This window comes from Arthrobacter sp. UYEF21, from assembly GCF_040546085.1.
Lineage (GTDB): Bacteria > Actinomycetota > Actinomycetes > Actinomycetales > Micrococcaceae > Arthrobacter.
In genome coordinates this window covers 230,687-286,200 of sequence record NZ_JBEPNF010000002.1, presented here as the reverse complement: position 1 = coordinate 286,200, position 55,514 = coordinate 230,687, and the positions used below count along the sequence as shown (strand labels likewise).

65 protein-coding genes and 1 tRNA gene (2 of these 66 running past the window's edge) are annotated in these 55,514 nt (G+C 62.6%); 53 read left to right on the top strand and 13 right to left on the bottom strand.

What is annotated here, in order from left to right; translation table 11 throughout:
* The 4 genes from ABIB27_RS04605 to ABIB27_RS04590 all read right to left on the bottom strand — a co-directional run.
* Positions 1–609, bottom strand: partial view of an ATP-dependent 6-phosphofructokinase gene (locus ABIB27_RS04605; protein ID WP_354215571.1) — the 5' portion only. Its footprint begins 417 nt before the window's first position; only the first 609 of its 1,026 coding nucleotides appear in the window; the start codon lies at positions 607–609; the stop codon falls past the left edge of the window.
* Between the two features lie 168 nt (positions 610–777).
* Positions 778–1,029, bottom strand: coding sequence for a PspC domain-containing protein (locus ABIB27_RS04600; RefSeq protein WP_354215570.1), 252 nt, complete (start codon positions 1,027–1,029; stop codon positions 778–780).
* A gap of 3 nt (positions 1,030–1,032) precedes the next feature.
* Positions 1,033–1,326: a hypothetical protein gene (locus ABIB27_RS04595; protein ID WP_354215569.1), complete on the bottom strand. Its 294-nt coding sequence runs from the start codon at positions 1,324–1,326 to the stop codon at positions 1,033–1,035.
* A 1-nt stretch (position 1,327) separates the two neighbouring features.
* Positions 1,328–2,785, bottom strand: a complete 1,458-nt coding sequence (locus tag ABIB27_RS04590; RefSeq protein ID WP_354215568.1) for a PspC domain-containing protein — start codon at positions 2,783–2,785, stop codon at positions 1,328–1,330.
* Between the two features lie 124 nt (positions 2,786–2,909).
* On the opposite strand from ABIB27_RS04590, the gene ABIB27_RS04585 reads away from it, so the two are divergent.
* Both ABIB27_RS04585 and ABIB27_RS04580 read left to right on the top strand, forming a co-directional pair.
* On the top strand, positions 2,910–4,328 hold the full coding sequence (locus ABIB27_RS04585; protein WP_354215567.1) for an ATP-binding protein: 1,419 nt from the start codon (positions 2,910–2,912) through the stop codon (positions 4,326–4,328).
* Positions 4,325–5,008 (top strand): LuxR C-terminal-related transcriptional regulator, encoded by a 684-nt coding sequence (locus tag ABIB27_RS04580; protein WP_354215566.1) that lies wholly within the window; start codon positions 4,325–4,327, stop codon positions 5,006–5,008. The genes ABIB27_RS04585 and ABIB27_RS04580 overlap by 4 nt, the downstream gene beginning before the upstream one ends.
* A gap of 145 nt (positions 5,009–5,153) precedes the next feature.
* Here ABIB27_RS04580 and ABIB27_RS04575 read toward each other — a convergent pair whose 3' ends face one another.
* The gene (locus ABIB27_RS04575; RefSeq protein WP_354215565.1) at positions 5,154–6,371 is read right to left on the bottom strand and encodes a pyridoxal phosphate-dependent aminotransferase; all 1,218 of its coding nucleotides are present in this window, start codon (positions 6,369–6,371) and stop codon (positions 5,154–5,156) included.
* Positions 6,372–6,642: 271 nt separating this feature from the next.
* Between ABIB27_RS04575 and ABIB27_RS04570 the strand changes: the two genes are divergently transcribed.
* The 9 genes from ABIB27_RS04570 (at position 6,643) to rplL (ending at position 13,263) form a co-directional block, all read left to right on the top strand.
* Positions 6,643–6,715, top strand: a tRNA-Trp gene (locus tag ABIB27_RS04570).
* An 81-nt stretch (positions 6,716–6,796) separates the two neighbouring features.
* Positions 6,797–7,081 carry a preprotein translocase subunit SecE gene (gene secE / locus ABIB27_RS04565; RefSeq protein ID WP_354215564.1) on the top strand — a complete coding sequence of 95 codons (285 nt, stop codon included), beginning with the start codon at positions 6,797–6,799 and terminating at the stop codon, positions 7,079–7,081.
* Between the two features lie 118 nt (positions 7,082–7,199).
* Positions 7,200–8,078 (top strand): transcription termination/antitermination protein NusG, encoded by an 879-nt coding sequence (gene nusG, locus ABIB27_RS04560; protein ID WP_354215563.1) that lies wholly within the window; start codon positions 7,200–7,202, stop codon positions 8,076–8,078.
* Between the two features lie 130 nt (positions 8,079–8,208).
* Entirely contained in the window at positions 8,209–8,640 is a 432-nt protein-coding gene (gene rplK, locus ABIB27_RS04555; RefSeq protein WP_024365990.1) for a 50S ribosomal protein L11, read from the top strand.
* Positions 8,641–8,822: 182 nt separating this feature from the next.
* Positions 8,823–9,530, top strand: a complete 708-nt coding sequence (rplA, locus tag ABIB27_RS04550; protein ID WP_354215562.1) for a 50S ribosomal protein L1 — start codon at positions 8,823–8,825, stop codon at positions 9,528–9,530.
* Positions 9,531–9,644: 114 nt separating this feature from the next.
* Positions 9,645–10,772, top strand: a complete 1,128-nt coding sequence (locus ABIB27_RS04545) for a GNAT family N-acetyltransferase (RefSeq protein WP_354253574.1) — start codon at positions 9,645–9,647, stop codon at positions 10,770–10,772.
* Positions 10,773–10,780: 8 nt separating this feature from the next.
* Complete coding sequence (locus tag ABIB27_RS04540) at positions 10,781–11,899, top strand: GNAT family N-acetyltransferase (protein WP_354253573.1); 1,119 nt, start codon at positions 10,781–10,783, stop codon at positions 11,897–11,899.
* A 295-nt stretch (positions 11,900–12,194) separates the two neighbouring features.
* The gene (gene rplJ / locus ABIB27_RS04535; RefSeq protein ID WP_354253571.1) at positions 12,195–12,806 is read left to right on the top strand and encodes a 50S ribosomal protein L10; all 612 of its coding nucleotides are present in this window, start codon (positions 12,195–12,197) and stop codon (positions 12,804–12,806) included.
* Positions 12,807–12,885: 79 nt separating this feature from the next.
* The gene (rplL, locus tag ABIB27_RS04530; protein WP_354215558.1) at positions 12,886–13,263 is read left to right on the top strand and encodes a 50S ribosomal protein L7/L12; all 378 of its coding nucleotides are present in this window, start codon (positions 12,886–12,888) and stop codon (positions 13,261–13,263) included.
* Positions 13,264–13,341: 78 nt separating this feature from the next.
* Here rplL and ABIB27_RS04525 read toward each other — a convergent pair whose 3' ends face one another.
* Positions 13,342–13,839: an aminoacyl-tRNA deacylase gene (locus ABIB27_RS04525; RefSeq protein WP_354215557.1), complete on the bottom strand. Its 498-nt coding sequence runs from the start codon at positions 13,837–13,839 to the stop codon at positions 13,342–13,344.
* Complete coding sequence (locus ABIB27_RS04520; RefSeq protein WP_354215556.1) at positions 13,839–15,038, bottom strand: acetyl-CoA C-acetyltransferase; 1,200 nt, start codon at positions 15,036–15,038, stop codon at positions 13,839–13,841. Before ABIB27_RS04520 ends, ABIB27_RS04525 begins: the two co-directional genes overlap by 1 nt.
* A 263-nt stretch (positions 15,039–15,301) precedes the next feature.
* Here ABIB27_RS04520 and ABIB27_RS04515 point away from each other — a divergent pair, with 263 nt between their 5' ends.
* From ABIB27_RS04515 to ABIB27_RS04465, 11 genes are all read left to right on the top strand, one after another.
* A complete protein-coding gene (locus ABIB27_RS04515; RefSeq protein WP_354215555.1) occupies positions 15,302–15,766 on the top strand; it encodes a hypothetical protein in 465 nt (154 codons plus the stop codon).
* Positions 15,767–16,063: 297 nt separating this feature from the next.
* On the top strand, positions 16,064–19,582 hold the full coding sequence (rpoB, locus tag ABIB27_RS04510) for a DNA-directed RNA polymerase subunit beta (protein WP_354215554.1): 3,519 nt from the start codon (positions 16,064–16,066) through the stop codon (positions 19,580–19,582).
* 119 nt (positions 19,583–19,701) lie between these two features.
* Positions 19,702–23,601 (top strand): DNA-directed RNA polymerase subunit beta', encoded by a 3,900-nt coding sequence (locus ABIB27_RS04505; RefSeq protein WP_354215553.1) that lies wholly within the window; start codon positions 19,702–19,704, stop codon positions 23,599–23,601.
* Positions 23,602–23,967: 366 nt separating this feature from the next.
* Positions 23,968–24,342: a 30S ribosomal protein S12 gene (rpsL, locus tag ABIB27_RS04500; protein WP_011692814.1), complete on the top strand. Its 375-nt coding sequence runs from the start codon at positions 23,968–23,970 to the stop codon at positions 24,340–24,342.
* Position 24,343: 1 nt separating this feature from the next.
* Positions 24,344–24,814: a 30S ribosomal protein S7 gene (gene rpsG, locus ABIB27_RS04495; protein ID WP_214960735.1), complete on the top strand. Its 471-nt coding sequence runs from the start codon at positions 24,344–24,346 to the stop codon at positions 24,812–24,814.
* A 71-nt stretch (positions 24,815–24,885) separates the two neighbouring features.
* Positions 24,886–27,000: an elongation factor G gene (gene fusA, locus ABIB27_RS04490; protein ID WP_354215552.1), complete on the top strand. Its 2,115-nt coding sequence runs from the start codon at positions 24,886–24,888 to the stop codon at positions 26,998–27,000.
* Positions 27,001–27,239: 239 nt separating this feature from the next.
* Positions 27,240–28,430 carry an elongation factor Tu gene (tuf, locus tag ABIB27_RS04485; protein WP_354215551.1) on the top strand — a complete coding sequence of 397 codons (1,191 nt, stop codon included), beginning with the start codon at positions 27,240–27,242 and terminating at the stop codon, positions 28,428–28,430.
* Between the two features lie 987 nt (positions 28,431–29,417).
* Positions 29,418–30,014: a hypothetical protein gene (locus tag ABIB27_RS04480; protein WP_354253570.1), complete on the top strand. Its 597-nt coding sequence runs from the start codon at positions 29,418–29,420 to the stop codon at positions 30,012–30,014.
* Positions 30,015–30,227: a hypothetical protein gene (locus ABIB27_RS04475; RefSeq protein WP_354253569.1), complete on the top strand. Its 213-nt coding sequence runs from the start codon at positions 30,015–30,017 to the stop codon at positions 30,225–30,227.
* Between the two features lie 39 nt (positions 30,228–30,266).
* Complete coding sequence (locus tag ABIB27_RS04470; RefSeq protein ID WP_354253568.1) at positions 30,267–30,401, top strand: hypothetical protein; 135 nt, start codon at positions 30,267–30,269, stop codon at positions 30,399–30,401.
* Between the two features lie 85 nt (positions 30,402–30,486).
* Positions 30,487–30,612 carry a hypothetical protein gene (locus tag ABIB27_RS04465; protein WP_354253567.1) on the top strand — a complete coding sequence of 42 codons (126 nt, stop codon included), beginning with the start codon at positions 30,487–30,489 and terminating at the stop codon, positions 30,610–30,612.
* 30 nt (positions 30,613–30,642) lie between these two features.
* Here ABIB27_RS04465 and ABIB27_RS04460 read toward each other — a convergent pair whose 3' ends face one another.
* A complete protein-coding gene (locus ABIB27_RS04460; protein WP_354253566.1) occupies positions 30,643–32,079 on the bottom strand; it encodes a GH1 family beta-glucosidase in 1,437 nt (478 codons plus the stop codon).
* A 433-nt stretch (positions 32,080–32,512) separates the two neighbouring features.
* Between ABIB27_RS04460 and rpsJ the strand changes: the two genes are divergently transcribed.
* The 31 genes from rpsJ to ABIB27_RS04305 all read left to right on the top strand — a co-directional run bounded on the left by rpsJ (position 32,513) and on the right by ABIB27_RS04305 (position 50,976).
* Positions 32,513–32,821, top strand: a complete 309-nt coding sequence (rpsJ, locus tag ABIB27_RS04455) for a 30S ribosomal protein S10 (RefSeq protein ID WP_038464699.1) — start codon at positions 32,513–32,515, stop codon at positions 32,819–32,821.
* Positions 32,822–32,838: 17 nt separating this feature from the next.
* Complete coding sequence (gene rplC, locus ABIB27_RS04450; RefSeq protein WP_354215548.1) at positions 32,839–33,489, top strand: 50S ribosomal protein L3; 651 nt, start codon at positions 32,839–32,841, stop codon at positions 33,487–33,489.
* Positions 33,490–33,493: 4 nt separating this feature from the next.
* Positions 33,494–34,117, top strand: coding sequence for a 50S ribosomal protein L4 (gene rplD, locus ABIB27_RS04445; RefSeq protein ID WP_108599009.1), 624 nt, complete (start codon positions 33,494–33,496; stop codon positions 34,115–34,117).
* Complete coding sequence (gene rplW / locus ABIB27_RS04440; protein ID WP_018773664.1) at positions 34,114–34,419, top strand: 50S ribosomal protein L23; 306 nt, start codon at positions 34,114–34,116, stop codon at positions 34,417–34,419. Before rplD ends, rplW begins: the two co-directional genes overlap by 4 nt.
* A gap of 29 nt (positions 34,420–34,448) precedes the next feature.
* Positions 34,449–35,288, top strand: a complete 840-nt coding sequence (gene rplB, locus ABIB27_RS04435; RefSeq protein ID WP_354215547.1) for a 50S ribosomal protein L2 — start codon at positions 34,449–34,451, stop codon at positions 35,286–35,288.
* A gap of 12 nt (positions 35,289–35,300) precedes the next feature.
* The gene (rpsS, locus tag ABIB27_RS04430) at positions 35,301–35,582 is read left to right on the top strand and encodes a 30S ribosomal protein S19 (protein ID WP_354215546.1); all 282 of its coding nucleotides are present in this window, start codon (positions 35,301–35,303) and stop codon (positions 35,580–35,582) included.
* A gap of 38 nt (positions 35,583–35,620) precedes the next feature.
* A complete protein-coding gene (rplV, locus tag ABIB27_RS04425; RefSeq protein ID WP_003803798.1) occupies positions 35,621–35,986 on the top strand; it encodes a 50S ribosomal protein L22 in 366 nt (121 codons plus the stop codon).
* Positions 35,987–36,829: a 30S ribosomal protein S3 gene (gene rpsC, locus ABIB27_RS04420; RefSeq protein ID WP_354215545.1), complete on the top strand. Its 843-nt coding sequence runs from the start codon at positions 35,987–35,989 to the stop codon at positions 36,827–36,829.
* Positions 36,830–37,246, top strand: coding sequence for a 50S ribosomal protein L16 (gene rplP / locus ABIB27_RS04415; protein WP_190987321.1), 417 nt, complete (start codon positions 36,830–36,832; stop codon positions 37,244–37,246).
* Positions 37,247–37,248: 2 nt separating this feature from the next.
* The gene (gene rpmC / locus ABIB27_RS04410) at positions 37,249–37,578 is read left to right on the top strand and encodes a 50S ribosomal protein L29 (RefSeq protein ID WP_354215544.1); all 330 of its coding nucleotides are present in this window, start codon (positions 37,249–37,251) and stop codon (positions 37,576–37,578) included.
* Positions 37,575–37,883, top strand: coding sequence for a 30S ribosomal protein S17 (gene rpsQ / locus ABIB27_RS04405; protein ID WP_190987320.1), 309 nt, complete (start codon positions 37,575–37,577; stop codon positions 37,881–37,883). Before rpmC ends, rpsQ begins: the two co-directional genes overlap by 4 nt.
* A gap of 510 nt (positions 37,884–38,393) precedes the next feature.
* Positions 38,394–38,762, top strand: coding sequence for a 50S ribosomal protein L14 (gene rplN / locus ABIB27_RS04400; protein ID WP_024366126.1), 369 nt, complete (start codon positions 38,394–38,396; stop codon positions 38,760–38,762).
* Between the two features lie 3 nt (positions 38,763–38,765).
* On the top strand, positions 38,766–39,125 hold the full coding sequence (gene rplX, locus ABIB27_RS04395; protein WP_354215543.1) for a 50S ribosomal protein L24: 360 nt from the start codon (positions 38,766–38,768) through the stop codon (positions 39,123–39,125).
* A complete protein-coding gene (gene rplE / locus ABIB27_RS04390) occupies positions 39,125–39,706 on the top strand; it encodes a 50S ribosomal protein L5 (RefSeq protein ID WP_354215542.1) in 582 nt (193 codons plus the stop codon). The genes rplX and rplE overlap by 1 nt, the downstream gene beginning before the upstream one ends.
* A 94-nt stretch (positions 39,707–39,800) precedes the next feature.
* Positions 39,801–40,199, top strand: coding sequence for a 30S ribosomal protein S8 (rpsH, locus tag ABIB27_RS04385; RefSeq protein ID WP_056344363.1), 399 nt, complete (start codon positions 39,801–39,803; stop codon positions 40,197–40,199).
* 18 nt (positions 40,200–40,217) lie between these two features.
* Positions 40,218–40,754: a 50S ribosomal protein L6 gene (rplF, locus tag ABIB27_RS04380; RefSeq protein WP_354253565.1), complete on the top strand. Its 537-nt coding sequence runs from the start codon at positions 40,218–40,220 to the stop codon at positions 40,752–40,754.
* Between the two features lie 2 nt (positions 40,755–40,756).
* On the top strand, positions 40,757–41,140 hold the full coding sequence (gene rplR / locus ABIB27_RS04375) for a 50S ribosomal protein L18 (RefSeq protein WP_354215541.1): 384 nt from the start codon (positions 40,757–40,759) through the stop codon (positions 41,138–41,140).
* Positions 41,137–41,874, top strand: a complete 738-nt coding sequence (rpsE, locus tag ABIB27_RS04370; RefSeq protein WP_354215540.1) for a 30S ribosomal protein S5 — start codon at positions 41,137–41,139, stop codon at positions 41,872–41,874. Before rplR ends, rpsE begins: the two co-directional genes overlap by 4 nt.
* A 3-nt stretch (positions 41,875–41,877) precedes the next feature.
* Positions 41,878–42,084, top strand: coding sequence for a 50S ribosomal protein L30 (gene rpmD, locus ABIB27_RS04365; protein WP_164205902.1), 207 nt, complete (start codon positions 41,878–41,880; stop codon positions 42,082–42,084).
* Complete coding sequence (gene rplO, locus ABIB27_RS04360; RefSeq protein WP_354215539.1) at positions 42,085–42,567, top strand: 50S ribosomal protein L15; 483 nt, start codon at positions 42,085–42,087, stop codon at positions 42,565–42,567.
* A 219-nt stretch (positions 42,568–42,786) separates the two neighbouring features.
* Entirely contained in the window at positions 42,787–44,097 is a 1,311-nt protein-coding gene (gene secY / locus ABIB27_RS04355) for a preprotein translocase subunit SecY (protein ID WP_354215538.1), read from the top strand.
* A gap of 5 nt (positions 44,098–44,102) precedes the next feature.
* Entirely contained in the window at positions 44,103–44,672 is a 570-nt protein-coding gene (locus tag ABIB27_RS04350) for an adenylate kinase (RefSeq protein ID WP_354215602.1), read from the top strand.
* A 71-nt stretch (positions 44,673–44,743) separates the two neighbouring features.
* Positions 44,744–45,571 (top strand): type I methionyl aminopeptidase, encoded by an 828-nt coding sequence (gene map, locus ABIB27_RS04345; RefSeq protein ID WP_354253584.1) that lies wholly within the window; start codon positions 44,744–44,746, stop codon positions 45,569–45,571.
* A 146-nt stretch (positions 45,572–45,717) separates the two neighbouring features.
* A complete protein-coding gene (locus ABIB27_RS04340) occupies positions 45,718–46,647 on the top strand; it encodes a P1 family peptidase (protein WP_354253564.1) in 930 nt (309 codons plus the stop codon).
* A gap of 176 nt (positions 46,648–46,823) precedes the next feature.
* Positions 46,824–47,045, top strand: coding sequence for a translation initiation factor IF-1 (gene infA / locus ABIB27_RS04335; protein ID WP_009358723.1), 222 nt, complete (start codon positions 46,824–46,826; stop codon positions 47,043–47,045).
* A gap of 69 nt (positions 47,046–47,114) precedes the next feature.
* A complete protein-coding gene (rpmJ, locus tag ABIB27_RS04330) occupies positions 47,115–47,228 on the top strand; it encodes a 50S ribosomal protein L36 (RefSeq protein ID WP_009358722.1) in 114 nt (37 codons plus the stop codon).
* A gap of 177 nt (positions 47,229–47,405) precedes the next feature.
* A complete protein-coding gene (rpsM, locus tag ABIB27_RS04325) occupies positions 47,406–47,780 on the top strand; it encodes a 30S ribosomal protein S13 (protein ID WP_028275004.1) in 375 nt (124 codons plus the stop codon).
* A gap of 48 nt (positions 47,781–47,828) precedes the next feature.
* The gene (gene rpsK / locus ABIB27_RS04320; protein WP_018769149.1) at positions 47,829–48,230 is read left to right on the top strand and encodes a 30S ribosomal protein S11; all 402 of its coding nucleotides are present in this window, start codon (positions 47,829–47,831) and stop codon (positions 48,228–48,230) included.
* 132 nt (positions 48,231–48,362) lie between these two features.
* The gene (locus tag ABIB27_RS04315) at positions 48,363–49,373 is read left to right on the top strand and encodes a DNA-directed RNA polymerase subunit alpha (RefSeq protein WP_354215537.1); all 1,011 of its coding nucleotides are present in this window, start codon (positions 48,363–48,365) and stop codon (positions 49,371–49,373) included.
* Between the two features lie 77 nt (positions 49,374–49,450).
* Entirely contained in the window at positions 49,451–50,050 is a 600-nt protein-coding gene (rplQ, locus tag ABIB27_RS04310; protein ID WP_354253563.1) for a 50S ribosomal protein L17, read from the top strand.
* Between the two features lie 32 nt (positions 50,051–50,082).
* Positions 50,083–50,976, top strand: a complete 894-nt coding sequence (locus tag ABIB27_RS04305; protein WP_354253562.1) for a tRNA pseudouridine synthase A — start codon at positions 50,083–50,085, stop codon at positions 50,974–50,976.
* Positions 50,977–51,048: 72 nt separating this feature from the next.
* Here the strand turns inward: ABIB27_RS04305 and ABIB27_RS04300 are convergent, their stop codons facing one another.
* From ABIB27_RS04300 to ABIB27_RS04280, 5 genes are all read right to left on the bottom strand, one after another.
* Positions 51,049–52,686: a sensor histidine kinase gene (locus ABIB27_RS04300; RefSeq protein WP_354253561.1), complete on the bottom strand. Its 1,638-nt coding sequence runs from the start codon at positions 52,684–52,686 to the stop codon at positions 51,049–51,051.
* A 187-nt stretch (positions 52,687–52,873) separates the two neighbouring features.
* Positions 52,874–53,086, bottom strand: a complete 213-nt coding sequence (locus ABIB27_RS04295; protein ID WP_354253560.1) for a Flp family type IVb pilin — start codon at positions 53,084–53,086, stop codon at positions 52,874–52,876.
* A gap of 8 nt (positions 53,087–53,094) precedes the next feature.
* Positions 53,095–53,967, bottom strand: a complete 873-nt coding sequence (locus ABIB27_RS04290) for a type II secretion system F family protein (RefSeq protein WP_354253559.1) — start codon at positions 53,965–53,967, stop codon at positions 53,095–53,097.
* Between the two features lie 9 nt (positions 53,968–53,976).
* Positions 53,977–54,933 carry a type II secretion system F family protein gene (locus tag ABIB27_RS04285; protein ID WP_354253558.1) on the bottom strand — a complete coding sequence of 319 codons (957 nt, stop codon included), beginning with the start codon at positions 54,931–54,933 and terminating at the stop codon, positions 53,977–53,979.
* Positions 54,933–55,514 carry the end of a TadA family conjugal transfer-associated ATPase gene (locus ABIB27_RS04280; protein ID WP_502909111.1) on the bottom strand. It continues 888 nt past the right edge of the window, so only the last 582 of its 1,470 coding nucleotides appear in the window; its start codon lies beyond the right edge, outside the window; the stop codon is at positions 54,933–54,935. The genes ABIB27_RS04285 and ABIB27_RS04280 overlap by 1 nt, the downstream gene beginning before the upstream one ends.

Genomic DNA, 55,514 nt, shown 5'->3' with positions numbered 1-55,514 from the left:
TTCGGTGATCTGTTCGATGCTGACTTTCTGCTCCGGGATCAGGATGGCGTGGGCGCCGGCGGCCATGCCGGCGTGCAGGGCAATCCAGCCCACGTGGCGGCCCATGACTTCGGCGATCATGCAGCGGTGGTGGGACTCTCCCGTGGTCCGGAGGCGGTCGATGGCCTCGGTGGCGATCTGGACTGCGGTATCGAATCCGAAGGTGTAGTCGGTGGCGTCGAGGTCGTTGTCCACGGTCTTGGGGACGCCCACGATCTTGAGGCCGGCGTCCGTGAGGCGCTTCGCGGCAGCCAGGGTGCCTTCGCCGCCGATCGCGATGATGGCGTCGATGCCCAGGCGATGCATGTGGGCCTTGATGACCTCAGGTCCGCCGCCGTTTTCGAAGGGGTTGGTGCGGGAGGTGCCCAGGATGGTGCCGCCCTGCTTGGCGATGCCACGGACCATGGTGCGGGGGATATCGATGATGTCGCCTTCAACGACACCGCGCCAGCCGTCCAGGAAGCCGACGAATTCATGGCCGTGGATGGCGATACCTTTGAGGACGGCGCCGCGGATGACGGCGTTCAGTCCCGGGCAGTCGCCACCACTGGTAAGAATTCCGATTTTCATGTCTCTGCTCAATCCTGCTGCTAAGGGGGTACGGGCAGAGCGCCACGCTGAGCTCACCTAGATTGTAGTCGGCGGTGTGCGTTACGACACAAACCGGTTACAAAAGACCCCCGTCCCAGAGAGGGAATCTCTCCGGAACAGGGGCTCGAGGCCTTGTTTGCTGGGTGGTCAGCGGATGGAACGGCGGTCCAGGAAGTTCTGCAACGGGATGGAGTTCCCCTGGTCAGGAAGGACCAGCCAGGCCGCGAGGTAGAAGACGACTGCGGGACCGGGGAGAAGGCAGAAGACCAGGAAGGCGATCCGGACGAACGCCGCATCCACGTTGAGCTTGGCTGCGATGCCGCCGCAGACGCCGCCCAGCCAGCGTTCCGGCCCGCGTTTCAGGCCGAAGCCCCTGACGATGCTGAAGAACTTGTCCATGGCTCAAGACTTCCTTGTTGTGGGTTCGTTGTCACGTTTCCGGGCCGACAGCAGGCCGCCCACCACCAGCGCCGCACCGGCCCCGATCATGAGCCCGATCAGGACATAGGTGCCGTTCAGGGTCACCACACCCAACTGCGCGACGATGATGAGTGCGGCCAGCGCCAGGACGATGAGGGCCCAGACGATGGTGCCTACACGGGCGGATTGCTGCGGCGGTGCGTCGGCTCCGGACTGGCCTGCCGCCGTCGTGCTTTCTGACGTGTCTGGATCCGATGCCGGATTTGAGCTGCCCATGTCAGTTTCCTTCCTCGATAGTGATGTTGCTGAAGGTGCCGTCGATCTCCACGATCAGGCTGGCTCCGGGCTTGTCGGTGTTGTAGCGGCTTTCCCGGGTGGTGATGCCGCTGCGGTTGCCGGCGCCGTCGTGGATGTTGCCCATGGTCATGTCGGCCTTGATTGCCACGGGGACGTTGTGCGGGAGGACCACCGTGACGTTGCTGGCCGTGACGCCCAGGGGAACCACGACGTCGGATGGCAGCGGGGCGGTGACGTTCATCCCGGTGAGGTCAAAGGTGCCGCGGCCGGCAGTGACATTGATGCCGTCCCGGGCTTGTTCAATGCTCGCGGGCGTCCAGTCGACTTCGGTGAAGCTGACCCTGTCGCCGTTGCCCACCACGCTGTAGATTCCGCCGGTGATCAGGGCCGCCACAGCGAAAAGGCTGAGGATTCCGGCCGTCTTGCCGCGGAGGCCTGCGATCAGGATGCCCAGGCCCACAACCGCTGCGCCGGCGGCCCACACAATCGCGTTGGCGGAATCGCCGAGGTTGATCACGTTGGCGGCGTCGAGGGCTTTCAGTCCACCGCCCACCAGGAGCGCCGCGCCGGCGGTGATTGCCACGGCGGGGGCGCCGGGTCCGGAGGGGCGGACGTGCGGTGCCGGCGCCGGGCCTTGGGGCGGCTGGTAGCCGTCGCCGTAGCCGCCGCCGTAGGTGTCACCGCCGGGGAACGCGCCGCCGGGGGGCGGAGTGGTGCCGGAAGGCGGCGTTGGTGTGTACGGAGGATTCCCCGCCGAGCCCGTATCAGTTGCAGCGTAGGGCGACGTGTACGGGGCGGTGGTGTACGGGGCTGTGGGATATGAGGCCGCGAAAGCGGCGTTGCCGCCGGCTCCGGCCGGAGGTGTGGCGTTCATGGGAGCTCCGTTCCGGACCTTGTTGCGTTGCGTCAGGTAGTAGATGAGGTAGATGGCGCCGCCCACCCAGAAGACGGTCCAGAGGAATCCGCCGAAGCCGTTGTGGCTCCAGCCCCAGAATCCGCCGCCCAGTCCGGTGAGGCCCACCACGGTGGTGATCAGCGCGCCGGTCATGCCGCTGGTCCACCGGCCGGCACCCGCCTCCTGGACGTGGATGCGGCCGTCGGGCTCGGGCAGGAGGGCCCAGGCGATGCCGTACAGCAGAACGCCCACTCCGGCAAAGAGGGTCAGCACGATGAAGATGCCGCGGACAATCAGCGGGTCGATGCCCATCCGGTGCGCGATGCCGCTGGCGACACCGCCTATCCACCGGTCGCGTCCGCGCTGGATGCCGTGGCTCCGGATCCAGGGGAAGAAATCCTTCGCCTGGCCAGGTGCCTGGGGGCCTGCGTAGTGGCCCGCCGCCGGGGGCGGCAGGAGGGGGTCGGTGGGCTGGCCTGGTCCGCGGGGTGGGAGAGGTTCCGTGGGCTGGCCGTCGTCGGGGATAGGGGTCTGGGAGTTCATACTTCGATCCTGCCGTCCCGGGCCGTGCGGCTCTACTGGGGAACACCCTGACTCGTCCCTGAGTTACCCCCGGTTCAGGCCGGAATCGGGTCCGGGGAACCCTGATCCGTGCTTGGATTGACCCATGACCACCGCCTTTACCCGCCCCCCGCTGGTCCGCAGCACCGACCGCGTCATCGCGGGCGTCTGCTCCGGACTCGCGGCGCATCTGGGCTGGCCGGTGAAAAACGTCAGGATCGGGATGGCGCTCGCAACCCTCGCCGGCGGTGCCGGTCTGGCGTTCTACGCGTGGCTGTGGATCATGGTCCCCACCGCGGACGAAAGTGCCCGGCGCCTGGCCCGGCGTCCGGCGTCGCCCATTGCACCGGCTGTTAGCATCGTGCCCCCGCCGGCAACGGCGTCGCAGTTTTCGGGGCAGCCTGCTGCGGGTGCACCGTGGGCAATGCCCGACGCCGGTGCTTCCGCCCCGGCCGCTGCCTATGCTCCGGGCGTTTCCGGGGCTCGAGTTCCGACCTCGGCAGGGTACGGTGCTGACGCCAGTCCGCCCTGGTTCCGTTTCCGCAGCATGCGGTACGGCAAGGAGATCCTGCTGGGAGCCGGCCTCCTGCTGGTCGCGGGCATCATGATCGCCCAGCTACTGGGCATGGACGTGCCCTTGGGGACCCTCATTCCCGCTGCGGCCGTGCTCGGCGGTGCCGCCATCGCCTGGATGCAGCTCGACGAGACCCGCCGCGCCGGTCTGGTGGACAAGACCAAGGCAGACCAGGCGGGTGGCTGGGCGCGCCTTGCCGCCGGGCTCGCGCTGGTGGTGGCCGGCGTGCTGGTGATGGTGTCCGGTTCCGGATCCTGGGAGCAGACCTGGCTGGCGCTGCTGGCCTCGGTGGCAGTGCTGGGCGGCGTGCTGCTGGTGCTGCTGCCCTGGGCACTCAAATTCTGGCGCGACCTGGAAACGGAGCGTGCGGGCAGGATCCGCGAAACAGAGCGGGCGGAGATCGCGGCGCACCTCCACGATTCCGTACTGCAGACTTTGGCCCTGATCCAGCGGCGGGCCGCCAACGAACATGACGTGGTCCGCCTGGCCAGGGCCCAGGAACGGGAACTGCGGGGCTGGTTGTTCCAGGACCCTGGCAAGGAAGCCGGCCAGCTGTCGGACCGGATCAAGGCCACCGCCGCCGAGGTGGAGGACGTCCTGGGCAACGCCGTGGAAGTGGTGAGCGTGGGCGATACCCCCATTACCGAGGCCCACGAAGCACTGGTCCAGGCCAGCCGCGAGGCAATGCTGAACGCGTCCCGGCACGGCGGCGGAACCGTTTCCGTGTATTTGGAGGTCTCGGACGGGCGCGCCGAGGTCTTCGTCAAGGACCGGGGCCCCGGCTTCGACCTCAACGAGGTGCCGGAAGACCGGCTGGGGGTCCGGGAATCGATCCTTGGACGCATGAAGCGCCACGGCGGGACGGCCTCCATCACCAGCACCCCCGGCGGCACCGAGGTTCGGCTGGGCCTGCCGGCGCCACACCGGGACAACGCAGAAGGAAAATCATGAACAACTCACAGGGCACCGGGCCCATCCGCCGCGCACAGTCTGTCCGGGTGGTGATCGTGGACGACCACGCCATATTCCGGTCCGGCCTCAAGGCCGACCTCGACACCAGCATCCAAGTGGTGGGTGAGGCGGCCACCGTGGAGCAGGCCATCGCAGTGATCGCCCAGGAGCGGCCCGAAGTGGTGTTGCTGGACGTCCACCTGCCGGGTGGCCTGGGCGGCGGCGGACGCGAAGTCATCGCAGGCTCCGCAGCACTGTTGGCGACCACCAAGTTCCTGGCCCTGAGCGTCTCGGACGCCGCCGAGGACGTGGTGGCGGTTATCCGGGCCGGGGCCCGCGGCTATGTCACCAAGACCATCTCGGGTGCAGAAATCACTGACGCCGTGTTCCGCGTGGCGGGTGGCGACGCCGTGTTTTCGCCCCGGCTGGCAGGGTTCGTGCTTGATGCCTTCGGCACCGCACCGGCCGACATCGCCGACGATGAACTCGACAGGCTCTCCGCCCGCGAACTCGAAGTGATGCGCCTGATCGCCCGCGGCTACAGCTACAAGGAAGTGGCCAGGGAACTGTTCATCAGCATCAAAACGGTGGAAACCCATGTGTCCGCGGTGCTGCGCAAGCTGCAGCTGTCCAGCCGGCACGAGCTGACCAAGTGGGCTGCGGAGCGCCGCCTCCTCTAAACCCCACCCAACGCTCTCTCGTTTGATGCGCCTTTGCCCCCAACGCTCTCTCACTTCCTGCGGCCTAAACGCAAACGCTCCCTCACTCTCATAAGAAGAGTGACAGGGCGTTTGGATTTTTTCTTGCAGGAAGTGAGAGAGCGTCCTATTTGGCTTTGCCGAGGAGGTGCTGGAGCCGGGCCACTCCTGTGGCCAGGTCCTCGTCGCCCAGGGCGTAGGAGAGCCGCAGGAACCCGGAGGGGCCGAAGGCCTCGCCCGGTACCACAGCAACTTCGACCTCGTCCAGGATCAGGGCGGCCAGTTCAGCGGAGGTCGACGGCGTCGCGGTGCCTGCCGCCGTCGGGAATTCCTTCCCCAGCAGCCCGCGGACGTCCGCGTACACGTAGAAGGCGCCCTTCGGCGTCGGGCACTCCACCCCGTCAATGGCGTTGAGTCCGGCGACGATCGCCTTGCGGCGGCGGTCAAAGGCCACCTTCATCTCGTCGACGGCGGTCAGCGGTCCGGAGACGGCGGCGAGGGCGGCGATCTGCATGATGTTCGAGACATTCGAGGTCGAGTGGGACTGCAGGTTTGTGGCGGCCTTGATGACATCGGCCGGGCCGATCATCCAGCCGACGCGCCAGCCGGTCATTGCATAAGTCTTGGCCACGCCGTTGAGAATGACCACTTTGTCGCCCAGTTCCGGTGCCGCGGTGGCGATGGAGGTAAACGGGACGCCGTCGTAAGTCAGGTGCTCGTAAATCTCGTCGGTGACTACCCAGAGGCCCTTGGCGGCGGCCCACTTGCCGATCTCGGCAACCTGCTCGGGGGAGTAGACGGCGCCGGTGGGGTTGGACGGTGAGACGAAGAGCAGGATCTTGGACTTCTCTGTGACAGCGGCTTCGAGCTGCTCCACCGTGACCAGGTAGTCCTGCTCCGGGCCGGCGAAAACGTCAACCGGGACGCCGCCGGCGAGCCGGATTGCCTCCGGGTACGTGGTCCAGAACGGGCTGGGCACAATCACTTCGTCGCCCGGGTCCACCAGTGTGGCGAAGGTGTTGTACACAGCCTGCTTGCCGCCGTTGGTCACCAAAACCTGGGACGGGTCCACGGTGTAGCCGGAATCCCGCAGTGTCTTCTCCGCAATAGCCTTCTTCAGCTCCGGCAGGCCCCCGGCGGGTGAGTAACGGTGGTACTTGGGCTGGCCGGCGGCCTCAATGGACGCCTTCACGATGTAGTCCGGGGTGGCGAAGTCCGGCTCGCCCGCACCGAAGCCAATTACCGGCCGGCCTGCTGCCTTGAGCGCCTTGGCCTTGGCGTCAACGGCCAGGGTTGCGGATTCGGCAATGGCGGATATGCGCTGGGAAACGCGGGCGGAAGACATGGCGGGTCCGTTCTTCGCTTGCAGCTCAGTGGCTGGATGGTGGAATTCGACGAGATCTACTCTATGCTGTTCAGCGGATCGTTCGGATTGCCGGCGAGGATGCGACTGCAGGCCAGGGGCACCCTCGATGACATTCGACGGTCCGGAATGAGGGCTGGTTCGACGTAGACGAAGTTGTTGCGTAGACTGGTTCTCCGGTGTTGAAACACGGATGATGACGTGCGCCCCAGTGAAAGCTGGCAAACGTGTCAGGTCCCGTTTTTCGTCCCATAGGGTAGTGGCGCAATTGGTAGCGCAGCGGTCTCCAAAACCGCAGGTTGCAGGTTCGAGTCCTGTCTGCCCTGCGCAAGCTGTTCCGGCGAATAGCCGGAGCACGCGCAGTAACCATGGTTCTGATCAGGACCGGGTAATCCAACATTGCAAAGATGAGCGAGGACCAGGTGACCGAAACAGCTGCCAGCAGCTCCAAGGGCCGGCCAGCTAAGAAGGACGCCAAGGCAAACTTCTTCGCCCGTATTGCACTCTTCGTTCGCCAGGTCATCGGCGAGCTGAAGAAGGTTGTTGCACCAACCCGCAAGGAACTGATCAATTACACGCTCGTGGTGCTGGTGTTCGTGGCCATCATGATGGTGATCGTCAGCATCCTGGACCTCGGTTTTGGAACCGCGGTCAGCTGGGTCTTCGGCGGGATCGCTCCCACGGACCGCTAAGGCGCACCGTCCGCAGGCCGCGTGGCACAGACCGGGTAACCGGTACGGAGTCCATGCCGGTGTGCGGAATTGAGCCATTTAAATAGGCATGTTAGGCAATGAGGAAGCAGGAGACCAAGTGTCTGAGCAGGAGCTCGAGGTAACCGAGACTGAGCTGGAGGAGTCCACGGACAACACGGCGGCCCCCACGGTCGAAGCCGGTGAAGAGTCCGAGGTTGAGTCCGCTGCGCCCGATTCAGATTCCGACGACGATTCTGACGTTGCCGAGGATTCCGCTACGGCGGATGTAGCTGCGGAGGACGCTTCTGAAGAGGAGTCCGACTCAGATGGCGACGCTGCTGAGGGCGACGACGCTGACGCAGACGCCCTGGCAGCCGCGGCCGCCAAGGCCGAGGTTGACCCCGCCGATGAATTCAAAGCCAAGCTGCGCCGCCAGGAAGGTGACTGGTACGTCATCCACTCCTACGCTGGTTACGAAAATCGCGTCAAGGCCAACCTTGAGACCCGCATCCAGACCCTGGACATGGAAGATTACATCTTCGAAATCCAGGTGCCCATGGAAGAGGTCGTTGAGATCAAGAACGCTCAGCGCAAGGTCATCAACCGCGTCCGCATCCCCGGCTACGTCCTGGTCCGCATGGATCTGACGGATGCTTCCTGGGGCGCCGTCCGCCACACTCCCGGTGTCACCGGCTTTGTGGGCAACGCCCACAACCCCGTGCCGCTGCGCCTCGACGAGGTCTTCTCCATGCTCGCCCCCGTCTTCGAAGAAGAGCAGGCCGAAAAGGGCAAGCCGGTCAACAAGCAGCAGCAGACCCCCGTTGACGTCGACTTCGAGGTTGGCGAGTCCGTCATCGTCAAGGAAGGTCCGTTCGAGACCCTCCCCGCCACGATCTCCGAGATCAAGATCGAATCCCAGACCCTCGTGGTCCTGGTGTCGATCTTCGAACGCGAAACACCGGTCACCCTGGCGTTCAACCAGGTCAGCAAGATCTAGCAACCCGCACAGAATTCGTTCCGGACTGCCCGCTTAGCAGCCCCGGAACGGCCGGCCGCCTCGCCATGGCGGCCAAAAACCTGAGGCACGCTCCTGTGTCCCAGGAAGAAATTGAGAGAAGGACCTTACATTGGCTCCCAAGAAGAAGGTCACCGGCCTCATCAAGCTGCAGATCCAGGCAGGCGCCGCTAACCCGGCACCGCCGATCGGTCCTGCGCTTGGCCAGCACGGTGTCAACATCATGGAATTCTGCAAGGCGTATAACGCTGCGACAGAAGCCCAGCGCGGAAACGTTATCCCCGTGGAAATCACGGTCTACGAAGACCGTTCATTCACGTTCATCACCAAGACCCCGCCGGCTGCAGAGCTCATCAAGAAGGCCGCAGGTGTTGCCAAGGGTTCACCCACCCCGCACACCGTCAAGGTTGCCAAGCTGACTCAGGCCCAGGTCAACGAGATCGCCACCACCAAGATGGAAGACCTCAACGCCACGAGCCTCGAAGGCGCAGCGAAGATCATCGCCGGCACCGCCCGCTCCATGGGTATCACCGTCGAGGGTTAATTCCCTCGCTGCCACATGTTGCGTTCGGGTAACCGATCACGACGACGGGCGGCACTGCCGGGAAACCGGCACCACCGAAATTGAAATGTTGGGAATCGGGCACGGACAACGAGCCCGCACCCCGACTGTGGCAGGGCCCAGCGCGGTCCGCAGACCACAACTGCACAAGGAGAATAAGCAGCATGGCAAAGCGCAGCAAAGCATATGAGGCAGCAGCCGCCAAGATCGACGCGGAGAAGTTCTACGCGCCGTTCGAGGCAGTGACGCTCGCCAAGGACACCAACCCGTCCAAGTTCGACGCCACCGTTGAGGTTGCCTTCCGCCTGGGCGTTGACCCTCGCAAGGCTGACCAGATGATTCGCGGCACCGTCAACCTGCCCCACGGCACCGGCAAGGTCTCCCGCGTCCTCGTCTTCGCAACGGGCGAGAAGGCTGAAGCAGCAATCGCTGCCGGCGCCGACTTCGTTGGTTCCGATGACCTGATCGAAAAGATCCAGGGTGGCTGGACCGACTTCGACGCCGCCGTCGCGACCCCTGACCTCATGGGCAAGGTTGGCCGCCTCGGTAAGGTCCTGGGTCCGCGTAACCTGATGCCGAACCCGAAGACGGGCACCGTGACCGCTGACGTCGCGAAGGCCGTCAACGACATCAAGGGTGGCAAGATCGACTTCCGCGTCGACAAGCACTCGAACCTGCACTTCATCATTGGCAAGGTTTCCTTCGACGCCCTTAAGCTGGCCGAGAACTACGCAGCAGCACTGGAAGAGGTCCTTCGTTTGAAGCCGTCCGCTGCCAAGGGCCGCTACATCCAGAAGGCCACCGTAGCCACCACGTTCGGCCCCGGCATCTCCGTCGACCCCAACGTCACCAAGGTGCTCACCGAGGCGTAGGTCCTCGAAAAGCGTTGCCCTGCCGGATCCGTCCGGTACACGTGAAAACCGCCCGGCGCCTGCGCCGGGCGGTTTTTGCTTAACTCGCCGTTCGGTTCTGCCTAAGCTGGGGCAATGGCCGAACCACACGCCGTCTCCGCCCCTGAGCCTGCACCCGCTGCCCTGGTGATTAGCGCCGTCGCTGTTCCTCCGTTGGCGGACGGCACGGAGGGCTTCCGGGACTTCCGTGACTGCCAAGCCATGCGGCGGGGGCACGAACTTGAGACGTGGGGCGACCTTGACCGCGGCTACACCTACGCCGAGGAACTGGAACATTGGCGCGGCACCGAATACGAGGCGCGGCGCCTCTTTGTGGCCCGGCTCGGCCAGGAAACGGTGGGCATGTGTTCTGTCACGTTCCCGCTGCGCGAGAACACTGCGACCGCCGGGATCAATGTCCTGGTGGAACCGGCCTTCCGGCGGCGCGGCCTGGGACGACAACTCCTGCACTACGCCGAGGCAGTGGCGCAGGAAAATGGCCGCACCTCGCTGGACGGTTACTTTGAGCTGCCGGCAGGGCTGGTGGAAGGCTGCGGACCGCTGCTGCCGGCCAAGTCGGGGGCAGGTGGTCTGCCGGCGGGTGACCCCGCCACCGTTTTCGCCGCGGCCGCCGGCTATGAGCTCGAACAGGTGGAGACCTCCAGCCGCCTCACCCTCCCTGTGCCGCAGGACCGGCTGGCTGAACTGGAAGCCGCAGCGTCCGCTCATGCGCCGGATTACGGCCTGGTGGGATGGGCCGATGCCTGCCCGGAGGAACTTGTGGAGAGTTACGCCGTGCTCAACGCGCGGATGAGCGCCGACGTCCCGACAGCCGGGCTGAACTGGGAAGGCGAAATCTGGGACACAGCCAGGGTCCGGCGGAATGAGGAAACGCTCGCACGCAGCGGCGTCCAGGCATTGGTATCGGCCGCCAGGCACCAATCCACCGGTGAACTGGTGGCGTATACCGTCATGAACTGGCGGCCGGGGGTGCCGGCTGCCGTGCTTCAACAGGACACTCTGGTGTCCGGCGGCCACCGCGGCCACCGCCTGGGCATGCTGATCAAGCTGAATAACCTCCGCGCGGCCCAGCAGAGGTGGCCCACGGCGCGCTCGGTCCTGACATGGAACGCGGCGGAAAACCGGCATATGCTGGCGATCAATACATTGCTTGGATTCAGGCCTGCTGGTTATGAGGGTGAATGGCAGAAACGGCTGGGATGATGCCCCTTATGGCTAAAGACGTACAAATTGAGCAGCTATGGATCCCGGACTCCCTCGACGCGCCGGACGCAGCGGATTTCCTGGCCGCCATTGAGGTGGGCCGGAAAGTCAGAATGCAGACGTGGGGGAGTGATGACCTCGCGTACACACCGCTGGAAAAACTCCTCGAACTGGCCGACCCCTACGAGCGCCAGGTCATTCTGGTGGCAAAGGTCGACGGCCAGATCGTGGGCACGGTGGACATCGCCCTGTCACTGACGGACAACCTGGACCTGGCCGAGTTCACCCTGGACATCTTGCCTGAAATCCAGCGGCAGGGGGTGGGCCGCAAGCTTCTGGTGGCCGCTGAACACCTCGCCCGCAGCGAGGGCCGCACGCAGATCCTGGTGGATACCAACCATCCAGGTGCGTCGCTGCACGAGTTCGAGAAGGCGCAGCTGGTCCCGGGTTCGGGGCAGGGTTTTGTGCCGCTGGAAAGCCGGGAAGTGGAATTTGCGCGCCGGACCGGCTACACGCTTCAGCACATAGAGCAGTTCAGTTCCTGTGCGTTGCCCCTGGACACCAAGCTGGTGGCCGATCTGCAGGCGGAAGCAGAGGAAGCCAACCACGGCCGCTACCAACTCCATCACTGGACGGACCGCTGCCCGGACGAGTGGCTGGAAGCTGTGGCCGCGCTGGAAAACCAGGCGGGCGCCGTCGTCGACCCTTCCCTGGAGACTCCCATTGAGCACGAAATGGTGTTCGATGCCGGGATCCTCCGTGAAGCAGAAGGGGTCACCGTCGCGCAGGGGCGGCGGACGGTGGTCACCGCCGTCGAGTATCTGGCCACCGGGACTTTTGTGGGGCTGACCACCATTAGCGTCCTGGCGCACCGGCCGGATGTGGTGTTCCAGGACGACACCCTGGTCCTGCAGGAACACCGCGGTAACAAATTGGGCCTGCTGATCAAGGTGGCCAACATGGAGCGGCTCACCGAGCAGTTCCCCGATGCCAGGGTGATCTACACCTGGAACGCGCCGGAGAACAGGTATCTCCTGACGGTCAACCAGCAGCTGGGGTTCACCACGGCCGGTGTGACAGGCATATGGCAGAAGGAACTGCCGAACCTGAAGTCAGCCGTCAGCTGAGGCCGATTTGGCGGACCGGCGGACTGTCCCGTAGGCTTGAATCACCAAAGACCGTCGGTTGTTGGAAATTCATTCTCCTGGACGCAGCTCAACTCTGCAGTTGTGCGCGGGAGGCCAAATGGGTTTCTGGACGAAGGACCCTGACATAGGGCGGCCGGCGCAGGTGAACGAAGCAAACGCTCCACGGCAACAGCCATGTTGAGCCAAGCCCCGTGCATCTGCGCGGGGCGTTTTTAGTTTTAGCTCACTTGAGCGGGGACCGTCGCATACCGGCACTATCCCCGGAAGGAGGGTTATGGCAACGCCTACCAAGGTTTCAGCAGTAGCTGAGATCACAAACGATTTCAAGGAATCGAACGCCGCTGTCCTGACCGAATACCGTGGGCTCACCGTTGCACAGCTCAAGCAGCTGCGTGTTTCTCTCGGCCAGGAAACCAAGTTCTCGGTCGTCAAGAACACCCTGACCGCCATTGCAGCCAAGGAAGCCGGTGTCGAAGCATTCGACGGCCAGCTCTCCGGCCCCACTGCAATCGCGTTCATCAAGGGTGACGCAGTTGCAGCTGCCAAGAGCCTGACGGATTTTGCCAAGATCAACAAGCAGCTGGTCATCAAGACCGGTTACTTCGAGGGCAAGGCACTGAACGCCAGCGAAGTTTCTGCACTGGCAGCTCTCGAGTCCCGCGAGCTGCAGCTCGCCAAGGTTGCAGGCATCCTCAAGGCTCCTGCTGCCGCCGCTGCACGCATCATCGACGCACTGCGCCTCAAGCTTGAAGAAGAGAACGGTGCACCGGCAGCTGCCGAGGCTCCCGCCGCTGAAGAAGCTCCTGCAGCCGACGAAGCCCCCGAAGCAGTTGCTGAAGCTGGTGCCGAGGCACCCGCCGAGGCACCCGCTGCCGAAGAGAACTAGTTTCTCTTTACCCACCAGACTCCGGTGTAAGGCAATGGCCCAGGCCGCCAAGCACCACCTATAGGAAGGACGCCACACCATGGCGAAGCTCACCAACGAAGAGCTCATTGAAGCTTTCAAGGAACTGACCATCATCGAGCTCTCCGAGTTCGTCAAGCTCTTCGAAGAGACCTTCGAAGTTACCGCAGCTGCTGTTGCTGTTGCCGGCCCCGCCGGTGGCGGAGCCGCGGAAGAGGCTGAAGAGCAGACCGAATTCGACGTTATCCTCGAATCTGCTGGCGAGAAGAAGATCGCAGTGATCAAGGAAGTACGCGCCATCACTTCCCTGGGCCTGAAGGAAGCAAAGGACGTTGTTGACAGCGCTCCGAAGGCTGTTCTCGAAGGTGCAACCAAGGAAGCTGCCGAAAAGGCAAAGGAGCAGCTCGAGGCTGCCGGCGCAACCGTTACCCTCAAGTAACTCACGCCGCTTCACGGAAAACCCCGTCCACTCGGTGGGCGGGGTTTTCTGCTTTAATCTGTGTTGCTGTAGGAGGGTTTAGGCGGGGTCCGAGATGTCAGCGACGACCGCGCCGAGGGCCGACATAAGCGCGTCGGCCTCGACGAAGGCGCTGTAGCCGAGCTCGCCGGCACCCATGGAGATCCGTCGGCCCGTGATGGTGGCGTCCGCGTAGACCGGCCACGCAGTCGAGCTGCCGAGCGGTGTGATGGTGCCGCGCTCGTAGCCGGTTGCGTCCAGGGCAACGTCAGCGGGCGGCAGCGACAGCTTGTTCACCCCCACCAACGTGCGCAGTTTGGGCCAGGAGATCTGCCGGTCGCCCGGAATCAGCGCAAACAGGAACGTCCCGTCCTTGTGCTTGACCACCAGCGACTTCACAATGTCAGCCGGGGTGATGCCCAGGATCCCGGCAGCCTCCGCCAGGCTGCGTACCGCCGTCCGCTCCATGATCTGCACATCGAGGCCGCGTGCGGCGGCATCGGCCAGGAAGCGCTGACGTCCGACGGCGGCACTTCCGTTCTCAAGCTGCCCCACCATTAGCCCCGGTACAGCAGGAGGGCTTCGCCCTGACCGCCGCCGCCGCACAGGGAGACCGCGGCTTTGCCGCTGCCCCGCCGTTTGAGTTCATGTGCTGCATGCAGGGCCAGCCTCGCGCCCGAGGCCCCGATCGGGTGGCCCAACGCGATCGCACCGCCGTGGATGTTGCACTGCTCCAGCGGGTAGTCCAAGTCCTTCAGCGACTGCACCGCCACGGAACCGAAGGCCTCGTTGATTTCGATGAAGTCCAGGTCCTTCGTGCTCCAGCCGGCCCGCTCCAGGGCGCTCATGATGGCATTTGACGGCTGCGAATGCAGGGAGTTGTCCGGGCCCGCAACCTGGCCGGGTTTGCCCACCACAGCCAGGTATTCCAGGCCGTTGTCCTCGGCGAACTGTCGCGTTGCCAGCACCAGTGCGGAGGCGCCATCGGACAAGGGAGAGGAGTTGCCCGCGGTGATGGTTCCGTCGGTGACGAACGCGGCCCGGAGTCCGGCCAGGGTGTCGATGGAGGTGTTGGGCCGCACGCCTTCGTCCGTGGCGAGAACGATCGGATCACCCTTGCGCTGCTTCACGCTGATGGGTGCAATTTCGTCGTCGAAGACTCCGTTCTTCGCCGCCAGCGCTGCACGCTGGTGCGACTGGGCGGCCACATTGTCCTGTGAGGGCCGGTCGATGCCCAGGGCCAGATTTTTGGTCTCAGAGGACAGGCCCATGGACTGGCCGTCGAAAGCATCTGTCAGGCCATCGTGGGCAGCCACATCCAAAGCCTGAATGGACCCGTAGGTCCAGCCCTGGCGGGATCCTGGCAACAGGTGGGGTGCCCGGGTCATGGATTCCTGGCCGCCGGCCACCACCACGGTGGCGTCGCCGCTGCGGATCAGCCGGGCCGCGTCGATCACGGCTGTCAGCCCGGAGAGGCACACCTTGTTGATGGTGACCGTGGGGACGTTCCAGCCGATGCCGGCGCCGATGGCGCTCTGCCGTGCCGGGTTTTGCCCGGCGCCCGCCTGCAGCACCTGGCCCATGATGACCGCGTCCACCTTTCCGGCGTCCACGCCGCTCGCGGCGAGTGCGGCCTTGATTGCGTGCGCGCCGAGTTCGACGGCTGTGAAGCTCGCCAGTTGCCCGTTGAGGCGGCCCTGCGGGGTCCGCGCTGCTGCCAGGATGACAACGTCAGTGTTGTCCGTGGAGTTGCCCATAGTGATCTCTTCCGCTCAGTTATCGATGTAGGCCAAGGCTATCGTGAGCCTCATCACCTACTAACCCAAACGCATAAACGGCGCCGGTGATTCCGGCCGGACCCGCGGGGGGAGCACCGGGCAGCCCAGGGGCCGTGGACCAGCAGCGGCGGACCGTAGGGGAGAACTACCCAAGCGGTTGACGTGCACCGTGCCGCCATGATGCGTAGGGTGGACGGCGAAGATCAGAGCAGCACCGCCAGGAAAAAACAGGGAGCAGAATCTTGAAGAAAATCCTCACCGCGGCGGCCGTTGCCAGCCTCGCCGGACTCACAGCCTGCAGCGTTGCCACCCCTGCTCCCGTGACCACCATGTCGACGACCGCCCCTGCGACGTCCAGCCCCGCACTTTCCCAGGCGACGCCGTCGGGCTCTGCCGACGCTTCGGATCCCCAGGCAGGGGTCAAAGCCGCCTGCGAGCAGTTCAACACGCTCTACGCCGACTACAAGGCTATCCACGCCAACGCCAACGCCTACGAGGATATCTACTTCGCCGCCCAGGACGCCAAGGACGCTGCCACCGGCAACCAGAAGGGGCTGTTTGCCTCCCTCAGCGTCCTCTCCCTGGACCACTCCTCGGCGGTTGAAAGCGGCGGCGAAGTGGACCAGGAGTCAAAGGACCTGGTCCGTGACGCGGTCTTCGCCAACGCCCCGGAGTGCACAGCCAAGGGCGTCACGCTCCGGCTCTGAGGCCCCGGAAAGCACCAAAAAATCGGTGCTTGCAATAACGCTGGATGTGGGGTAGACACGTAATGGGTTTTGCCGTATCGTAGATATTTGCGTCTTCCCTGTTTACCTTCAGCCTTCATATAGCGGTGGGCTTTGCCTGGCAGCTGACCATCAACGTGCCGTCAACAACGTCATTGCATGGTCGGCCCCGGCCCCGGGTCATATAGCGGAACCGGATGGTAGCACTGCGGAGTCATTCCGCAGGGTGCACAGCGGGGGAGATCTGAAAACGCCTGAAGGTCTGTGGAAGGATCCCTCTTGGTCGCCTCGAGCACCTCTAATGTAAATAACACTGCCACCGCTATCGATTCAAACAGCACTGATGGTGCCACTCGCCGGCTCTCATTCGCAAAGATTCACGAACCGCTTGACGTTCCGAATCTCCTTGCCCTGCAGACGGACAGCTTTGACTGGCTGGTCGGAAACGAACGCTGGCAGGCACGCGTAGCGAAGGCCGTTGAAGAAAACGATCTCAGCGTCGCCACCTCGTCCGGACTGTCGGACATCTTCGAAGAGATCTCCCCGATCGAGGACTTCCAGGGCACCATGTCCCTGAGCTTCTCCGATCCGGAGTTCGCTGACCCGAAGTACACCATGGCCGAGTGCAAGGACCGGGATGCAACATACTCGGCTCCGCTGTACGTCAAGGCCGAGTTCATGAACAACAACACGGGCGAAATCAAGCAGCAGACCGTGTTCATGGGCGACTTCCCGCTGATGACCGAGAAGGGCACCTTCGTCGTCAACGGCACCGAGCGTGTGGTCGTCTCCCAGCTGGTCCGTTCACCGGGCGCCTACTTTGAGCGCACCGCCGATAAGACCAGTGACAAGGACATCTTCACTGCCAAGATCATCCCGTCCCGCGGTGCATGGTTCGAACTCGAAATCGATAAGCGCGACCAGGTCGGCGTCCGCCTCGACCGTAAGCGCAAGCAGTCGGTCACGGTTCTGTTGAAGGCCCTCGGCTGGACCGAAGGCCAGATCCTCGAAGAGTTCGGCCAGTACGACTCCATGCGTGCAACGCTGGAGAAGGACGCCACCGAAACCCGCGAAGATGCGTTGCTGGACATCTACCGGAAGCTGCGACCGGGCGAGCCGCCCACAGTAGAGGCTGCCCAGTCCCTGCTGGACAACCTGTACTTCAACTCCAAGCGCTACGATCTGGCCAAGGTTGGCCGCTACAAGATCAACCGCAAGCTTGGCATCGACCGCTCCCTTGGAGACAAGGAAGCTTCGGTCCTGCACGTTGAAGACATCGTTGCCATGATCAAGTTCCTGGTAGCCCTGCACGCCGGCGAGAAAACCCTCAAGGGCAAGCGCGACGGCCAGGACCACGACCTTCGTGTTGAGATCGATGACATCGACCACTTCGGCAACCGCCGCATCCGCGCCGTCGGCGAGCTCATCGAGAACCAGGTCCGCACCGGCCTGTCCCGTATGGAGCGTGTTGTCCGCGAGCGGATGACCACCCAGGACGTCGAGGCCATCACGCCGCAGACCCTGATCAACATCCGCCCGGTTGTCGCTGCCATCAAGGAGTTCTTCGGAACGTCCCAGCTGTCGCAGTTCATGGACCAGAACAACCCGCTCTCGGGTTTGACCCACAAGCGCCGTCTTTCCGCGCTTGGCCCGGGTGGTCTGTCCCGTGACCGCGCAGGCATGGAAGTCCGTGACGTTCACCCGTCCCACTACGGACGCATGTGCCCCATTGAAACCCCTGAAGGCCCGAACATTGGTCTGATCGGTTCGCTGGCATCGTACGGCCGCATCAACCCGTTCGGCTTCATCGAGACTCCCTACCGCCTCGTCTCCGAAGGCGTTGTCGCCGATGAGGTCCAGTACCTGACCGCCGACGACGAGGCTGAGGTCCTGATCGCACAGGCCAACGCTCCGCTGGATGAAAACAAGCGGTTTGCCGAAGAGACCGTCCTGGTCCGCGCCCGTGGTGGTGGAGGCGAGCCCGTGCTGGTCCCCGCCGCCGAAGTCGAGTTCATGGACGTTTCGCCGCGCCAGATGGTGTCCGTGGCTACGGCCCTGATCCCGTTCCTGGAACATGACGATGCAAACCGCGCACTCATGGGTGCCAACATGCAGCGCCAGGCTGTGCCGCTGGTCCGGTCCGAGGCCCCGTTTGTGGGTACCGGCATGGAGCGTGCAGCCGCAGTCGACGCCGGTGATGTCACCATCGCGAAGAAGGCCGGTGTGGTTACCGAGGTCTCCGCTGAGCTGGTCATCATGCTCAACGATGACGGTACGGAAACCAACTACCGCATCAACAAGTTCGCACGCTCCAACCAGGGCAACTGCTACAACAACCGCGTCCTGGTCAACGAAGGCCAGCGCCTCGAAGTCGGCGGCATCATCGCTGACGGCCCGGCAACGGACCAGGGCGAGCTCGCCCTCGGTAAGAACCTGCTCGTGGCATTCATGTCATGGGAAGGCCACAACTTCGAGGACGCCATCATCCTCTCGCAGCGCATTGTTGCCGAGGACGTCCTTTCCTCCATCCACATCGAGGAGCACGAGATCGATGCCCGCGACACCAAGCTTGGTGCCGAGGAAATCACCCGTGACATCCCCAACGTGTCCGAGGAAGTCCTGGCAGGCCTGGACGAGCGCGGCATCATCCACGTCGGTGCCGAGGTTGAAGCCGGCGACATCCTGGTCGGAAAGGTCACCCCGAAGGGTGAAACCGAACTGACCCCGGAAGAGCGCCTGCTGCGCGCCATCTTCGGTGAGAAGTCCCGCGAAGTGCGCGACACCTCCCTGAAGGTTCCGCACGGCGAGTCCGGCACCGTCATCGGTGTCCGCGTCTTCGACCGCGACAACGACGACGAACTGCCCCCGGGCGTGAACCAGCTGGTCCGCGTTTACGTGGCAGCCAAGCGTAAGATCACCGACGGCGACAAGCTCGCTGGCCGCCACGGCAACAAGGGTGTTATCTCCAAGATCCTCCCGATCGAGGACATGCCCTTCCTTGCCGACGGTACCCCCGTTGATATCATCCTGAACCCGCTGGGTGTTCCGGGCCGTATGAACGTCGGCCAGGTGCTGGAAACGCACCTCGGCTGGGTTGCCAAGACCGGTTGGAAGATCGAAGGCGAGCCCGAGTGGCTCAAGCAGCTGCCGAACCTGCCGCGCGAGAGTGGCTCCACCACTGTTGCAACGCCGGTGTTCGATGGCGCCCGTGAAGAAGAAATCACAGGCCTGCTGGACTCCACCAACGTGACCCGCGACGGCGACCGCCTGATCAACTCCTCCGGCAAGACCCGTCTGTTCGACGGCCGTTCCGGCGAGCCGTTCCCGGATCCGATCGCCGTTGGCTACATGTACATCCTGAAACTCCACCACCTGGTGGACGACAAGATCCACGCCCGGTCCACCGGTCCGTACTCCATGATCACGCAGCAGCCGCTGGGTGGTAAGGCACAGTTCGGTGGCCAGCGCTTCGGTGAAATGGAAGTGTGGGCGCTCGAAGCTTACGGCGCCGCGTACACGCTCCAGGAGCTCCTCACGATCAAGTCGGATGATATCCACGGTCGCGTGAAGGTCTACGAAGCCATCGTCAAGGGCGAGAACATCCCCGAACCGGGCGTTCCTGAGTCCTTCAAGGTCTTGATCAAGGAAATGCAGTCACTGTGCCTGAACGTGGAAGTGCTTTCCACGGACGGAACCACAATTGAAATGCGTGACTCTGATGACGCAGTCTTCACGGCTGCGGAAGAACTGGGCATTGATCTGTCTCGTGCAGAGCCCAGTTCCGTAGAAGAGGTTTAGCAGGTAGACGTACCGGGAAAGGCAAGCGGCCCCGCCGCGCTGCTTTTCCCGGTAGGTCACTTCCCTCTTCCCGTAACCAAGACTTCAGAATTTAGAGAACAAGAGAGAACAGGGACCATATGTCCAGCGAATCCTCCTTCGGCCTCATGCAGATCGGCCTCGCCACCGCGGATGACATCCGTGGCTGGTCTTACGGCGAGGTTAAGAAGCCGGAAACCATCAACTACCGCACGCTCAAGCCCGAGAAGGACGGCCTCTTCTGCGAGAAGATCTTCGGCCCGTCCCGCGACTGGGAATGCTACTGCGGCAAGTACAAGCGCGTGCGCTTCAAGGGCATCATCTGCGAGCGTTGTGGCGTGGAAGTCACCCGTGCAAAGGTCCGCCGTGAGCGCATGGGCCACATCGAGCTGGCCGCCCCGGTCACGCACATCTGGTACTTCAAGGGTGTTCCGTCCCGCCTGGGCTACCTCCTTGACCTGGCACCGAAGGACCTCGAAAAGGTCATCTACTTCGCCGCCTACATGATCACGAGCGTCGACGCCGACAGCCGCCACGAGGAACTGCCCAACCTTCAGGTTGAGCACGACATCGAGAAGAAGCAGCTGATCGACAACCGCGACTCCGACATCGCCACGATCGCCCGCGACCTCGAAAACGAGATCGCCCGCCTCGAGGGTGAAGGCGCCAAGGCTGCCGACAAGAAGAAGGCCCGCGACTCTGCCGACCGCCAGATGGCGAACGTGCGTAAGCGAGCCGACGCCGAAATCGAGCGCCTCGAGCAGGTCTGGGACCGCTTCAAGAACCTGAAGGTCGCTGACCTCGAAGGTGACGAAGGCCTCTACCGCGAACTGCGCGACCGCTACGGCATGTACTTCGAAGGCTCCATGGGTGCCGAAGCCATCAAGAAGCGTCTTGAGAACTTCGACATGCAGGCCGAGTCGGACCTGCTGCGTGACATCATCGCCAACGGCAAGGGCCAGCGCAAGACCCGTGCCCTCAAGCGCCTGAAGGTGGTCAACGCGTTCCTGACCACCAACAACAGCCCTCTCGGCATGGTTCTTGACGCCGTCCCGGTGATCCCGCCGGAACTGCGCCCGATGGTCCAGCTGGACGGTGGCCGCTTTGCGACCTCCGACCTCAACGACCTCTACCGCCGTGTGATCAACCGCAACAACCGCCTCAAGCGCCTGCTTGACCTGGGAGCGCCGGAGATCATCGTCAACAACGAGAAGCGCATGCTTCAGGAAGCTGTTGACAGCCTCTTCGACAACGGCCGCCGCGGCCGTCCGGTCACCGGACCGGGCAACCGTCCGCTGAAGTCCCTGAGCGACATGCTCAAGGGCAAGCAGGGCCGTTTCCGCCAGAACCTCCTCGGCAAGCGCGTCGACTACTCCGGCCGTTCGGTCATCGTCGTCGGCCCGCAGCTGAAGCTGCACCAGTGTGGCCTGCCCAAGCAGATGGCACTGGAGCTCTTCAAGCCGTTCGTGATGAAGCGCCTGGTTGACCTCAACCACGCCCAAAACATCAAGTCGGCCAAGCGCATGGTTGAGCGTTACCGTCCGCAGGTCTGGGACGTGCTGGAAGAGATCATCACCGAACACCCGGTGCTGCTCAACCGTGCACCTACCCTGCACCGCCTCGGCATCCAGGCGTTCGAACCGCAGCTTGTTGAAGGTAAGGCAATCCAGCTCCACCCGCTGGTTTGTGGCGCCTTCAACGCTGACTTCGACGGCGACCAGATGGCAGTCCACCTGCCGCTGAGCCCGGAGGCCCAGGCCGAGGCACGCATCCTGATGCTGTCCTCGAACAACATCCTGAAGCCGTCCGACGGCCGTCCGGTCACCCTGCCTTCGCAGGATATGATCATCGGTCTCTACCACCTGACCACCAAGCGTGTCGGTTCAGCTGGCGAAGGCCGCGTCTTCTCCTCGGTTGCCGAAGCCATCATGGCCTTCGACCTCCGCGAACTGCACCTGAACTCGCAGGTCAAGATCCGTCTTGAGGGCTTTGTTCCCTACGCAGGCTGGGAAGCTCCGGAAGGCTGGGAGCCCGGCCAGCCGGTGCTCGTCCAGACCTCCCTGGGCCAGGTCGTCTTCAACCAGACGCTGCCCGAGGATTACCCCTGGGTTGAGAACGTTGCAGACAAGGGCGAACTGTCCACGATTGTCAACGACCTCGCCGAGCGTTACCCGAAGGTAGTCACAGCGGCAACGCTGGACAACCTGAAGGACGCCGGTTTCTACTGGGCCACGCGGTCCGGCGTTACCGTGGCCATCTCGGACATCGAGGTACCCAAGGACAAGCCGCAGATCCTTGCCGGCTACGAGACCATGGCTGCCAAGATCCAGGGCCAGTACGACAAGGGCCTGATCGACGACGACGAGCGTCGCCAGGAACTGATCGAGATCTGGAACAAGGCAACGAACGAGATCGCCCAGGCGATGCGTGACAACCTGTCCCCGATGAACACCATCAACCGCATGGTGTCCTCCGGTGCACGTGGTAACTGGATGCAGGTCCGTCAGATCGCGGGTATCCGTGGCCTGGTGGCCAACCCTAAGGGTGAAATCATCCCGCGTCCCATCAAGTCCTCCTACCGTGAGGGCCTGTCGGTGCTGGAATACTTCATCGCCACGCACGGTGCCCGTAAGGGCCTGGCCGATACCGCGCTGCGTACCGCCAACTCGGGTTACCTGACCCGTCGTCTGGTGGACGTTTCGCAGGACGTCATCGTCCGCGAAGAGGATTGCGGTACCGAACGTGGACTGGTCACGCCCATCGCGGTGCCGGACGCCAACGGTGAGCTCGTCCTGGACGAGAACGTGGAGAACAGCGCCTACGCCCGTACGCTGGCTGTTGATGTTGTGGACTCCAAAGGCAACGTCCTTGCAGCCGGCGGCACCGACTGCGGCGACGTCGTCATTGCTGAATTGTTTGCAGCCGGCATCACCGAGGTCAAGGTCCGCTCTGTACTCACCTGTGAGTCCAGCGTCGGCACCTGCGCCCTGTGCTACGGCCGCTCGCTGGCCACCGGCAAGACTGTGGACATCGGCGAGGCCGTTGGCATCATCGCCGCGCAGTCCATCGGTGAGCCCGGTACGCAGCTGACCATGCGTACGTTCCACACCGGTGGTGCTGTCTCCGCAAGCGGTGGCGACGACATCACCCAGGGTCTGCCCCGTATCCAGGAGCTCTTCGAAGCCCGTACTCCGAAGGGTGTCGCACCGATTGCTGAAGCAGCCGGCCGCATCACCATCGAAGAGTCCGAGCGCCAGATGCGCCTGGTCATCACCCCGGATGACGGATCTGAAGAGATCGCGTACCCGGTACTGCGCCGTTCACGTCTCCTCATCGAGGATGGCGAGCACGTCACGGTAGGCCAGAAGCTCATCAACGGTCCGGTGGATCCCAAGCAGGTTCTGCGCATCATGGGTCCCCGTGCCGCGCAGAAGTTCCTGGTGGACGAGGTCCAGGGCGTGTACCGCAGCCAGGGCATCGGTATCCACGACAAGCACGTCGAGGTTATCGTCCGCCAGATGCTGCGCCGCGTCACGGTCATCGAATCCGGCGAATCGGATCTGCTGCCCGGCGAGCTCGCCGAGCGCAGCCGCTTCGAGGAAGCCAACCGCCGCGTTGTGTCCGAGGGCAAGACTCCGGCTTCCGGACGTCCTGAGCTCATGGGCATCACCAAGGCGTCCCTGGCTACCGAGTCCTGGCTGTCCGCAGCTTCCTTCCAGGAGACCACCCGCGTCCTGACGCAGGCGGCCATGGAAGGCAAGAGCGATCCGCTGCTCGGCCTCAAGGAGAACGTCATCATCGGTAAGCTGATCCCGGCCGGCACGGGTCTCCCGCGCTACACCGAGGTCACCGTGGAGCCCACTGAGGAAGCAAAGGCCAACCTGTTCACCGGCCCCAGCGCATTCAGCGACTTCTCGTACGACTCCCTGGGCGGCGACGGAGCTCCTGAGTTCCACGCCATCCCGCTGGACGACTACGATCTCGGCAACGATTTCCGCTAAGCGTCCCTAAAAGCAACGCGGGGTCACTTCCGGCCCGATCCGCACCTCGGATTGGGCAGGGAGTGACCCCGCGTTGCTGTTTATACACCGGATTCAGGCGCGGGATCAAGCCGTGCTAGAATTTTTAGTAATTGTTCTGTGTGGCAGTGGATGAAGGCCGCCGCAGCATCATTTTGGTTTTGTTCTCATGATGCTGGGTGTGAGCTTGTTTCCGGGTTGCGGGCTAGGTGCGCAACGAATGCCACCCTTTTGCACGCCTAGGCAAGATTCGAGACACCAAGGCTGCAGGGACAACGCCAAAACCGACGCAGTGAGGGCTGACGCCCAAATGTGCCGGTAGAGATCAAACCAACGGAGAACACGAGAGTGCCTACGATTAACCAGCTGGTCCGCAAGGGCCGCACGCCTAAGGTCAAAAAGACCAAGGCCCCCGCGCTTAACGGCAGCCCGATGCGCCGCGGTGTTTGCACCCGCGTCTACACCACCACCCCCAAGAAGCCGAACTCGGCTCTCCGCAAGGTGGCACGTGTGCGCCTCAACGGTGGCGTCGAAGTCACCGCTTACATCCCCGGTGTGGGTCACAACCTGCAGGAGCACTCCATTGTGCTCGTTCGCGGTGGTCGTGTTAAGGACCTCCCCGGTGTCCGCTACAAGATCGTCCGTGGCGCCCTCGATACCCAGGGTGTGAAGAACCGTAAGCAGGCACGCAGCCGTTACGGCGCAAAGATGGAGAAGAAGTAATATGCCTCGCAAGGGTCCGGCCCCGAAGCGGCCGCTAGTCATTGATCCCGTTTACGGATCCCCGCTGGTCACCCAGCTGATCAACAAGGTCCTCGTCGACGGCAAGAAGTCCACCGCAGAGCGCATCGTTTACGGTGCCCTCGCCGGTGCACAGGAAAAGTCCGGTGGAGACCCGGTTGCTGCCCTGAAGAAGGCCATGGAAAACATCAAGCCGAGCCTCGAGGTGAAGTCCCGCCGCGTTGGTGGCGCAACCTACCAGGTTCCGGTTGAGGTCAAGCCCGGCCGCGCAACCGCCCTGGCGCTGCGCTGGCTGGTGGGCTACTCCAAGGCCCGCCGTGAGAAGACCATGACCGAGCGCCTCCGGAATGAAATCCTGGATGCGTCCAACGGTCTCGGTGCCGCTGTGAAGCGTCGCGAAGACACCCACAAGATGGCCGAGTCCAACAAGGCCTTCGCACACTACCGCTGGTAATACTTCCCGGACGCCGCCGGCTCAGCTGAGCCGGCGGCGAACGTGTAGTCCATCCGAAAGGGAGACACACCGTGGCACAGGACGTGCTTACCGACCTTAGTAAGGTCCGCAACATCGGCATCATGGCCCACATTGATGCCGGCAAGACCACCACCACCGAGCGCATCCTGTTTTACACGGGTGTGAACCACAAGATCGGCGAAACGCACGACGGCGCTTCGACCACCGACTGGATGGAACAGGAAAAGGAACGCGGCATCACCATCACGTCTGCCGCCGTGACCTGCTTCTGGGAAAACAACCAGATCAACATCATCGACACCCCCGGCCACGTTGACTTCACCGTTGAGGTTGAGCGCTCACTGCGCGTCCTCGACGGCGCTGTCGCCGTCTTCGATGGCAAGGAAGGCGTTGAGCCGCAGTCGGAGACCGTCTGGCGCCAGGCTGACAAGTACAACGTCCCGCGCATCTGCTTCGTCAACAAGATGGACAAGCTCGGCGCTGACTTCTATTTCACCGTCGACACCATCATCAGCCGCCTCGGTGCCAAGCCGCTCGTTATGCAGCTGCCGATCGGTGCTGAGAACGATTTCATCGGCGTCGTCGACGTCCTGGAAATGCGCGCGCTGGTCTGGCCGGGCGACTCCAAGGGTGACGTCACCATGGGTGCCAAGTACGAGGTCCAGGAGATCCCCGCGGATCTGCTGGAGAAGGCCAAGGAATACCGGGCTGCCCTCGTTGAGACGGTGGCTGACGCCACCGAAGAGCTCATGGAGAAGTACCTCGAGGGTGAAGAACTCTCCGTCGAGGAGCTCAAGGCCGGCATCCGAAAGATGACGATCAACTCTGAGCTGTACCCGGTCTTCTGTGGCTCCGCGTTCAAGAACCGCGGCGTTCAGCCGATGCTTGACGCCGTGGTTGACTACCTGCCGAACCCGCTCGACGTCCCGCCGATGATCGGCCACGATCCTCGCGACGAAGAGAAGGAACTGACCCGCGCGCCTTCCTCCGAGGAGCCGTTCTCGGCTCTGGCCTTCAAGATTGCTGCGCACCCGTTCTTCGGCCAGCTCACCTTCATCCGCGTGTACTCCGGTCACGTGGAAGCAGGCTCACAGGTGGTCAACTCCACCAAGGGCAAGAAGGAGCGCATCGGCAAGCTGTTCCAGATGCACGCCAACAAGGAAATGCCCGTTGACGGCGCTACCGCTGGCCACATCTACGCAGCGATCGGCCTGAAGGACACCACCACGGGTGACACCCTGTGTGATTCCAGCAACCAGATCGTCCTCGAATCCATGAGCTTCCCGGAGCCCGTGATTTCCGTTGCGATCGAGCCGAACACCAAGGGCGACCAGGAGAAGCTGTCCACAGCTATCCAAAAGCTCTCCGCTGAGGACCCGACCTTCCAGGTCTCCCTCAACGAGGACACCGGCCAGACCATCATCGCCGGCATGGGCGAGCTCCACCTGGATATCCTGGTGGACCGCATGCGCCGCGAATTCAAGGTTGAGGCTAATGTCGGCAAGCCGCAGGTTGCGTACCGCGAAACCATCAAGCGTGCTGTAGAGCGTCATGACTACACGCACAAGAAGCAGACCGGTGGTTCCGGCCAGTTCGCAAAGATCCAGATCGCGATCGAGCCGCTGGACACGTCCGAGGGCGAGATGTACGAGTTCTCGAACAAGGTCACCGGTGGACGCATTCCGCGCGAATACATCCCGTCGGTTGACGCCGGTATCCAGGATGCGCTGAACGACGGCGTCCTCGCCGGCTACCCGGTTGTCGGCATCAAGGCCACGCTGATTGACGGCGCGTACCACGATGTTGACTCCTCGGAAATGGCGTTCAAGATCGCCGGCCGTATGGCTTTCAAGGAAGCCGCACGCAAGGCGAACCCCATCCTGCTTGAACCGCTGATGGATGTCGAGGTCCGCACCCCTGAGGAATACATGGGTGAAGTTATCGGTGACCTCAACTCCCGTCGTGGCCAGATGCAGTCCATGGAAGATGCCCAGGGCGTCAAGGTAATCCGCGCGCACGTCCCGCTGTCCGGCATGTTCGGCTACATCGGTGACCTGCGCTCGAAGACCCAGGGCCGCGCTGTGTACTCCATGACGTTCCACAGCTACGCCGAGGTCCCGAAGGCATATGCCGACGAGATCATCCAGAAGAACCGCGGCGAGTAGTCTCCACGGCTCGCAGTAACAAACTCGGGTGCGTTTCCGGTTCCGGAAATTCGCCTGGTGCAGATGGCCGGTTCCGGCCCGGCCGGCGGCCATCTGTACCGGCAGGCTCGTGGGACTAGTATTAGTTCCTGAATCTGCAATTTCATCAATCCAAAGCCCCCCAAGTAGACTTACTGAAGTTTCGTCGCGACAAGCGCGGTCGAAGGGTAAGTCATTTGAAAACGTTCTAGGAGGAACCTGTGGCAAAGGCAAAGTTCGAGCGGACTAAGCCGCACGTTAACATCGGCACCATTGGTCACGTTGACCACGGTAAGACGACGTTGACGGCCGCGATTTCCAAGGTGCTGTACGACAAGTACCCGACACTCAACGAGCAGCGCGACTTCGCGTCTATTGACTCTGCTCCCGAAGAGCGTCAGCGCGGCATTACCATCAACATTTCCCACGTTGAGTACCAGACCGAGAAGCGCCACTACGCACACGTAGACGCTCCGGGTCACGCTGACTACATCAAGAACATGATCACCGGCGCCGCACAGATGGATGGTGCAATCCTCGTGGTTGCCGCCACTGACGGCCCGATGGCTCAGACTCGCGAGCACGTTCTGCTCGCCCGCCAGGTTGGTGTTCCCTACCTGCTGGTCGCGCTGAACAAGTCCGACATGGTTGACGATGAGGAACTGCTGGACCTCGTTGAAATGGAAGTTCGTGAGCTGCTTTCGGCTCAGGGCTTCGATGGCGACGACGCTCCCGTTGTTCGCGTTTCCGGCCTGAAGGCCCTCGAAGGCGACCCTGTTTGGGTCAAGTCTGTCGAGGACCTCATGGCGGCCGTTGACGAGTCCGTTCCGGACCCCGTACGTGACCGTGACAAGCCGTTCCTGATGCCGATCGAAGATGTCTTCACCATCACCGGCCGTGGCACCGTTGTTACGGGCCGCGCCGAGCGTGGAACCCTCGCCATCAACTCCGAGGTTGAGATCGTCGGCATCCGCCCGGTCCAGAAGACCACGGTTACCGGTATCGAGATGTTCCACAAGCAGCTCGACGAAGCATGGGCCGGCGAGAACTGTGGCCTCCTGCTCCGCGGTCTGAAGCGTGATGACGTAGAGCGTGGCCAGGTTGTCGTCAAGCCGGGTTCCATTACCCCGCACACCGACTTCGAGGCTAACGTCTACATCCTCTCCAAGGACGAAGGCGGACGTCACAACCCGTTCTACTCGAACTACCGCCCGCAGTTCTACTTCCGCACCACGGACGTAACCGGCGTTATCACCCTGCCGGAAGGCACGGAAATGGTTATGCCCGGCGACAACACTGAGATGACCGTTGCGCTCATCCAGCCCATCGCCATGGAAGAAGGCCTCGGCTTCGCTATCCGCGAAGGCGGCCGCACCGTTGGTTCAGGTCGCGTTACCAAGATCGTCAAGTAACTTCTTGCTGATCTAGGATCAGAGTCCGCTTGGCGGCCCTCTGATACTCATCAACAGCCCCGCTGCATATCTTCGCAGCGGGGCTGTTGTTTGTTACGGTTAATCCATTCATTGGATTTATCGTGCAGGCCGCCCTGGCCTCTGGAGCGGGATCACCGTGAGGGACGAATCCTATGAAGCGGGCTACCGCGTAGGCCATCTCCAAGGGTGGCATGATGCCATGGACAAACTGCAGGCTCAGGGGCGGCCGGATTCCGCGCCCAGTGGGTCGCTGGGTTCTGCGTCCGCAGTCCCGGAGCCATGGGAAAGTCCGATGGCGGCACTCGGTGGCGTGCCCGACCCCCCTCGAGTGCGGGCCACCGAAGTCCCAGTCCCTTTGACGACTGCATCACCTGTTGCTGAAGTGTCACCCTTGCCTGCGGCAGAGCCGCAAGCGCTGCCAGCACGCGTGGCCATCCAATCTCCGCCAGTTTCGCCTCCACGCCCCACGCCCCGCGGCCACGGTCCCGGCGTCGCCGGTGTTGCCGCCGCAGTCTCCGGCGGCTGCCTTCCAGGCATATCCGGAATCGCCGGCTGAGCGCCGGGCGCATCGTGAAAAGCGGGACCGCCAGAACATCAACATCACCCTGTATGTAGCCAGCCTTCTCTTGGTTGCTGCCGCTGCTCTATTCATCGGCACAAGCCTTCCGCCCATGATGCGTTTTACGGGCGTATGCACGGTTACGGCGTCGTTCTACGGGGCAGGCATTGTGCTCCATGCCAGGGTGCCGCGGCTCCGCCCCGCAGCGGTGGCGTTCACCGGCACTGGCCTCGCCATGGTTCCGGTCGCATCCACGGCATTCTCCGGCGTATCCATCCTCGGCGGAGCACTGGTCTGGTATTTCGCCGCCCTGATCGGTGTGGCCGTGCTTCTGACGTGCCGTGCCCTGGGGCGGCCGGGCTGGTTGCCGCCGGTCTCTGTCAGGCCGCTAATGGTCCTGCATCCGTATGTGGTTCCCGCCGTGGCTGCTGTGGCTGCCACCATTGGCGGCAGGCTGGGTGATGGGTGCCGCGGTTCTGGTTCTTTCGGTGGTGTTCTTTGCGGCTTCGGATACCGAAGGCCAGCCCTTCCTGTATCCACCGGCAGTAGTGGCAGCACTCCGCGGCGCCATGGCGCTGGCGGCGGAGACGTTTCCGGACCCTGCCGGTGCGTGGGGCGGCTTCCTGCCCTGGTTGGCCGGCGCGGGCTCGGCGTCAGCCGTACTCTACGGCGCCCGGCTTGTTCGCACCGCCCCTTTGCAGGCCGAACCGGTGCGGCGCTGGTCGCTTGCCGGGGCCGCCTTCCTGGGCGTGATGCTCGTGGCCTTGGCCGGAATCCGGCATGATACGACCTCCTGGACCGCAGCAGCCATCCTCGCCGCCGCCGTCGGAATTGCCTACCATGAGGCCACGCCAAAGGCGCGCCGGATTAAGGTGGAGGTTGGCGCACTGGTGCTGACTGCTGCGGTCCAGCGGGCGGCGATCTTCGCCCTGGACGGGCCGGACCGGCTCAGTGGCCGTGTGTTTGCCGGTCTGGAGGATCCGTTCTGGGTGGCTCAGTGGTAGGTGGTCCTGGCCACGGTCCTCGGTGGCTGGCGGTACTTCTCCGGCCATCAGAAGGCCGGGCGGTTCCTGGTGGGAGTTGCTGCCGGGTTGCTGTCGTTTGGAGGCCTGGGTGCGGTGTTCAGTGGGACCGGTGCGCAGCAGTTGTGGGTGCTGGTGCTTCTCGCGGTGGTGCTGGTGGCTGGCCTTGGCGTGGGTGACCGGCTGTTCGTCTAGTGGGGTGCGGCGGGCGTGGCAGCCTGCATGCTGTGGGCAATGAGGCATTACACGTTCCTGCTCCTGGCGATGGTTGCCGTGTGGCTCATCGTCTTTGCCGTGTGGCGCCTGAACCGGGGCACGTCCGGTGCGGCGGCGGACGCGGCCGGAGACGGGGCCGCCCGCCGGAGCTGATCCCGCAGCCAGCCCCCGGTCCGGCGACCACAGGGAACCCACAGGCCGGCGCTGATATTGTTGCCAGCGGAGAGGGGAATACATTATGGAGTGGCTAATTTTTCTGATCATCGTGGTTGCCGTGGTCGCCGGAGTGTTCTGGGCCAAGAAGCATTTCCGCAACGAGATTGACCGCGCCAAGCGCATCAACCGGGCCAACAAGAACCAGTAGCCGGGACTCAGGCTGCCAGCGGTTTGGGCTTCAGTCTGCCAGCCGTTTCCGGGCCTGGCTGAGCGCCTTGTACCAATAGAATGATTCCTTCGGCGTGCGCTCCAGGGTTTCGAAGTCCACGTGGATCAGCCCAAACCGCTGGGAGTAGCCGGCGGCCCATTCAAAGTTGTCCATCAGCGTCCAGACGTAGTAGCCACGGAGTTCCACGTCTTCGGCGATGCCGCCGGGTGCGGTTGCCTCCACTGCGTGGCGCAGATGTCCCGCGATGTAGTCGATCCGCTGCTGGTCCTGGATGGGGCCGGTGACGTGCTCAGGCTCGGGGAAGCTGGCGCCGCTTTCGGTAATGTACAGCGGGGGTAAAGCATCACCATAACGGTCTTTGAGTTCGCGGAGCAGGATGCCCAGATGATCCGGCGCCACGGGCCAGCCGAACCCCGTTGTCCCGTACTCGGGGAACGGCACCTGGTGGGCCGGAATCCGGACCATCGCTTCTGCCGGCACGGCCAGGTTTTCGTGGGGACCCCGGCCGGCAGCCACTCTGACTGGCTGGTAATAGTTCACGCCGTAGAAGTCCAGAGGCTGGTGGATGGTCTGCAGGTCGGCGTCCGAAATTCTGCCAAAGGAACGCATCCATGGCTTGGCGAAGACCAGGGAAGCCGGGTACCGGCCCCGCAGGATCGGATCAGCATAGATCCGGTTGAGCATGATGTCGAAGACCGCTGCCGCTGCCTTGTCACGGATCTTGCGTGTTGCCGGCCGGACGGGGGAGTGCAGGTTGCTGACGCCGATGCCACCGCGCACGCCTTCCGACCGCAGCGCCTGGACGGCCAGCCCGTGGGCCAGCAGTTGGTTGTGGACCGCAGGAAAGGCGTCGAAAAGCAGGCCATGGCCAGGAGCATGGACGCCCAGGGCATACCCGTTCAGCACTACCGAGGCTGGCTCGTTGAGCGTGACCCACTGGTCCACCCGGTCGCCGAAGCGACGGCCAGCCGCCGCGCTGTACTCAGCAAAGCGTTCGGCAGTGGCCCTGTTCATCCAGCCGCCGCCATGCTCCAGTGGCAGCGGCGTATCCCAGTGGTAGAGAGTGGCCATGGGGGAGATGCCAGCCTCAAGAAGTTGATCGATCAGGCGGTCGTAGAAGTCCAGTCCCTGTTCGTTGAATGCACCGCGGCCATCCGGCTGGATCCGCGGCCAGGAGATGGAGAACCGATAGGAATCCACGCCGAGTTCGCGCATGAGCGCCACATCTTCGGCTGAGCGGTTGTAATGGTCGCAGGCCATTGCCGGCGAGTGTCCGTCCCAGATGGCTCCGGGCTTCTCCACAAAGGCATCCCAGCCGGAAGGACCCCTGCCGTCAGTGGACAGCGCGCCTTCGATTTGGAAGGCGGCAGCTGCCACTCCTAAGGTGAAGGAAGGCGGCACTCGGTCGGCAAGATCCTGGATGGAAACGTCCTGTTCGACGGTCATTAACCCATCATCCATTCGGATGTTGGGGAAGGCAATGACGGCCGGTGGTTGCCCGCCGGCAAACCGGCCACGCCGGGCAGGGAAGCCGTGGCCTGCAGATTCGCTTCTTGGCACAATTTCCGGCATACTAGATGAGTTGTTCAAGCGCTTCTTCGTGTCCCGATCCGGATAATGCCGGGTGTCAGGGTCCAAGTGGAAGCCCAAACATAACCCACTCCCATGGAACTGCGGATTTGTATGCGTGCTAAGCGCGACACGCCCGACCGCGGGGGTCGGGTTACGTCGGCAGGTTGAGGAACCCGGATATATCCGGATTCAGCTTGTGCGGCGGGTGGTAGTTCAGACTTCAAATGCTTCGGCAGCCACATGCAACACCAAAGTGAACAGAGCAGCCCTACTCAGAGCAGCACTAACTGAAAGAGAGTCAGGCGACATGGCGGGACAAAAAATCCGCATCCGGCTGAAGTCATACGACCACGAGGTCATTGACGTTTCAGCCCGGAAGATCGTTGAGACGGTCACGCGTGCAGGCGCAACGGTAGTTGGCCCTGTGCCGCTGCCTACGGAGAAGAACATCTACTGCGTAATCCGCTCTCCGCACAAGTACAAGGACAGCCGCGAGCACTTTGAAATGCGCACGCACAAGCGTCTTATCGACATCATCGATCCCACGCCGAAGGCTGTTGACTCGCTTATGCGCCTCGACCTGCCGGCCGACGTGAACATCGAAATCAAGCTGTAGGGAGGTGCTGAGAGACTATGACCGCAACCCGTAACGTAAAGGGCCTGCTGGGCACGAAGCTCGGCATGACCCAGGTCTGGGACGAGAACAACAAGCTCATCCCCGTCACTGTGGTCCAGGCAGATTCGAACGTCATCACCCAGCTGCGCAACGCAGACACTGATGGCTACGTCGCTGTACAGATTGGCTACGGCCAGATCGATCCCCGCAAGGTCACCAAGCCGCTGGCTGGTCACTTTGAAAAGGCAGGCGTCACGCCTCGCCGCCACGTCGTCGAACTCCGTACCGCAGATGCTGCAGAGTACGAGCTTGGCCAGGAGCTCTCAGTAGAGGTCTTCGAAGCCGGCCAGAAGATCGACGTCATCGGCACCACCAAGGGTAAGGGCTTCGCCGGTGTTATGAAGCGTCACGGCTTCCACGGCGTTGGAGCTTCCCACGGTGCCCACAAGAACCACCGTAAGCCCGGTTCAATCGGTGGCGCATCCACCCCGAGCCGCGTCTTCAAGGGCATGAAAATGGCCGGCCGCATGGGCGCCGTTCGTCACACCACGCTGAACCTCACGGTTCACGCAGTTGACGTCGAGAAGTCGCTGCTCCTGATCAAGGGTGCCGTCCCCGGCGCCCGCGGCCAGGTCGTACTCGTACGCACCGCCGTGAAGGGAGCATAGTTCAATGACTAGCACTGTCAAGGTTGACCTGCCCGCAGAGATCTTCGACGTTCAGACCAACGTGCCGCTGCTGCACCAGGTCGTCGTTGCCCAGCTCGCTGCTGCTCGCCAGGGTACCCACAAGACCAAGACCCGCGCCGAGGTTTCCGGTGCAGGTCGCAAGCCGTTCAAGCAGAAGGGCACCGGCCGCGCCCGTCAGGGTTCAATCCGTGCTCCTCACATGACCGGTGGTGGCGTTGTCCACGGTCCCACACCGCGTGACTACAGCCAGCGCACCCCCAAGAAGATGATTGCTGCTGCACTGCGCGGCGCACTGTCTGATCGGGCCCGCAACGGACGCATCCACGTTGTTGCCGAACTGGTGGAGGGCACCAAGCCGTCCGTCAAGAACGCACTTGCAACGCTGCGCGGAGTTTCCGAGCGCAAGAACCTGCTGGTTGTCATCGAGCGCGCCAACGATGTTGCAGCACTTTCCGTGCGCAACCTCGCCGGTGTTCACGTTCTGTACGCAGACCAGCTGAACACCTATGACGTACTCGTCTCTGACGACGTTGTCTTCACCAAGGCTGCCTACGAAGCATTCGTTGCTGACAAGGCAGTAGCAAAGAACGAGGAGGATGCCAAGTGAGTGCAGCCACCATCAAAGACCCGCGCGACGTCGTGCTTGCACCCGTCGTATCGGAAAAAAGCTACGGCCTGATCGATGAGGGCAAGTACACCTTCCTGGTGGACCCCCGCTCGAACAAGACCGAGATCAAGCTGGCCGTGGAGAAAATTTTCTCCGTCAAGGTCGAATCGATCAACACCATCAACCGTGCCGGTAAGCGCAAGCGCACCAAATTCGGATGGGGTACCCGCAAGAACACCAAGCGTGCAATTGTGAGCCTCAAAGAAGGCACCATCGACATCTTCGGCGGTCCGCTCTCGTAGCGGAGACCACTTTAACGAGGAAATAAACTATGGGAATCCGTAAGTACAAGCCGACTACACCGGGCCGTCGTGGCTCGAGCGTAGCGGACTTCACCGAAATCACGCGGTCGACGCCGGAAAAATCGTTGGTACGTCCGCTGCCCAAAAAGGGCGGCCGTAACAACACCGGTAAGATCACCACCCGTCACAAGGGTGGTGGCCACAAGCGCCAGTACCGTCTGATCGACTTCCGTCGCCACGACAAAGACGGCGTCAACGCCCGCGTTGCCGAAATCGAGTACGATCCGAACCGCACGGCTCGCATCGCCCTCCTGCACTACGTTGATGGCACCAAGCGTTACATCATCGCCCCGAACAAGCTGTCCCAGGGTGACATCGTTGAGGCAGGTGCCGGTGCTGACATCAAGCCCGGTAACAACCTGCCCCTGCTCAACATCCCGGTCGGTACCGTAATCCACGCAGTTGAACTGCGTCCGGGTGGCGGCGCCAAGATGGGCCGCTCCGCCGGCGCATCGATCCAGCTTGTTGCCAAGGAAGGCCGCTTCGCCCAGCTTCGTCTGCCTTCCGGCGAAATCCGCAACGTTGATGTGCGCTGCCGCGCAACCATCGGCGAGGTCGGTAACGCCGAGCAGTCGAACATCAACTGGGGCAAGGCCGGCCGTATGCGGTGGAAGGGCGTTCGCCCGACCGTCCGTGGTGTCGCCATGAACCCGGTTGACCACCCGCACGGTGGTGGCGAGGGTAAGACGTCCGGTGGACGTCACCCCGTCAACCCGAACGGTAAGCGTGAGGGCCGCACCCGCCGCCCGAACAAAGAGAGCGACAAGCTTATTGTGCGTCGTCGTCGTACTGGCAAGAACAAGCGATAGGAGCCTGGACACATGCCACGCAGCCTGAAAAAAGGTCCTTTCGTTGACCAGCACCTCTTTGTGAAGGTGGACAGGGAAAACGAAAAGGGCACCAAGAACGTCATCAAGACCTGGTCTCGCCGTTCGATGATCATCCCCGGCATGCTCGGGCACACGATCGCCGTACACGACGGACGCAAGCACATCCCGGTGTTTGTCACTGAGTCGATGGTCGGGCACAAGCTCGGCGAATTCGCTCCCACGCGGACATTCCGCGGCCATGTCAAGGACGACCGTAAGGGCAAGCGCCGCTAGGCGCCTGCACTTACGTCAAAGACGAGAGAAGGAAAGCAATGGAAGCCAAGGCAATTGCGCGTCACATCCGCGTAACGCCTATGAAGGCCCGGCGCGTCGTCAACCTTGTTCGTGGTAAGCAAGCGAATGAGGCTCTGGCAATTCTGAAGTTTGCCCCGCAGGCAGCTTCAGAGCCGGTATTCAAGGTAGTTCAGTCGGCAATCTCCAACGCCCGGGTCCTCGCGGACCGCGACGGTGTTGCGTTTGACGAAGGTGACCTCATCATCAGCGAAGCGTTTGTTGATGAAGGCCCGACCATGAAGCGGTTCCAGCCGCGCGCCCAGGGTCGTGCATTTCAGATCAAGAAGCGCACGAGCCACATCACCGTGGTAGTCGCTACCCCGGAGAAAGAGGAGGCTCGCTAAGTGGGACAGAAAGTTAACCCGCACGGGTTCCGACTCGGCATCACCACCGATCACGTATCGCACTGGTTTGCTGACAGCACCAAGGCCGGCCAGCGGTACAAGGACTTCGTTCGCGAAGACATCCGTATCCGCCAGCTCATGTCCACGGGCATGGAGCGCGCCGGTATCGCCAAGGTCGAGATCGAGCGCACCCGCGATCGTGTCCGCGTGGATATCCACACGGCACGTCCCGGCATCGTCATCGGCCGCCGCGGCGCTGAAGCAGACCGCATCCGCGGCGAGCTTGAGAAGCTCACGGGCAAGCAGGTTCAGCTGAACATCCTCGAGGTCAAGAACCCCGAGATGGAAGCTCAGCTTGTTGCCCAGGGCGTTGCTGAGCAGCTGACTTCCCGCGTGGCGTTCCGCCGCGCGATGAAGAAGGCCATGCAGTCCGCACAGCGTGCAGGTGCCAAGGGCATCCGTATCGCTTGCTCGGGTCGACTGGGCGGCGCTGAAATGTCCCGCTCGGAGTTCTACCGCGAAGGCCGTGTGCCCCTGCACACCCTCCGCGCGAACATCGACTACGGCTTCTACGAGGCCAAGACCACCTTCGGCCGCATCGGCGTGAAGGTCTGGATCTACAAGGGTGACGTCACCGCCAAGGAACTGGCTCAGCAGGCAGCTGCTGCTCCGTCCCGTGGCCGCGGCCCCAGCGACCGTCCGGGCCGCCCGGGTGGCGCCGGTGGCGCTGACCGTGGTGACCGCCGCCGTCGTACCGACCGTCCGGCAGCAGAGGCAGCTCCGGCTGCCGAGGCTCCGGCAGTTGAGGCTGCACCTGCTGCAGTAGAAGGAGGACAGGCTTAAATGCTTATCCCACGTCGAGTCAAGCACCGTAAGCAGCACCACCCGGGTCGTTCCGGCGCTGCTACCGGCGGTACCAAGGTCTCCTTCGGTGAGTACGGCATCCAGGCCCTGAGCCCGGCATACGTCACCAACCGTCAGATCGAGTCTGCCCGTATCGCGATGACCCGCCACATTAAGCGTGGCGGCAAGGTCTGGATCAACATTTACCCGGACCGTCCGATCACGAAGAAGCCTGCCGAAACCCGCATGGGTTCCGGTAAGGGTTCACCCGAGTGGTGGGTCGCTAACGTCAAGCCGGGCCGGGTTCTCTTTGAGATCTCCGGCGTCGAAGAATCGGTAGCTCGCGAGGCCCTGCGCCTGGCAATCCACAAGCTCCCGTTGAAGGCACGCATTTTGCGTCGCGAAGGTGGTGAATAGAAATGGCAGTAGGATCCAAGGAACTGGCATCCGCACAGCTGGACACGTTCGACAACGAGCGCCTCGTTGAAGAACTCCGTAAGGCTAAGGAAGAGCTGTTCAACCTGCGTTTCCAGTCCGCCACCGGTCAGCTGGAGAACCACGGTCGTCTGCGCGCGGTAAAGAAGGACATCGCACGCATCTACACCGTTCTCCGTGAGCGCGAGCTGGGCATTCGTGCCGAGGTTGCCGCTCCGGTTGTGGAAGCCAAGGAAGAGAAGAAGTCCAAGAAGGCTGCAACCAAGAAGGCCGAAAAGGCTGAAACGGTTGACGCCGAGGAGGATGCCAAGTGACTGAAAAGGACGAGAACGTGACGGAAACTGTTTCCGCGGCAGCTACCGCTGCCGAGCGCGGTGACCGTAAGACGAAGCGCGGCTACGTGGTCTCGGACAAGATGGAAAAGACCATCGTTGTCCAGGTTGAAGACCGCGTGAAGCACGCCCTCTACGGCAAGGTCATCCGCCGCAACACCAAGATCAAGGCTCACGACGAAGAGAACAGCGCCGGCATCGGCGACCTCGTACTCCTCGCCGAGACCCGCCCGCTGTCCGCTACTAAGCGGTGGCGCCTGGTCGAGATCCTCGAAAAGGCCAAGTAACACCCGCAGCCTGCTTGCAGTAACTGCACCGGAAACCCTCGTTCCCTTTGGGAGCGGGGGTTTTCCGCGTTCCGGGATGGGCCTGCCACGGTGCCCGCGTCACACCAGGCAGGCTTTTGGGCCGCGTCCGACGGCGGTGGGCCGGTTTTCGGTGAAGCGGCACCCGTGGTGGCCAAAAGCGTGCCGTGCGTGCCGCCGTCGTCCGTCTTGCGGGGGAGCGCCGGCCGGTGATATGGGCATCGGCAGGAAACATGCTAAGATATTGAGTTTGTATGGCGCCTTTCGTGCGCCGACATCAACCTCGTAAACAATCGTGCCACGGCATAGTGCCCCCTAGCGCTTCGGACCTGTCTGAAACCGCTTGGGAAGCAAATGTTTTTGGCACGGGAGTTTAGGCCTGGTCTGGCAAAATCCAGGCAGGTCAAGAGACACCCCGATCAACCGTTCCGCAAGGCTCATTCCGTAGGAAGATTTTCGGTCTGAGAACCGGCGCGACGCAAGGAGTAAATAGTGATTCAGCAGGAGTCGCGACTCAAGGTCGCCGACAACACGGGTGCTAAGGAAATCCTTACCATTCGCGTTCTCGGTGGATCTGGCCGTCGCTACGCAGGCATTGGCGACGTTATCGTCGCTACCGTCAAGGACGCAATTCCGGGCGGCAACGTAAAGAAGGGCGATGTTGTTAAGGCAGTCATCGTCCGTACCAAGAAGGAACGCCGCCGTGCGGATGGTTCCTACATCAAGTTTGACGAGAACGCAGCCGTGATCCTGAAGGCGGACGGTGACCCCCGCGGTACCCGTATCTTCGGACCGGTTGGTCGTGAACTTCGCGACAAGAAGTTCATGAAGATCGTTTCTCTGGCTCCGGAGGTGCTCTAGTCCATGGCTAAGATCAAAAAGGGTGACCTCGTTCAGGTCATCACTGGCGCCAAGGCTGAGCGCGGCGGCGACCGTGGCAAGCAGGGCAAGGTTCTGCGCGTATTCCCGGAGACCAACCGCGTGTTGGTTGAAGGCATTAACCGCGTAACCAAGCACACCAAGGTCGGTCAGTCGCAGCGCGGCACCAAGACCGGTGGCATCGAGGTCGTAGAAGCTTCGGTCCACATCTCCAACGTGGCTCTGGTTGACCCGTCCACCAAGAAGCCCACCCGCGTCGGTTTCCGCACCGAGACCGTTGAGCGCGATGGCGTGAAGCGCGAAGTGCGTATCCGCGTGGCCAAGAGCTCCGGGAAGGACATCTAATGACTGAGACTCTCGAGACTCCGGCAACGAAGATCGTTCCTCGTCTGAAGACCAAGTACGCCGATTCCATCAAGAGCACGCTCATTGAGGAATTCAGCTACAGCAACGTCAACCAGGTTCCCCGTCTGGTGAAGGTCGTTGTGAACATGGGTGTTGGAGATGCCGCCAAGGACTCCAAGCTGATCGACGGCGCTGTCCGCGATCTGACCCTGATCACCGGCCAGAAGCCGCAGGTAACCAAGGCCCGCAAGTCGATCGCACAGTTCAAGCTGCGCGAAGGCATGCCCATCGGCGCACACGCAACTCTGCGTGGGGACCGCATGTGGGAATTCCTGGATCGTCTGGTCACGCTGGCTCTGCCCCGTATCCGCGACTTCCGCGGCCTCAGTGGCAAGCAGTTCGACGGCAACGGCAACTACACCTTCGGTCTGACCGAGCAGGTTATGTTCCACGAAATCGATCAGGATTCCATCGACCGCACCCGCGGCATGGACATCACGGTTGTTACCACTGCCAAGACCGATGACGAAGGCCGTGCGCTGCTGAAGGCGCTTGGTTTCCCGTTCAAGGCCGAAGACTAATCTAGCTACGTAACAGGTCCTTCGGTGCAGCCCGTGCAGATTTCTGCAGGGACCGGACCGAGGAAACCGTTATGAGGAAGGGCAAGAGCCCACCATGACAATGACAGATCCTGTCGCAGACATGCTTACGCGTCTGCGCAATGCAAACTCGGCATACCACGATTCCGTGTCCATGCCGTACAGCAAGCTCAAGGCACGCGTCGCCGACATCCTGAAGGCCGAAGGTTACATCGCCTCCTGGAAAGAAGAAGACGCTGAGGTTGGCAAGAAGCTGACCCTCGACCTCAAGTTCGGACCGAACCGCGAGCGTTCAATCGCTGGCGTTCGTCGTATTTCCAAGCCGGGCCTGCGTGTTTACGCAAAGTCCACCAACCTCCCGCACGTGCTCGGTGGCCTGGGTGTCGCAATCCTGTCCACCTCTTCCGGCCTCTTGACTGATAAGCAAGCCGGCAAGAAGGGCGTGGGCGGCGAAGTCCTCGCCTACGTCTGGTAACGGGAAAGGAAGAGAATAATGTCACGTATTGGACGTCTCCCCATCACCGTTCCCGCCGGCGTTGAGGTCAAGGTTGACGGCTCTGTCGTCAGCGTCAAGGGTTCCAAAGGCGAGCTGAACCACACTGTGGCCAGCCCGATCGAGGTTTCCCTGGAAGCAGACACCCTGACCGTCGCCCGCCCGAACGACGAGCGCGCCTCCCGTTCACTCCACGGCCTGACCCGCACCCTGATCTCCAACATGATCGAGGGCGTTACCAGGGGCTACGAGAAGAAGCTTGAAATCGTTGGTACTGGTTACCGCGTTCAGGCCAAGGGATCTGACCTTGAGTTCGCTCTCGGCTACAGCCACCCGGTAAATGTCTCCGCACCGGACGGCATCACCTTTGCAGTTGAGACCCCGACCAAGCTCTCTGTTTCAGGTATCAACAAGCAGCAGGTCGGCGAGGTTGCTGCCAACATTCGCAAGCTTCGGAAGCCGGACCCCTATAAGGGCAAGGGCATTCGCTACGCAGGCGAAGTCATCCGCCGCAAGGTCGGAAAGGCTGGTAAGTAACCATGGCCATCTCAATTAACAAGAAGCGTACGAACAAGAGCAAGTCTGCTTCGCGCAGCCGCCGCCAGCTTCGTATCCGCAAGCGCATCTCCGGTACGGCTGAACGTCCTCGTCTGGTCGTCAACCGTTCCGCACGCCACGTATTCGTCCAGGTTGTCGATGACACCAAGGGCCTTACCGTAGCGAGCGCCTCCACACTGGAAGCCGATCTTCGTGCATTCGAAGGCGACAAGACCGCCAAAGCCAAGCGCGTTGGCGAGCTCGTTGCCGAGCGTGCGAAGGCTGCCGGTATCGAAGCAGTTGTCTTCGACCGCGGTGGTAACAAGTACCACGGCCGGATTGCTGCTGTCGCTGACGGCGCACGTGAAGGTGGGCTGTCACTGTGACGGAAGCAAACAAGGAAAAGGACACTGTGTCTGCAGATCAGAAGGCGACTGAAGCCGTAGCTGCTCCGGCCACTGAGACCACTGCGCCCGCAACTGCCGCCGATGACCGCCGTGGTGGCGCTCGTCGTGGCGAGCGTGGCGACCGTGGCCAGGGCGGCCGCGACGGCGGCCGTGGTGGCCGTGGCGGCCGCGATGGCGGCCGTGAAGCCGAGAAGAGCCAGTTCGTAGAACGCGTTGTCACCATCAACCGCGTTTCCAAGGTGGTCAAGGGTGGTCGTCGCTTCAGCTTCACCGCCCTGGTCGTCGTTGGTGACGGTAACGGCATGGTCGGCGTTGGCTACGGCAAGGCTAAGGAAGTTCCCGCCGCAATCGCGAAGGGCGTTGAAGAGGCCAAGAAGTCCTTCTTCCGCGTTCCCCGCATTGGCAGCACCATCCCGCACCGCGTTCAGGGTGAGGCTGCTGCCGGCGTCGTAATGCTGCGTCCGGCTTCCGCCGGTACCGGTGTTATCGCCGGTGGCCCGGTCCGTGCAGTACTGGAGTGCGTGGGCATCCACGACATCCTCTCCAAGTCGCTCGGTTCCTCGAACGCCATCAACATCGTTCACGCGACCGTTGATGCCCTGAAGCGCCTCGAAGAGCCGGCAGCAGTGGCAGCACGCCGCGGCCTGCCCCTCGACGAGGTTGCTCCGCCGGCAATGGTGAAGGCAATCCTGAACCAGAAGGCGGGTGTCTAAGTCATGGCTAAGAACCTGATTCCCTCCGACGCTCAGTTGGAGATCACTCAGATCAAGTCCGTCATTGGCGGCAAGCAGAACCAGCGCGACACCCTGCGGTCCCTCGGCCTGAAGCGGATCGGACACACCGTTGTCCGCACCGCCGACGCCGTGACTGTGGGAATGCTCAACACGGTTCCGCACCTGGTACAGGTAGAGGAGGCGAAGTAAATGGCAGAGAAGAAGACCGCCGTAGAGGCTGCTGAGAAGCAGAACACTCTGAAGGTCCACCACCTGCGTCCCGCCCCGGGTGCCAAGACCGCCAAGACCCGTGTTGGTCGTGGTGAAGGTTCCAAGGGTAAGACCGCTGGTCGCGGTACCAAGGGTACGAAGGCCCGCTACCAGATCAAGGCTGGCTTTGCCGGCGGCCAGCTGCCGCTGCACATGCGCCTGCCGAAGCTGCGCGGCTTCAAGAACCCGTTCCGGGTTGAGTTCCAGGTTGTAAACCTGGACAAGCTCAACGAGCTGTTCCCGGAAGGTGGCGCAGTCACCGTGGAGAACCTGGTCGAAAAGGGTGCTGTTCGCAAGAACCAGCCCGTCAAGGTGCTTGGCACCGGCGACATCACCGTCAAGGTTGACGTCACCGCCCACGCATTCTCGGCCAGCGCCGCAGAAAAGATTGCTGCAGCAGGCGGAAGCACCACCGCTCTCTAGCAGACGGTGGGCATATGCCCGTTGTTAACTCCCGGCGTGCAGGACCCCAGGGCCCTGCACGCCGGGAGTTTCTTTCATATCCGGCCGCCGAATAATTCCCGCCGCCCGCCGCGCGTTGGCCATGCGGATTGTTCGCATCGCCAATCCACCCGTTAGACTCGGTTGTTGGGATTATTGACCCCCCATCACACCACGCTCATTAACAACACAGGAGGACGCTTGCTTAGCGCATTTGGCCGGGCCTTTCGCACGCCTGATCTGCGACGCAAGTTGTTGTTCACGCTGGCAATCATCACAATCTTCCGCTTGGGTGCCTTCATTCCCTCGCCTGGTGTGAACTACCAGAATGTCCAGCAATGCTTGCATAACGGTCAGACGGCAGGCGGGCTCTACCAGCTCGTCAACCTGTTCAGCGGCGGTGCCTTGCTTCAGGTGTCCATCTTTGCCCTGGGCATCATGCCGTACATCACGGCCAGTATCATTGTGCAGCTGCTCCGGGTGGTCATTCCCCGGTTCCAGGAGCTGTACGAGGAGGGCGCCTCCGGGCAGTCCAAGCTCACCCAGTACACGCGGTACCTCACCATCGCGCTGGGCCTGCTGAACGCCACGACGCTGGTGTCGCTGGCGCGCTCAGGCCAACTGCTGCCGGGCTGTGCACTGCCGATCATCCCTGACAGCAGCATCATCACCACCATCCTGCTGATCATCACCCTTACCGCAGGCACCGGACTCATCATGTGGATGGGCGAGCTTGTCACGGAAAAGGGCGTGGGCAACGGTATGTCGCTGCTCATCTTCACCTCCATCGCGGCGCAGTTCCCCACCTCGCTCGGTGCCATCTGGACCTCGCAGGGTCCGGGCACCTTCTTCCTGGTCCTGGCCATCGGGTTGCTGACCGTTGCCTTGGTGGTGTTCGTGGAGCAGTCCCAGCGCCGCGTTCCGGTGCAGTATGCCAAGCGCATGATCGGACGCCGCACCGTGGGCGGTACCAGCACCTACATCCCCATCAAGGTGAACATGGCAGGCGTGATCCCCGTGATCTTCGCTTCCTCCATGCTGTACCTGCCGGGTCTGATTTCACAGTTCAACCAGCCCAAGAACGGCGAGCCGCTTCAGCCGTGGGTTGAGTGGATCAACAACAACCTGACCCGAGGAGATCACCCGATCTACATGGCGCTGTACTTCGCCATGATCGTGTTCTTCACATACTTCTACGTCGCGATCACCTTCAACCCTGAAGAGGTCTCCGACAACATGAAAAAGTACGGCGGTTTCATCCCGGGTATCCGTGCCGGTAAACCCACCGCGGACTACCTGCAGTACGTGCTCTCCAGGATCACGCTGCCCGGCGCCATCTACCTTGGCTTCGTGGCGCTGATTCCGCTGATTGCACTGGTACTGATCAACGCGAACCAGAACTTCCCGTTCGGTGGCACCTCGATCCTGATCATGGTGGGCGTTGGCCTTGAAACCGTCAAGCAAATAGATGCGCAACTACAGCAACGTCACTACGAAGGGCTATTGCGATGACAAAAATGTTGATTATTGGACCGCCCGGTTCCGGTAAAGGAACCCAAGCAGAACGTATTTCCGAACGCCTCGGTGTTGTGGCGATTTCCACCGGTGATATCTTCCGCGCCAACGTGAAGGGCGAAACGCCCCTTGGCATCGAAGCCAAGAAGTACATGGATGCCGGCGATTTCGTTCCGGACAGCGTGACCAACAAAATGGTCCGCGACCGCCTCAGCGAGTCCGACGTCGAAAACGGCTTCCTCCTGGACGGCTACCCGCGCACCACCGCGCAGGTGGACTACCTCGACGGGATCCTCGCCACCAGCGAGGAAAAGCTCGACGTCGTCCTGCAGCTCACGGCCGATGACGAGGAACTCGTCGCCCGCCTGTTGGGCCGTGCCAAGGAAACCGGCCGGAGCGACGACAACGAAGCCGTAATCCGCCACCGCCTTGACCTTTACCACGAGCAGACCGAAGCCGTTGTGGCCAAGTATGCCGACCGCGGCATCCTGACCCGGGTGGACGGCATCGGCGGCATCGACGAGGTCACCGACCGCGTTATGGAAGCCATCAAGGCGGGCCAGGCCGCCTGAGCCAGGCAACCAAGTGATTCGAGGCTCCTCCCGGTACCCGGGAGGAGCCTCAGCCATTGAGAGGACACACCATGGCCTTCGGCCAGCCCCGTATCGAATACAAAACCAACGCCCAGATGCGCACCATGCACGAGGCCGGCCTGGTCCTGAGCCGTGCATTGGACGCCGCTGTTGCAGCGGCTGTGCCAGGCGTCACCACCAAGCACCTGGACGACGTCTTCGCCGCAGTGCTGAACGAGGCCGGTGCCAAGTCCAACTTCCTGGGCTACCACGGCTTCCCGGCCACCGTTTGCACATCCGTGAACGAGGAAGTGGTGCACGGCATCCCCGGCGGCAAGGTCCTGAACGACGGCGACATCATCTCAATCGACGGCGGTGCCATCGTTGACGGCTGGCATTCGGACTCCGCGCGGACCGTCATTGTGGGTAACGCGGACGCCGAGGACCAGCGGCTCTCCGACGTCACCCACGCGGCCATGTGGCACGGCATCGCGGCGCTCGCCACCGGCAGCCACGTGGGCGATATCGGCGCTGCCATCGACGACTACGTGTCCTGCGTGCCGGGCAAGCCGCTGGGCATCCTGGAGGACTACGTGGGCCACGGCATCGGCTCCGAGATGCACATGGCCCCGGACGTCCTAAACTACCGGACCAGCCACCGCGGTCCCAAGATCAAGCCCGGGCTGTGCCTTGCCATCGAGCCCATGCTGGTCCGCGGCAGCATCGACACCGCCGTCCTGGCCGACGACTGGACCGTAGTGACCACTGACGGCAAGCGCTCCTGCCAGTGGGAGCACTCCGTGGCCGTCCACGAAAAGGGCATCTGGGTGCTTTCCGCGCCCGACGGCGGTGCGGAGCACCTGGTGCCGCTCGGCGTCACGCCGGTGCCGATCCCGTAGGTTTCGACGCGCTGTAACCCCTGCGACACAGAAAGTCCCTGGGGACACCCAAATACTGGTGTCCCCAGGGATTTTGCGTGTCGCTTAGAATTTCGCGCGTCGTCAAACGGCCGTCCGGTGACCAGGCGAAGGGCACAATGGAGCCTATGGGAGCCATTACCGACGTACCGGGAATCCGGGTGGGGCACGCGCAGAAGAACGACGACGGCTGGCTGACCGGCGTGACGGTGGTGCTGCCGCCGCCGGGGACGGTCGGGTCGGTGGATGTCCGCGGCGGAGGGCCCGGCACGCACGAGACCGATGCCCTGGACCCGACCACCCTGGTGTCCACGGTGGACGCCGTGGTCCTCACCGGCGGCAGCGCTTATGGCCTGGTCTCTGCCCACGGTGTCCAGTGGTGGTGCGAAGAGAACGGCCGGGGCTTCGCGGTGACCGGGGGAGTGGTGCCGATCGTCCCGGCCGCCGCCATTTTCGACCTGGGCCGCGGCGGCGACTTCTCAGCCCGTCCGACGGCGAACATGGGCTATGCGGCAGCCGTCGCCGCTGCTGCCGAGGAGGACGGGCACGATGTCGGGCGCGGCAGCGTGGGCGCCGGCACGGGAGCGCTTATCGGGCGGGGCCAGTTCAAAGGCGGCGTGGGCACGGCGTCGGTCACGCTCGAGAGCGGCGTAATTGTGGGGGCCTTGGCCGTGGTTAACGCGCTTGGCTTTCCCGTCGAGGACGGGCGGCAGGAGCCGCAACCCTCCGCGCGCTCGGTCGTTCCGCCCCACGAGCCCCCTGCGCTCAATACGACTCTCGTTGTTGTTGCTACTAATGCCGTCCTGGACCCAGCTGAGTGCTACCGGACAGCTTCGGCGGCGCATGCCGGCCTGGCCCGGGCGTTGAATCCTTCCCATACGTTGGCGGATGGGGATACCGTCTTCTGCCTGGCGACTGGCGAGGTGGCGCTGGACCGGAGTACTGAGACTGCGCGGCAGATCGGTCTCATCACGCTCCAGAGTGCGGCAGCCGACGTCGTGCGCTTGGCGATCCTGGATGGGGTTTCGGCAAGCTCAACCACCGGGAGCGTCCGGTAGTTGTGTAAGTCTGTGGTTTTTGGTAATTGAGTGCAGATGTAGTAGAGTCGTTTGTTGGTTGTCTGCCCAGCTGTGCCCTGTTTGGGGCCGGAGGTGATAACCGATCCAACAAAAACGTTCGTGGTCATGTCCGGTGCAATCCGGCAGGGCTGCGGCAACAACAGTTAGCGGAGGGTATGGCCAAGAAGGACGGGGTCATTGAGATCGAAGGCGTTGTGACTGAGGCGCTGCCTAACGCGATGTTTCGCGTTGAGCTGACCAACAAGCACATCGTACTCGCGCACATCTCAGGCAAGATGCGCCAGCACTACATCAGGATTCTCCCTGAGGACCGGGTAGTGGTGGAACTGAGCCCTTATGACCTCACTCGGGGTCGTATCGTCTACCGCTACAAGTAAATTCTGGGCGGCCTCAGCATGAGCTGAACGCTGCTCCAGTTGACCAACTGCCACACGCAAAGGAATGCCATGAAGGTCAAGCCGAGCGTCAAGCAGATCTGCGAAAAGTGCAAAGTGATCCGCCGTAATGGCCGGGTCATGGTGATCTGCGAGAACCCGCGCCACAAGCAGCGCCAGGGCTAATTTCCTTCTTTGAAGGAAAACCTGGGTTGCTAACCCACGCAAGTAAATAAAAGGCAGCACAAGCTGAATTGGGACGCAAGAGCCCGGACAGCTAACCCCCGGTCGGAGGCTGGGGCCGCATGGACCGTGCGGGTGTACTGCCTACGACCTCCGGTTTATACAAGGAGCACTGCCATTATGGCTCGTCTCGCTGGCGTAGACATTCCCCGCGAAAAGCGGTTGGAAATTGCGCTTACTTACATCTACGGCGTGGGCAAGACCCGTGCACACGAAACCCTGGCTGCCACTGGCATCAGCGCTGACGTCCGTGTTAAGGACCTCACCGATGCCCAGCTGGTTGAGCTGCGTGACTACATCGAAGGCAACTACAAGGTTGAGGGTGACCTTCGCCGCGAAGTAGCAGCTGATATCCGCCGCAAGGTTGAAATCGGCAGCTACGAAGGTATTCGCCACCGTAAGGGCCTGCCCGTTCGAGGGCAGCGTACGAAGACCAACGCCCGTACCCGCAAGGGCCCGAAGCGCACCGTCGCAGGCAAGAAGAAGGCCCGTTAAATCCTTCGGGATTAACCGGCTCCCAATAAACTTTCTGTAGGAGAAAAAATGCCCCCGAAGACTCGTGGCGCGGTTCGCAAGCCGCGTAAGAAGGACAAAAAGAATATCGCGCTGGGCCAGGCGCACATCAAGAGCACTTTTAACAACACCATCGTTTCCATCACGGATCCGAACGGCGCTGTTATCTCTTGGGCTTCCTCAGGTGAGGTTGGCTTCAAGGGCTCACGCAAGTCCACCCCGTTCGCGGCCCAGATGGCTGCCGAAGCTGCTGCCAAGCGTGCGCAGGAGCACGGCATGCGCAAGGTTGACGTTTTCGTCAAGGGACCGGGTTCAGGACGCGAGACTGCAATCCGCTCGCTGCAGGCCGCTGGCCTGGAGGTTGGCTCCATCCAGGACGTCACCCCCGCAGCGCACAACGGCTGCCGTCCGCCGAAGCGCCGCCGCGTCTAAGGCTTTTCCAGCAGCTCGAGCTTGCCCGGACCGTTGATGGTCCGGGCAAGCCCGGCCGCGTTAAGTCTTCAGACCGAATTTCCACCACCTGTGTTGCGTCATATAGCGGATGCTCGCCGAAAGGAAACCTAAGTGCTCATTGCACAGCGCCCCACCCTCTCCGAAGAGGTCGTCTCCGAAAACCGCTCGCGGTTCATCATCGAACCGCTGGAACCGGGCTTCGGCTACACCCTCGGTAACTCCCTCCGCCGTACCCTGCTCTCCTCCATCCCCGGTGCCGCTGTAACCAGCATCCGGATCGATGGCGTGCTGCACGAGTTCACCACGGTTCCGGGTGTCAAGGAAGATGTCACTGAGATCATCCTCAACATCAAGAGCTTGTCGGTCTCCTCCGAGCACGACGAGCCGGTTGTTGCTTACCTGCGCAAGCAGGGCCCCGGAGTCGTCACCGCCGCGGACATCGCTCCGCCGGCCGGCGTCGAATTCCACAACCCGGATCTGCACATTGCCACGCTGAACTCGAAGGGCAAGTTCGAACTCGAACTGACCATCGAGCGCGGCCGCGGCTACGTTTCGGCAGCTCAGAACAAGTCCGGCGACCAGGAGATCGGCCGTATCCCGGTCGACTCGATCTACTCGCCGGTACTGAAGGTTACTTTCCGCGTGGAAGCAACCCGTGTTGAGCAGCGCACCGACTTCGACAAGCTCATTGTCGACGTCGAGACCAAGCAGGCCATCGCCCCGCGCGATGCCGTTGCTTCCGCAGGTACCACCCTGGTGGAACTCTTCGGTCTGGCCCGCGAGCTGAACACCGCAGCTGAAGGTATCGAGATTGGCCCGTCGCCGACGGACGCTGCCCTGGCAGCAGACATGGCACTGCCGATCGAGGATCTGGACCTCACCGTCCGTTCCTACAACTGCCTCAAGCGTGAGGGCATCCACACTGTGGGTGAACTCGTTGCACGCTCCGAGGCTGACCTGATGGACATCCGTAACTTCGGTGCGAAGTCCATTGACGAGGTCAAGGCAAAGCTGGTTGAACTGGGCCTGTCCCTCAAGGACTCGCCTCCCGGTTTTGACCTCGCAGCACGCGCCGCCGCAATTGAAGAGGACGACGCCGCGTTCAGCGACGACGAACTCTAACAAACAGATCTTGGCCGGCTGGCTGGATGCACCACGGTGTGCGCAGCCCACTGGCTTCCATATGAGGAGAAACTATTATGCCTACCCCCGCTAAGGGTCCGCGCCTCGGAGGCGGAGCGGCTCACGAGCGTCTTATGCTCGCGAACCTGTCCGCCGCACTGTTCGAGCACAAGCGGATCACCACCACGGTGACCAAGGCCAAGCGACTGAAGCCCTACGCCGAGCGCCTGGTGACTTTCGCCAAGCGTGGCGACCTGGCTTCCCGCCGTCGCGTGCTCGGCCTGATCAGCAACAAGGGCATCGTCCACGAGCTGTTCACCGACATTGCGCAGGCAGTGGAGAACCGCGAAGGTGGCTACACCCGCATCACCAAGATCGGCAACCGCAAGGGCGACAACGCTCCCATGGCTGTTATCGAACTGGTTCTTGAGCCGGTTTCCGCCAAGCAGGCCGTGGTAGCCGAGGCTACCTCCGCTGCCAAGCGCGATGCCGACAAGAAGGAAGCCGCTGCCGCTGCACCGGCCGCCGAAGAAGCTCCCGAGGCTGAGGTTGTTGAGACCGAAGCTGCTGAGACTGACGCTGCTGAGGCTCCGGCCGCTGAGGAAGCTGCTACCGAAGAGGCTCCGGCCGCTGAGGAAGCTGAAGCTCCCGCTGCAGAGCAGAAGGACGCGAAGTAATTCGCTGATTTTCTTCGCATAGACTTAGGCCTATGAACCACCAAAAACCCGCGGCCCCCGTTTTGGGGGGCGGCGGGTTTTTGCGTGTCCGGCTTGATTTATCGTACGACGGCGGCCCCTTCAGCGGGTGGGCGCTGCAGCCCGGCCTGCGCACCATCCAGGGTGTCCTGGAGGAGGCGCTGGCCCTCCTGATCCGGCGCCCCGTCCGGGTGACAGTGGCGGGGCGGACCGATGCCGGTGTGCATGCCCGTGGGCAAGTGGTGCATCTGGACCTGACCGAAGCCGAGTGGCTGGCGCTGCCGCGCGGCCACGAACTGGATCCCGCCGTCGCGCTTTTGCGCCGGATCCGCGGCGCGCTCAGCCACGGCCTGGGCGATCTGGCCGGCGCCATTGAGGTCCACGTGGTGTCCTTGGCGCCGGTGGGGTTCGACGCCCGCTTCTCAGCCCTGTGGCGCCGTTACAGCTACCGGATCGCGGACGGCCCTGCCCTGTGGGACCCGCTCGAACGGTACTTCACGCTGTGGCACAGGAACCCGCTGGACGTGGATCTCCTGAACGAGGGCGCGTCCAAGCTGCTGGGCCTGCAGAATTTCCTGTCATATTGCAAACCGCGTGAGGGTGCCACCACCATCCGTGAGCTGCAGCGCTTCGAGTTCCGCCGCGGCGAGGACGGGGTCATTGTGGCCACCGTCCAGGCTGACGCGTTCTGCCACAACATGGTCCGCTCCCTGGTGGGTTCGGCCCTGTTCGTGGGCGAGGGCGTGGAGAAGCCGGGCTGGCTGCATGACCGCCTCATGGCCAGGAAGCGCGACGCCAAGTCAGTCCTGGCCGCGCCCCACCCGCTGGTCCTGGAGGAAGTGGCCTACCCCTCCGACGACGAGATGCTGGCCCGCGCCGAGCTGACCAGGGCACGGCGCGAACACTGAGGACCGGCCGGTGGTTGAGCGTGTCGAAACCGAGCCCGGTGGTTGAGCGCGTCGAAACCCGAAGTGGTCGAATCAACCACCCGCAGCCTCGACTGGGAGGGTCATGGTGAACGTGCTGCCGGAGCCCAGGGCGCTGTGGCATGCGATGGCGCCGCCGTGTCGTTCGAGGATGGTCTTCGTGATGGACAGGCCCAGCCCGGCGCCCGGGATGGCGGCGTCGCGTGCGGCCTCGGTGCGGAAGAACCGGCTGAAGACCTTGGCGGCGTCCTCGGGTGCCATGCCCATCCCGGTGTCCTGCACTGCGAGCCGGACCCATCCCTTGGTGCCGGTGGCGCGGATGGTCACCGTGCCGCCGTCGGGGGAGAACTTGATGGCGTTCGACACCAGGTTGTCCAGCGCCTGCCCGATCCGCAGCGGGTCGGCGTAGGCCCACAGCGGGGAAGGTACATCGGCCACCAGAGCCACCGAGGACCGGTCCGCCTGTGCCTGTGCCGAGCCGATGCAGGTCTCCACGAGGCCGGAGATGTCGGTCCGTTTCGGGTGGATTTTGAGTGCGGCGGAGGCCTCGAGCGTCAGGTCTGAGACGAGGGCGAGCAGGCGCTCGGAGTTGCGCTGGACCACGGTGAGACGCTGGACGGCCTGGTGGGGCAGGCCGTCGCTGTCCTCGAGCACCAGGTCGATGTTGCCGAGGATGGAATTGAGCGGGGACCGGAATTCGTGGGAAACGTTCGAGACCAGGTCCTGGTTCGCTGACATGGCTTCAACCAGGCCCGTGACGTCGCTGAAGACCACCACCGCTCCGGCGAGGCGGCCGCCGTCGTCCATTAGGGGCCTGGCAGCGGTGGACACCGCGCGCTGCTGCGGAGCCGCGCCGATCCACACTAGGTAGTCCGCGAACGCTTCTCCGGCCATGGCGCGGCTGAGGGGGCGCTTGTCCGGCGGCAAAAGGGTCACTTTGTCCTGGGCGAAGACGTGCTGTTCAGTGTGGTCTGCAGGCCCGACGGCGGCCGGTGCGGCGCGCCCCTGCCACCGCCGCATCATGTTATTCGCCAGCAGTTGGTTGCCGTTCGAATCGACGGCAACAATGCCGACGTCGGTGGCGTCCAGGATGGTCATCAGGAGTTTTTCCCGCTCCCGGCTTTCGGTGAGCAGCTCCCGCAGTTCCTCGCCCAGGGCCTGCAGCTCGCGCTGCTGGACGCGCACGTTAACGCTGGCAAAGCGGATGGCCAGCGCAACGGCCAGCATCATGAGCGGGAAGAGGACCAGGGCCGTGATGTCGGCGGCCGCGAAGTTGGGAAAGTGCACGGCTGTCGTGGGGAGCATGATCAGGAACGGCCCCACGGCGCTCACCACGAGGCTGGTGCGGACCAGCATGCCGGACGCGGCGAGCCAGATGATTGGAAAGACCACCAGGATTACCAGGCCGGGCAGCAGCGGCGCGGCACCGTTCCGCAGGAGCCCGACCGCCAGCAGATCCAGCACCGGGACGATGAGACAGGCGCTGGGGTGCAGGCGCTCCCAAGGCATCACAAAGCAGGCCACGATCAGGATGAGATGAAGGGTGAGTCCGGCCAGATAGACGGGGCTGGACAGGATCGAGGGCCACGTAAACGGTGTCATCACGCCCAGGACAGTGACAACGAGCGTCAGCGGAAGCTGGCACAGCACCACCTGGGTGCGGCGGCCGAGCTTCCTGAACGGTTGTTCCACACATCTTCGACCTTGGAATATCCTGCGCGAAGACTTCCCAGATCCGACGTACCTTGCGCCTGTGCTAGGAGAAGGCTGCGGAAGACTTGGGAAATCGTCCCTTTCGGGCACGCAAGCGGACCCCCTCGGTTCTGGGTGCCGAGGGGGTCCGGTTCTTGGGGCGCTGGTTGGCGCCGTGGGTGGGGGCCTACGGGATTCCGAGCGCCGTCTTCACTCCCGTGGTGAGGTCTGTGAACACGCCATTTAGGGAAATACCGAAGAGCCCTACGCCGGCCACAATGACGATGGCGATGAATCCGACGAGAATGCTGTACTCCGTGGCCGTAGCGCCTCGTTCTTCGCAGCGAAACCGTTCGCGCCAATTCCGCGCCGTGGAACAAATCTCCGCCAACATGCCCATGTCTGCTCCTAGGAAAACGCTGCGATGATGTTCATGACTGCAGGACCAAGCAGAATGATGAACAAGGTGGGGAAGATGAAGAAGATCAGCGGGAACAGGATCTTGACCGGGATCTTCATGGCGTGCTCTTCGGCCCGCTGGCGGCGTTTGAGGCGCATTTCCTGAGCCTGCGACTTTAGTACTTTCGCAATGGCAATTCCATATGCGTCCGCCTGGACGATTGAGCGAATGAAGCTTTTCAGGTCCGGAACGTCCACCCGCTCCGACATTGTTAGGTAGGCCTCCTTGCGCGATCGTCCCACCTGAATGTCCTGGAGGGTGCGGGTGAACTCGTCCGCCAGGGGACCGCGGCCGTTCTGCGCCGCACGTGCCATGGCGGCCTCGAATCCCAGACCCGCCTGCACGGAGATCAGCATCTGGTCCAAGGCATTGGGCAGCTCCTGCCGGATGGCATCCCGCCGCTTCTGGGCATTGCTCCGCAGTAGCAGGTCAGGAGCAAAGTAGCCAAACGCGATGGCGCCAAGGAGAATGGCAAACCGGCCCGGAGCCGGTTCGGCCATCAAGTAGAAGAGACCCAAGACTCCGCCGGCTAGACCAAGAAGTGGTTTGATGGCGAGGAGCCTGCTCAAAGGCCAAGCCTTGGGGCGTCCGACGGCGGCGAGTTGCTTGTCGAGCCAAGCCTCGTAACTGCCGGGCGTGATCCGGTGTGCGAAGCTGCCGAATTGTTCGGTGAGGCTCTCCTTTTTGGTTTCCTGGGAGCGGTTCCCCAGATTGGCCTGAATATTTCGCAGGGCAACCCGATCGGTTCCGAAGGAAATCCAGACCAGGAAAGAGATGGGAAGAACTATGGCGAGCATGGCGCCAAGTGCGATGAGTGACATGTCGCCCTCCTAGTACTTCGGCTTAATGAGTTGACTGAGCCAGAACCCGCCTGCCGTCAACATGACTGCGGCGGCGCCGAGCATCATGAAGCCGGGGACGGTGGATGTAAAGGTCTTGGCATATGAGGGGTTAATCAAGATGAGAGCGAAGAAGAGCACGATCGGGAGTGCCATCAGAACTCCGGCTGACATTTTGCCTTCAGCGCTGAGCGCCTTGACCTGGCGCCGGATCTGGTTGCGGTCCCGGATGGTTTCGCCCACATGGTCAAGAACTTCGGCCAGGTCGCCACCGACTTCCCTGTGGATCTCGATTGCCTGCGAAATCCAGCTGAAGTCTTCGCTCGATGTGCGGTCAGCGACGTCCGCCATGGAGTCACCCAAATCGCGCCCGATTCTGGTTTCATTGACGATTCTGCTGAGTTCTTCCGCCATTGGTGCGTCAGTTTCCCGCGCGGATGCGTCGATGGCACGCAGGAGGCTGTGCCCCGCTCGCATGCTTCCCGTGAGCATTTGGATCGTGTCCGGCAACTGTTGATCAAACTTAACGCGACGCCGTGAGGTCAGGAACGAAAGGTAAACAAGCATTCCGCACGGGACTGCAACCAAGAGCACAAGTGCGAAGAAGAGCCCGCCGAGCATGAACCCCAGGACTGTGCCCACGAAAGCGCCGGCACCCATCATCAACAAATAGTCCGCGGGTTGAGTTTTTAGTCCCGCCCGTTCCAGCTTTTCACGGTCAACCAGGAACCCCCTGCTGCCTTTGAGTCGCTTGTTGATGGCCGCTACGGCTGAATCTGTCAGCCGGGTCAATCCACTCGCCGCAGTGACAGCGACGTCAGGGCGACGACGGGTAACCGGTAAGACGCTTTGCGATTTGAAGACGAAGACAAAAAGGAGTACTACTGCCGCGAAGACCATCAACATTCCAGCTGCAAAGAAGCTCACGGGCACCTCGGATGCGTCCATCACCGGCTCCTGGCTGTTTGGGCGCCAAAGACAGCGGGGGAAATCTGGATCCCCAATTCAGTGAACCTGTCCGTAAAGCGCGGCCGGACGCCCGTGGGGATGGGCTTCCCCAAGAAGCGGCCATTGGCGTCGATTCCTGCTGAGTAGTCGAAAACGAAGGCATCCTGAAGAGTAACTATGTCGCCCTCCATGCCTTGGACTTCCGTAATGTGTGTAACCCGACGTGAACCGTCCCTCAGCCGGGAAATATGTACGATCAGGTTGACTGCGGACGCAATCTGCTCGCGAATTGCCCTGAGTGGGAGATCCATCCCGGCCATGAGTACCAGCGTCTCTAGACGGGCAATGGCATCGCGGGGAGAGTTGGCGTGAACTGTCGAGATCGACCCATCGTGGCCAGTGTTCATGGCTTGGAGCATGTCCAGCGATTCACCGCCTCGAACTTCGCCGACAACAATCCGATCAGGCCGCATCCGGAGAGAATTCCGGACCAGGTCACGAATCGAAACCTCGCCCTTGCCCTCAATGTTTGCGGGACGGCTTTCCAGACGGACCACGTGGTCCTGTTGTAGCTGCAGTTC

Coding starts and splice junctions, on each gene's coding strand:
- ABIB27_RS04600 (WP_354215570.1), bottom strand. CDS start 1,029: ATGGACAAGTTCTTCAGCATCGTCAGGGGCTTCGGCCTGAAACGCGGG.
- ABIB27_RS04595 (WP_354215569.1), bottom strand. CDS start 1,326: ATGGGCAGCTCAAATCCGGCATCGGATCCAGACACGTCAGAAAGCACG.
- ABIB27_RS04590 (WP_354215568.1), bottom strand. CDS start 2,785: ATGAACTCCCAGACCCCTATCCCCGACGACGGCCAGCCCACGGAACCT.
- ABIB27_RS04585 (WP_354215567.1), top strand. CDS start 2,910: ATGACCACCGCCTTTACCCGCCCCCCGCTGGTCCGCAGCACCGACCGC.
- ABIB27_RS04580 (WP_354215566.1), top strand. CDS start 4,325: ATGAACAACTCACAGGGCACCGGGCCCATCCGCCGCGCACAGTCTGTC.
- ABIB27_RS04575 (WP_354215565.1), bottom strand. CDS start 6,371: ATGTCTTCCGCCCGCGTTTCCCAGCGCATATCCGCCATTGCCGAATCC.
- secE (WP_354215564.1), top strand. CDS start 6,797: ATGAGCGAGGACCAGGTGACCGAAACAGCTGCCAGCAGCTCCAAGGGC.
- rplA (WP_354215562.1), top strand. CDS start 8,823: ATGGCAAAGCGCAGCAAAGCATATGAGGCAGCAGCCGCCAAGATCGAC.
- ABIB27_RS04545 (WP_354253574.1), top strand. CDS start 9,645: ATGGCCGAACCACACGCCGTCTCCGCCCCTGAGCCTGCACCCGCTGCC.
- ABIB27_RS04540 (WP_354253573.1), top strand. CDS start 10,781: ATGGCTAAAGACGTACAAATTGAGCAGCTATGGATCCCGGACTCCCTC.
- rplJ (WP_354253571.1), top strand. CDS start 12,195: ATGGCAACGCCTACCAAGGTTTCAGCAGTAGCTGAGATCACAAACGAT.
- rplL (WP_354215558.1), top strand. CDS start 12,886: ATGGCGAAGCTCACCAACGAAGAGCTCATTGAAGCTTTCAAGGAACTG.
- ABIB27_RS04525 (WP_354215557.1), bottom strand. CDS start 13,839: ATGGTGGGGCAGCTTGAGAACGGAAGTGCCGCCGTCGGACGTCAGCGC.
- ABIB27_RS04520 (WP_354215556.1), bottom strand. CDS start 15,038: ATGGGCAACTCCACGGACAACACTGACGTTGTCATCCTGGCAGCAGCG.
- ABIB27_RS04505 (WP_354215553.1), top strand. CDS start 19,702: ATGTCCAGCGAATCCTCCTTCGGCCTCATGCAGATCGGCCTCGCCACC.
- rpsG (WP_214960735.1), top strand. CDS start 24,344: ATGCCTCGCAAGGGTCCGGCCCCGAAGCGGCCGCTAGTCATTGATCCC.
- ABIB27_RS04480 (WP_354253570.1), top strand. CDS start 29,418: ATGTGGTTCCCGCCGTGGCTGCTGTGGCTGCCACCATTGGCGGCAGGC.
- ABIB27_RS04470 (WP_354253568.1), top strand. CDS start 30,267: ATGAGGCATTACACGTTCCTGCTCCTGGCGATGGTTGCCGTGTGGCTC.
- ABIB27_RS04465 (WP_354253567.1), top strand. CDS start 30,487: ATGGAGTGGCTAATTTTTCTGATCATCGTGGTTGCCGTGGTCGCCGGA.
- ABIB27_RS04460 (WP_354253566.1), bottom strand. CDS start 32,079: ATGACCGTCGAACAGGACGTTTCCATCCAGGATCTTGCCGACCGAGTG.
- rpsJ (WP_038464699.1), top strand. CDS start 32,513: ATGGCGGGACAAAAAATCCGCATCCGGCTGAAGTCATACGACCACGAG.
- rplC (WP_354215548.1), top strand. CDS start 32,839: ATGACCGCAACCCGTAACGTAAAGGGCCTGCTGGGCACGAAGCTCGGC.
- rplD (WP_108599009.1), top strand. CDS start 33,494: ATGACTAGCACTGTCAAGGTTGACCTGCCCGCAGAGATCTTCGACGTT.
- rplB (WP_354215547.1), top strand. CDS start 34,449: ATGGGAATCCGTAAGTACAAGCCGACTACACCGGGCCGTCGTGGCTCG.
- rpsS (WP_354215546.1), top strand. CDS start 35,301: ATGCCACGCAGCCTGAAAAAAGGTCCTTTCGTTGACCAGCACCTCTTT.
- rplV (WP_003803798.1), top strand. CDS start 35,621: ATGGAAGCCAAGGCAATTGCGCGTCACATCCGCGTAACGCCTATGAAG.
- rplP (WP_190987321.1), top strand. CDS start 36,830: ATGCTTATCCCACGTCGAGTCAAGCACCGTAAGCAGCACCACCCGGGT.
- rpmC (WP_354215544.1), top strand. CDS start 37,249: ATGGCAGTAGGATCCAAGGAACTGGCATCCGCACAGCTGGACACGTTC.
- rplX (WP_354215543.1), top strand. CDS start 38,766: ATGGCTAAGATCAAAAAGGGTGACCTCGTTCAGGTCATCACTGGCGCC.
- rplE (WP_354215542.1), top strand. CDS start 39,125: ATGACTGAGACTCTCGAGACTCCGGCAACGAAGATCGTTCCTCGTCTG.
- rpsH (WP_056344363.1), top strand. CDS start 39,801: ATGACAATGACAGATCCTGTCGCAGACATGCTTACGCGTCTGCGCAAT.
- rplF (WP_354253565.1), top strand. CDS start 40,218: ATGTCACGTATTGGACGTCTCCCCATCACCGTTCCCGCCGGCGTTGAG.
- rplR (WP_354215541.1), top strand. CDS start 40,757: ATGGCCATCTCAATTAACAAGAAGCGTACGAACAAGAGCAAGTCTGCT.
- rpmD (WP_164205902.1), top strand. CDS start 41,878: ATGGCTAAGAACCTGATTCCCTCCGACGCTCAGTTGGAGATCACTCAG.
- rplO (WP_354215539.1), top strand. CDS start 42,085: ATGGCAGAGAAGAAGACCGCCGTAGAGGCTGCTGAGAAGCAGAACACT.
- ABIB27_RS04350 (WP_354215602.1), top strand. CDS start 44,103: ATGTTGATTATTGGACCGCCCGGTTCCGGTAAAGGAACCCAAGCAGAA.
- map (WP_354253584.1), top strand. CDS start 44,744: ATGGCCTTCGGCCAGCCCCGTATCGAATACAAAACCAACGCCCAGATG.
- ABIB27_RS04340 (WP_354253564.1), top strand. CDS start 45,718: ATGGGAGCCATTACCGACGTACCGGGAATCCGGGTGGGGCACGCGCAG.
- infA (WP_009358723.1), top strand. CDS start 46,824: ATGGCCAAGAAGGACGGGGTCATTGAGATCGAAGGCGTTGTGACTGAG.
- rpmJ (WP_009358722.1), top strand. CDS start 47,115: ATGAAGGTCAAGCCGAGCGTCAAGCAGATCTGCGAAAAGTGCAAAGTG.
- rpsM (WP_028275004.1), top strand. CDS start 47,406: ATGGCTCGTCTCGCTGGCGTAGACATTCCCCGCGAAAAGCGGTTGGAA.
- rpsK (WP_018769149.1), top strand. CDS start 47,829: ATGCCCCCGAAGACTCGTGGCGCGGTTCGCAAGCCGCGTAAGAAGGAC.
- rplQ (WP_354253563.1), top strand. CDS start 49,451: ATGCCTACCCCCGCTAAGGGTCCGCGCCTCGGAGGCGGAGCGGCTCAC.
- ABIB27_RS04305 (WP_354253562.1), top strand. CDS start 50,083: ATGAACCACCAAAAACCCGCGGCCCCCGTTTTGGGGGGCGGCGGGTTT.
- ABIB27_RS04295 (WP_354253560.1), bottom strand. CDS start 53,086: ATGGGCATGTTGGCGGAGATTTGTTCCACGGCGCGGAATTGGCGCGAA.
- ABIB27_RS04290 (WP_354253559.1), bottom strand. CDS start 53,967: ATGTCACTCATCGCACTTGGCGCCATGCTCGCCATAGTTCTTCCCATC.
- ABIB27_RS04285 (WP_354253558.1), bottom strand. CDS start 54,933: ATGGACGCATCCGAGGTGCCCGTGAGCTTCTTTGCAGCTGGAATGTTG.